The sequence below is a fragment of the Tychonema sp. LEGE 06208 genome (assembly GCF_015207505.1).
GTDB lineage: Bacteria > Cyanobacteriota > Cyanobacteriia > Cyanobacteriales > Microcoleaceae > Microcoleus.
The window spans coordinates 1-47,595 of sequence record NZ_JADEWT010000039.1; the positions used below are offsets into that span (position 1 = coordinate 1).

Consider the following 47,595-nt stretch of genomic DNA (forward strand, 5'->3'; position numbering starts at 1 on the left):
CCCCATGCCCAATTCCCAACAGTCAACAGTCAACAGTCAACAGTCAACAGTCAACAGTCAACAACCAATGCCAAATTCACAAGTCGCAACCCAACAACCAGCTCGCAAAGAAAGGCTCATTCCCAAAATCAAAAATATCTTAGAAGAAACTTCTGGTGAAGATTTAGGTAGCGTCAGCGACGATCTAACCTTTTTAGAAATGGGTTTGGATTCTCTGTCTTTGACTCAAGTAGCGCTGAACTTGCAAAAAGAATTTAACGTTAAAATTACCTTCCGCCAGCTACTAGAAACTTTCCCCAGTCTCGAAACTTTATCTGAATTTATCGACAGATCTTTGCCGCCGGAAGTTTTGCCCGCAATTGTGGCGGTAGCACCTCCGGCACCTCCGGCATCTCCGGGCACGGTAGCACCGCCCCTAGCAGCGCCTCCCGCACCAATTGCCGCCAGCGCCCCGGTAAATCTGCCTGCCCCGCCAGCTCATCTATTGCAACCCTTACAATCGAGCAACCTCGAATACTTGATCGGCCAGCAGTTGCAGATTATGTCGCGACACCTAGAATTGTTAGGTGGCGGTGTTCCCGCGCAGCCGGCACCGACAGCCCCACCTCAAATGGTGCAGCCCCCCGCACCGGTGCAACAGATCCCGCAATCCCACAATAATGGCAGCACGATCGCCCCAGCCGCCGCACCTGCACCATCCGCCGAACCCACCGCCGAACCCAAAAAAGTATTCGGCGCGGCCGCCCGCATTGACACATCCGATCGCGGTGCCTTAACTCCATCGCAAAAAGCATATTTAGAAACATTTGTCAAGCGGTACATGGTGCGAACCCAAAAATCGAAACAGTACGCTCAGACTCACCGCCACCACCTCGCCGATCCGCGCGTAGTTTCCGGCTTTAACCGGACGATGAAAGAGTTGGTTTATCCAATTGTCACAGTGCGATCGTCCGGTTCCAAACTTTGGGATAAAGACGATAACGAATATGTCGATTTAACCAACGGTTTCGGGTCGAACTTTTTCGGATATTCAGCGCCATTTATCACAGAAGCGATCGCCGCCCAAATGCAATTAGGCTTTGAAATCGGGCCGCAAACACCGCTAGCCGGGGAAGTCGCCGAACTCGTGTGCGAAATGACCAAGCACGATCGCGTCGCCTTCTGCAATACCGGTTCTGAGGCAGTTTTGGGTGCAATGCGACTCGCGCGCACCGTCACCGGCAACAATACGATCGTCACGTTTACCGGAGACTATCACGGAAATTTCGACGAAGTAATCGTGCGCGGAACTAAGAAATTGCGATCGCTCCCCGCAGCACCGGGAATTCCCCAATCCGCCGTTGATAACACCTTAATCCTCGACTACGGCGAACCCGAATCCCTGGAAATCCTCAAAGCGCGGGCGGGCGAGTTTGCAGCCATCATGGTAGAACCCGTACAAAGCCGCCGCCCCGACTGGCAACCGCGAGAATTCCTCCACGAAGTGCGCCGGATTACCGAGCAAGCCGGTTGCGCCTTCATTATGGACGAAGTGATTACCGGGTTCCGAGTAGCACCGGGCGGCGCCCAAGAATACTTCGGCGTACAAGCAGATATTGGTACCTACGGCAAAGTCGTCGGCGGGGGGATGCCGATCGGGGTAATTGCGGGCAAATCGGCTTGGATGGACGCATTAGATGGCGGATTTTGGCAATTCGGAGACGACTCTTTCCCCGAAGTAGGCGTTACTTATTTTGCCGGAACTTTTGTGCGCCACCCGCTGACATTAGCAGCCGCCAAAGCATCCCTCGAATATTTGAAACGGGGCGGGTCTTCCTTGCAGCGCGATCTCAATGCCAAAACTGACCAATTAGTTGCAGAATTGAACGCCATGTTCGATCGCGAACAAGCACCTTTCACGGTTAAAAACTTTGGTTCCCTGTTCAAAATCACCTACCCGCAAGATTTTACGCATGGAGAACTGCTTTTCTACTCGCTGCGAGAAAAAGGCATTCACATTTGGGATCACCGCCCGTGTTTCCTGACCTTAGCCCATTCCGACGCAGATATTGCTTTTATCAAGGAGGCATTTAAAAACAGTATTGCCGAATTGCAGTCAGCCGGATTTTTAGCCGGTGGATCGGGGGAAACTGTGAGGGCGATCGAATTCCACAATCACAGTAATATTAATGGAGGAAAGTCCTCAACCGCTTTCGCCAACAATGCTCCCGTACCCGGTGCGAAATTAGGGCGAGATCCTAACGGCAATCCCGCTTGGTACGTAGCAGATCCAGAGCGTCCAGGCAAACATTTACAAGTAGGAGAAAGCTTATAGAAATAACAGTGATAATTGGCAATTAAATCCTGTAGGGGCGGGTTTTACCAACCATCTATGCCTAAGACTAATAATCTCATAAACCCGCCCCCACCCAACGATAAATCCCAATCTACCTTTTTCAAACTACAACAAAGACAATTTAATTTATTTACGTGCATCAACGTTAATTGCAATGAAAACAACCGTAGATTTACAACCAAAACTAACTGCTGTAGACTTCGATCCATTTGCAGGCGGAGAACTTTTTGCTTGCGTACCCGCGACGGAATCGCAAAAGGAAATCTGGATTGCCGTGCAAATGGAAGACGAGGCAAATTGCGCTTACAACGAGTCGATGTGTCTGCGATTGCAAGGAAATCTCGACGTTGAATCTCTCCGATTTTCAATTCAAGAATTGGTGCAGCGGCACGAGTCGCTGCGGACAACATTTAGCCCGGACGGATCGACTCTTTGCATTGCCTCTGCGATCGAAATTGATATTCCTTTGATAGATTTGTCAATTTTCGACGATCGCGATCGCGAATCTAAATTAGCACATTTGCGCCGCCAAGAAGTCGAGCAGCCTTTCAATTTAGTGCGCGGGCCGCTGTTTCGCAGTCAAATTATCAAGCTGCAAGAACAGGAATACATCGTTATTCTCACCGGTCACCACATCATTTGCGATGGCTGGTCTTGGGGCATATTATTCCCTGATTTGGGTGAAATTTATTCTGCAAAAAATCAAGGCTTAGCGGTCAATCTTCCACAGCCCGAAAGTTTTATAGAGTACGCAATTTTACAAGAAGAACAAGCAACAAGCCCCGAAGTTATTGCCGCTGAAAAGTATTGGTTAAATCAGTTTTCAGGCACGATTCCAGTGCTGGATTTGCCGACAGACAGAGCGCGGCCTCCTTTGAGAACTTACAAGGGTTCGCGGGAAGATTGGGAACTAAAGCCGGATTTGGTTGCTAACCTCAAACGCCAGGGAAAGAAAGCAGGGTGCAGTTTTTTTACAATTCTCTTGGCTGGATTTGAAGCTTTTATCTACCGCTTGTGCGGACAAGAGGATTTGGTTGTCGGAATGCCGGCGGCGGGACAGCTTGTTGGGGGCAAAGACAAGCTTGCCGGACACTGCGTAAGTTTCTTGCCGTTGCGTACCCAAATTAACGGAGAACAATCTTTTATCGATTATTTGCGATCGCGCCGCACTGGAGTTTTAGATGCGATCGAACGCCAGCAGCTAACCTTCGGTACTCTGGTCAAAAAACTAGCAATGCCACGGGATTTCAGTCGCATTCCGCTAGTGCCTGTAAGTTTTAATTTGGATGTGCAGCTTACGGAAGATCAGCTGAATTTTGAAGGTTTTAAGGCTGAAGTCTTCTCGAATCCGAGAACTTATGAAAATTTTGAATGGGCGGTGAATGCCAGCGAAACAAAAAACAAACTCGTGCTGGAGTGTCAGTACAATACTAACTTATTTGATGCTGCGACAATCCGCCGCCGCATGGCTGAATTTGAGGTGCTGTTAGAGGGAATAGTTGCTAATCCAAACCAGAAGATTTCAGAATTGCCCCTGCTAACCGAAGCAGAGGGATACCAGTTGCTAGCGGAATGGAACAACACCACAAAAGAATATCCCTCTGATAAGTGTATCCACCAGTTGTTTGAGGAACAGGTTACGCGATCGCCCGATGCCATTGCGGTGGTTTTTGAAGATAAACAGTTGACCTACCTCCAACTCAACCAACGGGCTAACAAAATAGCACATCACTTGAGAACTCTGGGTGTGGGGCCAGAAGTTTCGGTGGGTATCTGCGTGGAGCGCTCCCTAGAGATGGTAGTGGGATTGCTTGGTATCCTCAAGGCTGGTGGTCCTTATGTGCCGCTTGACCCAGAGTATCCTACTGAACGCTTGAGCTTTATGCTCCAAAACGCTCAAGTTAAGGTGCTGTTGACGCAACAGCGACTGGTTGAGAAGCTACCTGAATATGAAGCGCAGTTTGTCTATTTAGATACTGATTGGCAGGTGATTTCCCGGTCGAGTGAGGAGAATCCAATCACTGGTGTGCAAGCAACTAACTTGGCTTATGTGATTTATACTTCCGGTTCTACAGGTCAGCCTAAGGGAGTAGCAATGAATCATTTTTCTCTTTGCAATCTGATCTTGTGGCAACTTCAAAATACGACAATTTCTAGCGGGGCAAAAACTCTACAATTTGCTCCTATCAGCTTTGATGTCTCCTTCCAAGAAATGTTTTCTACTTGGTGTTCTGGAGGGACATTACTCTTGATTGCAGAGGAATTACGACGAGATGCATTCGCTTTGTTAGGTTTACTCCAAGAAAAAGCTGTTGAGAGACTGTTTGTCCCCTTTGTTGCCTTACAGCAAATAGCTGAGGTAGCTACTGGTAGTGAATTAGTTACCAGCTATTTACGGGAAATCATTACTGCTGGTGAACAGTTGCAGATTACTCCCGCCATTTCTAGCTGGTTGAGCAAGCTAACTGATTGTACTTTGCACAATCATTATGGACCATCGGAGAGCCATGTTGTCACCACTTTTACCCTCACTAATTCAGCGGACAATTGGCCGATACTTCCTCCTATCGGTCGTCCCATCGCTAACACGCAAATTTATATTCTCGACCGCCTCCTAAAGCCAGTCCCCATCGGCGTATCGGGTGAACTACACATCGGCGGTGCTGGCGTCGCCCGAGGCTACCTAAACCGTCCCGATTTGACTGATGAAAAATTTATCCCTAACCCCTTCACCACTCAATCTGGGTCACGCCTCTACAAAACTGGCGATAAAGCCCGTTACCTAAGTGACGGTAACATCGAGTTTCTAGGTCGCATCGACAATCAAGTCAAGATTCGCGGCTTCCGCATCGAACTGGGGGAAATTGAGGCAGCGATCGCGCAGTACCCCGGTGTGCGAGAAACTGTAGTTATAGTGCGAGAAGATGTTCCAGGTCAAAAATATCTGGCAGTTTACATTGTCGCCAACAACTCGTCCACGATCGCCACTAGCAACTTGCGGGGTTTTCTCAAAGAGAAACTGCCTGATTACATGATACCGGGAGCATTGGTGATGTTGAATGCCCTGCCACTAACCCCCAGTGGCAAGGTAGACCGTCGCGCCTTACCCGCACCAGAATTTCGACCCGAACTGCAACGGTCATTAGTAGCCCCAAGAACTCCTATTGAAGAGATGCTAGCCAGCATTTGGGCGGATGTCCTGAGAATTGAAATTGTGGGCGTTCACCACAATTTCTTTGAACTGGGCGGACATTCCTTATTAGCCACTCAAGTAATTTCGAGAGTGCGCGATACCTTTGCCGTCGAATTAGCGCTACGCAGTTTGTTTGAAGCACCCACCATTGCCGAATTCGCCTCTCGGGTAGAGAATTCGCTCTCTAACGGACAATCACAAGAAGCAGAGCCGCTTCTACCAATTCCAAGGTCAGAGTCCATCCCACTATCCTTTGCTCAACAGCGACTGTGGTTTCTCGACCAGTTACAGCCCAACAGTCCCTTTTACAACATCCCGGTAGCGTTGCGTCTTTTCGGTCAGCTCAATATAACGGCGCTACAGAACAGCATCAACGAAATTATCGGGCGTCACGAAGCCTTACGCACCAACTTCGCGACAGTAGAGGGAGAACCCATTCAGGTTATCGCTTCAACTCACAGTTGGGAACTACAAGTAGTCAGCTTGTTGCACCTAGGAGAAAGCGAGCGAGAAATTGAAGCGCAACGATGGGTAAATGAAGAAGCAAATCGACCTTTTAACCTGGAACGAGAGCTTTTGCTCCGAGGTTTGGTGCTGCAGCTAGGTGAAACCGAGTACGTCTTGCTGCTTACCATGCACCACATTATTTCTGATGGGTGGTCTGTAGGCGTGTTCTTGCGAGAGTTAGCAGAACTTTACAAAGCCAACAGCACGGGCATGGCTCCGGTTTTACCAGAATTATCCGTACAGTACGCCGACTTTGCTCTTTGGCAGCGGCAGTGGCTGCAAGGAGAAATACTCGAAACCCAGCTTGACTACTGGAAGCAACAACTATTGGACGCTCCAGCTTTATTAGAATTACCCACAGACCGAGCGCGACCGCCTGTTCAAACCTTCCGGGGAGGATATTACTATGCAGCCCTTTCCCTGGAATTGAGCGCGGAACTTACCGCTCTGGGCAAGCGAGCGGGAGTCACTCTGTTTATGACCCTTTTGGCGGCATTTCAGACATTACTCTGCCGCTATACAAACAGTGAGGACATCGTAGTGGGTACGCCTGTAGCTGGTCGCAATCGGCGGGAAATTGAAGGACTAATTGGCTTTTTTGTCAATACCTTAGTGCTGCGTACCGACCTCGGCGACCACCCCAGTTTTGAGGAGTTACTCGCCAGAGTTCGGGAAGTCGCGCTGCAAGCTTACGCGCATCAAGACTTGCCCTTCGAGCAGTTGGTAGAGGCATTGCAACCAACGCGAGACTTAAGCTATACGCCTCTGTTCCAGGTGATGTTTGTCCTCGACGACGCTTTGGTTAATTCTGTAGAACTGCCTGAGTTATCGGTAAGTTCTTATTCCGTGGAATTCGGCACTTCCAAGTTCGACCTGACTCTATCAATAGAGAATACGGCTTCTGGATTGATAGGAGCATGGGAATACAATACTGATTTGTTTGATGGGTCAACGATCGCTCGGATGGCGGGACATTTCCAGACTTTACTAGAAGTGATCGCAGCCAATCCAAAGCAGAAGATTTCAGAATTGCCCCTGCTGACAGAAATAGAACAACAGCAGCTATTAATTGAGTGGAATAACACTCACACAAATTATCCCGAATCAGCCTGCATTCACCAACTATTTGAAGTTCAAGCAGAACAAACTCCCGACGCTGTAGCCTTAGTTTTTGGCGAACAACAGCTAACCTACCAACAGCTAAATTGTCGGGCCAATCAATTAGCACATTACTTGCAAACTTTGGGGGCTGGGCCGGAAGTTTTAATCGGTGTTTGTTTCGATCGCTCTATGGATGCGATCGTCTCGCTTTTGGCTGTTCTCAAAGCCGGATCTGCTTACCTGCCTTTAGATCCAGCTTATCCCAAAGAGCGTCTGGAATTCATGCTGTCAGATGCCGCCCTATCCGTGCTGTTAACTCAACAGCATTTAACAGAAAAGCTGCCCGATACTGAAGCAAAAATAGTTTGTTTGGAGCAGGTGCGGGAGGAAATAAACGCACAAAGTGAGGACAATCTTGCCCATCTCGCGCAGGCGGAAAATCTGGCTTATGTCATGTATACTTCCGGTTCCACAGGCAAACCAAAAGGCGTTTGCGTCGTCCACCGTGGGGTAGTGCGGTTAGTTAAAAACACCGATTATGCGAGCTTCAGCGCCGCCGAAGTCTTCCTGCAACTGGCTCCGATTTCCTTTGACGCTTCGACGCTGGAAATTTGGGGGGCGCTGCTTAACGGGGCGCAACTGGTTGTCTTTCCCCCAGGAACTCCATCTTTAGCAGAGCTGGGAGAGGCGATTCGCTTATACAATGTGACTATTTTGTGGTTGACCGCCGGACTGTTTCACTTGATGGTGGACGATCGCATTGAGGATTTAAAGGGTGTGCGCCAACTGTTGGCAGGCGGTGACGTTTTATCTGTTCCCCACGTCCAGAAGTTGCTGCGAGAGGCTCCAAACTGCCAATTAATTAACGGCTACGGGCCGACAGAAAATACGACTTTTACTTGCTGCGCGGCGATCGCCCCTGACAGTCAAATTAGCAATTCGGTGCCGATCGGCAGACCGATCGCCAATACTCAAGTTTACATACTCGATCGCCATTTGCAGCCAGTGCCGATCGGCGTTCCGGGCGAGTTGTATGCAGGCGGTGCAGGCTTAGCCAGAGGCTACCTCAACCGCCCGGATTTAACAGCCGAAAAATTCATTCCAAATCCTTTGATCGCCAACCAAGAAGATAGATGGAAAAATGCCGAAGGGCGATCGGTTTCAAGCCTTCTTCCTTCTGCAAATCACCTTTACAAAACAGGGGATTTAGCCCGCTATCTGCCCGATGGTAACATCGAGTATTTGGGACGCATTGACAATCAAGTAAAGATTCGCGGCTTCCGCATTGAAATAGGAGAAATTGAGGCCGTACTGGCCGGACATCTAGATGTGAGTCAAGTGTCTGTGGCAGTTCAGTTAGATGCTTCGGGGAACAAATGTCTCGCAGCTTATGTAGTCCCGGGCCCAGGCAAAATTCTCGCCGCCAATACCCTGCGGAGTTTCCTGCAAAAAAGACTGCCAGACTACATGATACCCGCTGGGTTTGTCTTCCTCGACGCTTTGCCCTTGAACCCCAACGGCAAAGTTGACCGCCGCGCTTTGGCAAGTCAAAAGTGGCAATCTGCCAGGGTTGCACCCGATCAAACAATTGCTGTTGCCCCCCGGGACAAATTAGAACTCCAAGTGAAGCAAATTTGGGAACAAGTTTTAGGGATCAATTCAATTGGCATCAGGGACAATTTCTTCGAGATAGGAGGGCATTCGCTGTTAGCGGCGCGTTTGTTAGCTGAAATCGAAAAAATATTCGGCAAAAAACTGCCGCTTTCTACTATTTTCCAATCGCCAACCGTTGAGCAATTGGCTGATATTCTCCGCGAACCGGAATGGTCTTCACCCTCTCCATCAATGGTAGTGATTCAACCGGGAACAGGGAGTTACAAACCTCCTCTATTCTGCATTCACGTACTCGGTAGGGGATTGGAATTTTACCGTCCTTTACTGAATCATTTGGAGCAATCGCAGGCTATTTTGGGACTGTCTACCCAGATTATGGATGAAAAGCTGGCTCCTCCCAATCGAGTTGAGGAATTGGCAGCTTATTACATCAAAGAAATGCAAGTTTTCCAGCCGCACGGGCCTTATTTTCTGTTAGGAGTATCTTTTGGCGGGACAGTAGCTTTTGAGATAGCTAGGCAACTTGATGCCAAAGGTGAAAAGGTAGCTTTGCTGGGATTGTTGGATACCTACGGCCCGGATGCTTTTAAAAAATCGTCTGAAAAAAAACGCGGTCAACGCGCGATGAAAGTTTTACACATGACTCCCGGTGTATTTCTGGGGAAAACTCAGAGCAATCTGGCGGGAAAAGTCGAAAGTATTACTAATCAAATATGGAGGATTTCTTCTAAGTTTTACCAAGCGATCGGGCGTCCCTTGCCGATCGAGCTGGAAAACTTCACTCATCGAGAACTCAATGAAGAGGCATTGAGACACTATGTAGCAGGAGTTTACTCGGGTGGAGCGACTATCTTCAAAGCGGTTGAGAGTGCCATCTTGTTTGATGCCGATCCCGCATTGGGTTGGGGCGAGGTAGTTACAGGAGGAATAGAGATTCACGAGATCCCTAGCGATCATTTGGGGATGTTACAAGAGCCGCACGTTCGGATACTGGCGGAAAAATTGCAAGCCGCAGTCGATCGCGCTCGGCAAATGAATTGTCAATAATGTTAAGTCTTTTGGTTATTGGTTATTGGTTATTGGTTATTGGTTGTTGGTTATTGGTTATTGGTTGTTGGTTATTTGTTGTTGGTTATTTGTTGTTGGTTATTGATTGACAGTTATTGGTTAACAAATAACAAATAACAGATAACAGATAACAAATAACAGATAACAGATAACAGATAACAGATAACAAATAACAGATAACAGATAACAGATAACAGTCAACAGTCAACAGTCAACTGTTCACCCTTCCAAAGCCACCAAAAGACACAGCAACAAAACCTCCGTCCACTCCACTACAGCACCGTAAGTATCGCCCGTATGGCCGCCCAAACGGTGGTTAAACCAGGCTCCGACAAAAATTCCGATCGCACTTCCGCCCAAAGCCATCCCCACCGCCAACAGCCACCGATCGCCATCCAAGACAACTTGCAGCACGCTCAAACTTAGCAACAACAGAACTCCTGGGATAAAATCAAAAGGTGAATAAATCGATTCTTTATGAAAAGCTCCCTTACCCTCCGGGCGGAGATAGGGATAGCGGGCGATCGCCACCAGTTGGCCCCACCTCCCCCAACCCGCCACACCCATCAAAGCCAGCCACCGATAGTGATTCAAATCCGAAAGAGCGACAGTTTTCAGCAGGACGATCGCGATCGCAGCCATCGCCCCAAAAGCCCCTGTAACGCTGTCCCGCATCACTTCCAGTCGGCGCACAGGGTCGGGTACGGCAAGCCCGTCCGCCGCGTCCATAGCCCCATCTAGGTGCAGCCCCCCAGTGATGGCGATGCCCAAAACTACCACCAAGGCCGATCGAGTCAGGGCAGGCATACCGAACAACTGCAACCCAATATCCGCCAGTCCCAGCATCCCGCCGATCAAAAGCCCGATCGCCGGAGCCAAACGAGCAATGCCCCGGAACTCCAAAGTCCAAGACACAGGCACCGGCAAACAAGTATAAAACGCGACTGCAGCTGCCATAGCAGCGCCTTGATTCCGGAAAAAGTCGATCGTAGAGCGAACCAATTGATCATCCACCATAAGATAGAAATTTTTTCATTTTGTATACAGTTGTCAATTCATTAGCTTGTGCCAGAATTGGAACTGTAACACGCTAGTCCTTTGGATCGGGCATTCCTCCTGTCCGAGCAATTTTCCCCGGAAAACCTCTGCCGGCAGCGCTCCCGAAGCTCCCTATCTAAAATGACTAAACTCAAGATTCTGGTTTCCCGTATCCAGAATTCTAGCTAACTCCCCGATTTTCAAAACGGGAAAATACTACAACAGAGGCTTTTGTTCCATGAGTCACGACCAATCGAATAACAGGGTAGTTGCTCCTTGCATCATTGATACAGGCATTGTCGTCAACAAGCGCGATATCAAAAGATTGCTGTTTGATTTAGGACGTGTGCGCTACCTTCACATCCAAGATGGCAAGATTTACAGCGAAGGTGAAGGGTACGTGCTCGAAGTCTTCGCCAACCCCCACCGTTCTACCCTGATTGCCAACCACGGGCTTTATTTGAACGTGTATAGTTTTGATTACCTGGAACTGAAACAGTCCCCGGTCGAGGGTGCTTATTTTGACCTGATTCAAGACGGCCGGCAGTTGCGGTTAATTCCCCTCTCCAATCCTTTGCAAGAGCAAGTCTCCCGGAATTTAAATGCTGCGGCTTTGGATGCGGTTGTCGATCAGGTACTCTCAGGCCACTGGGATCTGCAATTGGATGAGGATGATTCTCAGTTTTAATCACCAGTCAGTCGATTTTAGATTTTAGATTTTAGATTTTAGATTTACTCGAAAGATGAATCTGGGAGATTAAATTTTGGTCTAAAATTTTTGGTCATCTATGAAAGAAGTCCGGGCTTGTCTCCGTTTTTGGGCTCAGTCATGGGTTTTTTGTCTCAATCTCCATAAGAATAGGTTAGATAACAACGACTGCCCAGTAGCGGTTAACGATCGACGGAGACTAATGACTGAAGACAACGGGAGATTTTCTTTTAAATGTAAGGCTAACTGCAGCCATACTCAAGCACGTGCAGGGGTTTTTACCACTCCCCACGGTATTGTGGAAACGCCTAAATTTATGCCCGTGGGGACGCTGGCTAATGTCAAAACCTTGACCCCGGCACATCTTGAAGACGCAGGTTCTCAAATGGTTTTGGCGAATACTTATCATTTGCACTTGCAGCCGGGGGAACGAATTGTCGCAGGCGCTGGCGGATTGCACAAATTTATGGCTTGGCCGGGCCCGATTCTGACGGATTCGGGCGGCTTTCAGGTGTTTAGCTTGAGCCAAATGCGGACTATTTCGGAGAATGGGGTGACTTTTCGAGCTCCCCGCGACGGCCGCATCATTAATTTAACGCCGGAAAAATCGATCGAGATTCAGAACGAGTTGGGCGCTGACGTGATTATGGCCTTTGATGAGTGTCCGCCTTACCCCGCTACACGGGACGAGGTGGAGGCAGCGACAGATCGCACTTACCGCTGGCTGCAACGCTGTATGCAGGCTCACTCGCGCCCGGAACAAGCTTTGTTCGGCATCGTGCAGGGGGGTGTTTTCCCCGATTTGCGATCGCGCGCGGCGAACCAGTTGGTAGACTTAGATTTGCCCGGTTATGCGATCGGCGGGGTTAGCGTCGGGGAATCGGGGGATTTGATCGCAGAGATTGTGAGAGTTACTGCGCCTCTGTTGCCGGCAAATAAACCTCGTTATCTGATGGGGATTGGCACCTATCGGGAAATGGCGCTGGCTGTAGCGAGTGGCGTAGATATGTTTGACTGCGTGATTCCGACTCGGCTGGGCCGCCACGGGACGGCTTTTGTGCGAGGGGAACGCTGGAATTTGAAAAATGCTCGGTTTCGGGAGGATTTTGCTCCCCTGGATGAGTCTTGTCCTTGCTATACCTGCCAAAAATTCAGTCGGGCTTATTTGGCCCATTTGGCGCGGGCTAAGGAAGCACTCAGCTATACTTTGCTGGCGCTGCACAACGTGACGGAGTTGATTCGCTTTACTGGGAGGATGCGGGAGGCGATTTTGGCCGATCGATTTACCGAAGAGTTTGGCCACTGGCTGACACCGACTGTCGATCGATCGTGAGCTCCTTGGGTGAAGATATGCGACAATTATTAGAATTGTGTTGGATAGGTAGGTTGATTCATGGAAGCTGCATTACTTTTAGCAAAACTGCCCGAAGCTTATGCGATATTTGACCCGCTGGTTAATGTTTTGCCAGTGATTCCCGTGTTTTTCTTGCTGCTGGCTTTTGTCTGGCAAGCGGCTGTCGGGTTCAGATAAGTCGGATTTTAGTAAAAGCAGGGGCTATTCACAAATTAGCCCCTGCTTTTAGCTGTTGAGTTTTTGTTTCGATCGGGTTTGCGGTTGTTTCGGATAGATTTAACCGCAGAGTCCGCAGAGTCCGCAGAGTCGGAGGAGAGAGAGTTGAATCATTAATCGGTGTAGCGCCTTTCTTCAGTTACCGCCGATCGCCTTTTGGAATGCCGGTCTTTCCGAGATCCGCTTCATGTAATCTAAAACAGCCGGATAAGCGCTGAGGTCTAGTTTCAGCATCATCGGGATGTAGCATAAAATTGAGCCGACTGCTGCGTCGGCGACGCCGAATTCATCGCCCATTAAAAACGGCTGTTTCTCGAAAATGCGATTTAACGGTTCTAACATTTTCGGGGTTTCGCGATCGCGACTTGCTTCGACAAATATTCCCGGGCCGAGGGTAGCGTTAGCAAACATGACCCACTGCACGATTTCGGCTTGCTGCTCCAAACTATCGGGCATTTTACCGTATTTTTGAGCTAAATACAGCAAAATTGCGCCGGATTCCCAAAGTTTAAAATCTCCATCCACAATTGCCGGTACTTTGCCGATCGGGTTAATTTCCAGAAACTCTGGCTGCAAGTGTTCCCCTGCTTGCATATCTAGGGTGACGAATTCGTAGGGAACCGCTATTTCTTCAAGATACCACTGGACAATAGAGGCCCTGCTGCGGGCTCCGCCGTAAAGTTTCAGCACGGAATTTTTATCCTTTAACGTAATATTTCTGTTATAGCATCTTTGGGGAATTGGGAATTGAGAATTGGGAATTGAGAATTGGGAATTGGGCATTGGGAATTGGGCATTGGCCCGCGCAGGGCATTGGCCCGCGCAGGGAATAGGAACTAACAAATAACAAATAACAAATAACCAATAACCAATAACTAATTACCAATAACTAATGACTACTGACTACTGACTACTGACTACTGTCCTGTAATTATTGTCGCTTCTGTTAAATGCACAAACAAGATTCTACTGCCAATAAAAATCAAAATTGATCCACCCAATATTTCGATTTTATTAGCAAACAAGTTGCCGCATTTGTGCCCGATAAACACGCCGGCAAAAGCTAAAAAGAAAGTAATAAGTCCGATCGCAGTCACCGCCTGAGCAATAGAATCTTTCAAGACAGCAAATCCGACTCCCACTGCGAGGGCATCGAGACTCGTCGCCACCGACAGGGTTATCAAAGTCCCCGTATGTAAGGGATTGAACTTTTTTTCGCTTTCTTCGCCCTGCAGCGATTCGTAAATCATTTTACCGCCAATGAAACTCAAAAGCCCAAAAACGATCCAATGGTCGATCGGTGTTATCCAAGAACTAAAACTCAGACCTGCCAACCATCCGATTACGGGCATCAACGCTTGAAAGCAGCCGAAAAATAAGGCAATTTTTAAAGCTTTGTTGAGCTTCATGTGTTTGATTGCTAAACCGCTAGAAATCGCTACAGCAAAAGCATCTGCTGCTAGTCCCAAGGAAAGAAAGACGGTAGTGGCTGCATCCATTTTTGTTAACTATGAAATCTTACGATTAAAGGAGTTTTTTAGACAATTTTAGTCTACACTAAACCTCGATAAAATAACGCTTTTATCACAATACATTCATTTTTAAATCACATTTATTTCATAATTTGCAGGTTGAAAAATGCCCGGATTGGTTGTAAAGTATGGTGAAGAGTTTTTCAGTAGCAGAGTTGAGAATGTCGCAATCTAAACCTTACCAGCCATTGTTGCTCAGATTACTGCACGGGCTTAACGGTGCGATCGCCCTTTTAGCAATTTTGACCGCATTTTTGGTGTACAACGCCTATGACGGGCGGTTGGGCAAAATCCCCGCGCCTCCGATTGCCGATCTCATCGGGATTCACGGCACTTTCGGCAAGCTGTTGCTGTTAGGAGTCATGCCGGCTTTTGCATTGTACAGTTTCCACGCAGGTCAACAACGCTTGGTGCAGCCGGATTCTTTTGGCAAACTAACTCAGTTGGGAAAACCGATTTGGTGGTACAGTTTGCACCGGATTGTAAATACTTTGATGTTGTTAGCGCTGACTTGGGCGATCGCCTCTGGAAGTATGGTTAAGGAAGAATGGCTTCCGGCGGGGGATTTGACGCAGATTTGGTATTATTTGCACGCTTCTGGTTGGGCGGTATTAGTGTTTTGTCTGCTGATGCACTTGTTGATGAGTGCGAAAGTGGGGGGTTTACCGCTAATTTTGTCGATGTTTGATGTTGCGTACCGCCGGGAGGATTCGCCGGCTGCTTGGTGGCGCAAAATTCGCTCTTTTGTCGATCGCTCTTAATGTAAAAATGAACAAAAATATCCTATTAATTGTTGTGGAAATCGTGGTAATGGGAGGCTGGTTGTTTGCTGTTATCGCGCCTTTATTGTTCCCCTAATCCGATCGCGATCGGCTTCGCAGCAACGATTTTCTGTTTTACGGGCTTTATATCAAACGATTGGCAATTCTACGATAAACTCAGCACCGCCCCCAGTTTGAGATTCAATTTCAGACGGTACTGGAGATTGAACGGTAAAAATACCGCCGTGCAATTCTACAATAATTTTATAGCAAGCCGATAGTCCCAACACTGTAAAATTTTTCCAGGATTTAGTATTGCCAAATGGTTCAAATATTCTCTGTTGAATCTCTGGCGAAATCCGGCAGCCGTTGTGGGCGATCGATACTGCAATAAACCTGCCAGAAAAATGCTCTACTATATCTGTTTTAATTGTAATGATTGGCTCGGAGTTGTCAAGACTGTTAACAGCATCAATCGCATTGTTGAGGATATTCGTAAATACTTGGCTGAGTTGACCGGGATAACACAAAATTGGTGGCTGGTTGTTATATTCCTTGACTACTAATACTTTGGGAGACAATCGGTGATCGAGCAATAGCAGTATATTGTCGATACCTTCGTGAACGTTGGTGCGTTCTTTGTTAGCTTTGTCAGGAAGTGAAATTTTCCGAAAAGCCACTACGAGCTGCCGAATGCGATCGGTTCCTATTTTCAGAGCGTTGATAGTTTCCGGCAAGTCTTGGCTGATAAAATCTAGGTCGAAGGTTTCTATTTCTCTGGCAATTCGCGGCACTGGTTGGGGGTACTGTTCGCGATAAAGGTGAATTATTTCGAGCAAATATTTGATATAATCGTTGACGTGAATCAGGCGACCATAAATAAAGTTAATTGGGTTATTAATATCCTGGGAAATTCCGGCAGCGAGTTGACCCAAAATTGCCATTTTTTCGCTTTTTACTAAATGCTCTTCGGTTTTTCTCAGTTGGGCTAATACTTCTTCTAAAAGTTTGAGTTCTTCTTGAATTTGTCCCTGGAGTTGAGATTGAGAAATTGCGATCGCCAGTGAATCTGCTATGGCTTCCAAAACTTCTAATTCGTTGGGATTCGCAAACTGCCGATTAGCAATGGTGAACAGATATCCCAGCCGATTAGTCTGAGTAAGTACGGGTACTGTTGCGTAGCGGCTGTTTGTGAGTTCGAGATGGGCGGGTTTTGGAAATCCTGCGACATCAGAGGCGGAGGTTTTATTGAGAATTACTGTTTCGCACCGGTGCAGCCGTGCAGCTAAATCTCCCGATGGCCCTCCGGTAGCGCCGAAGATTCCCAAGCGCCCCGATAAACCTTGTCGGCAATATTCCCAGCAAAATTCTACTGTATCTTGTCGGGGGTCGTACCAGCCGAATATTGCTCGATCGAGCTTTAACAATGTACCGAGTTCTTCTACTGTTGTTTGCAGGATGCGATCGAGCGGCAAGCCAGCGCGAATGCGGCCGCTCAAGCGGTGAATCAGGGCCTCTGAGCGAGTGCGGATGTAATTTTCGGCAAACAGCTTATTTGCTGCAATTACTGCGACAATAGCTGCTGCTAAGAGTATGGTGGCGGCTGCTGCTAATATGTTTAAGGCGATTAGTTCTTTTTCGATGTGGTGGGAAGGAATTACTAGGGCGATCGACCATTCAGCTTGCTCTAAGGGAAGATAAGCAACATAAACTCTGGCATCGTTGATTTTGGTCAACAAAATGCCTGTTTTTTGATAAACCATCTCCCTGGCTACATTTGCCAAATTAGTATCTGCGGACTCCAACAGACTCGGAGTCGGCTTGTCGATATTTCCGATTAACCGAGCGTCGGGATGGACAATGGGGACTCCTTGAGAATTGAGAACAAAAGCATAAGTTCCTGTTTCATATTCCAGTTTTTTTACTACTTCGGCTATTCTGTCGGTGCTGATTATGCCGTTCATTACTCCGATCGGCTTGTCGGCTGTTTTGTCCAGAAAATTTGCCGAATTTGAGCGCACCGGAGCCGAAATGGGAACAATACTCTGTTGTTTTAGCGTGCGAGAAATTGTAGGATCTGAAACATAGACTTCGCCAGCCATTGCTTTTTTGAAGTGTTGGCGATCGCTGACATTAATCAAAGCTCTGCCGACTTTTGTAGTGAAATAAAAACCGTCGGGATCGATTAATGCCAAATGCTCGAAGTCTTGTAGTCGATTGACTTCCGATTTTAAATAAGGCCCAGCCACTGACCAATTCATCGATCGCACCGAAGGAGTGTTTGCGAGGAGTTCTATCTGGGCCTTTTTCGTGCCGATCCAGCGATCGATCTTGTTCCCGCCCTGCTTAACCTCTAACAAAGCATTTCGCTCTAAATTGTCCACAATCAAGCGGCGCACGCTGTAATAGCTGATGCAACTAATGATGCTAGCTGCTAGAATTGTTGCGCCCAAAATTAACAGCGCAATTTTGTAGGGAAAATTGTATTTGCCCTTAAATCCCGCTGGCAACAATCTTGTTAATTTCCACCACTTCACTTTCGCAAAGCTTCCCATGGTTTGACCAATTTGTGAGATTAAAATCCTCAGCTCACCTGCGATGCACTTGCTCGCCTGCGAGCAGTCTGAAAACTACTAGCATTGAATAAGTGCGGGGATTTTTTGATTTTTTCCCGTTGGCCGGCTCACTCTGTTAAACTGGAATCAGATTTTACCATATTTTTGATAAATTAAAACATTTCAGCGACTACTTAAGTCATCAGTCATCAGTCATTAGTCATCAGTCATCAGTCATTAGTCATTGGTCATTGGTCATCGGTCATCGGTCATCAGGAAGAAGTATTACACAGTAAGCTTTTTAGCGATCGGGCTTTTGCTTGTTACCAGTTCGAGCGAAAGCCTGGCCTATAGACGAAGATGAGCCTCTTTTGACCTCCCAACTTATACCAAAGAGGACTGTAGAAGCTGTTTGAGTTATGAAATTTTTCTTCTTTAATTGTTTTGTTAAGTCTTGTTAAGAGTCATATAAAATGCGTATTCCATGCTCTAGGTTGAAATTTAGTAAGGTACGGGCAAGGACGCACCCTAAGTTAATGTGTTTGGCGTTTTTTTTAATAAAACATTAAAAGTTTTGAGTTATTAATGAATGAACTAAAAATGTGTTATATCAATTCCGATTGCACCGGGATGATGTTAACGGTTAACAGTCAACAGTCAACAGTGAATTTACTATTCCGATGAAGAGAGGATTTGATATTAAATATTCAATTCACATTTCAAAACTCAAAACTATTTTCGGTGCTAAATTGCCGCAGTTTGGCGACTTAATTTAAAGAACCTTGTGAGTGTGATCGTGCTGTTTCACATTGTCTTCAGTGCGAACGATGCGCTCGGAATTGAGGACTCTTTTACGTTCTAAGGAATAAGTAAAGTCATTGCGAACTGTTCCTGACGGAATGTGAACTTGAGCTTGGGGGCGGATTTTGTAAGTGCGGGCTGCGGCGATCGCCCGAAAGCCGAATTCGTCGCTAAACTGAGCTTCCGAGGGAAATTCCGGCAGCCTTTTGGGTGAGTCGCCCTCCAGCACCGCTCCTAAAGTCGTGCCCCAAGCCATTTCATAAGATGTGGGAATGCCCTTGACAATTGCTTCCAAAGCTGCTGAGGGGATAGCTTCGATGATTTTTACTTGATGAACTTCGCCTTCTTCTTTGATGAAGCAGGTGGCCAAGCCCACTGCGATGTAATCGTCGGTGCAGAGATCGGGGGCGGTGGGATAAACTGTTGCAGTCGTCATAAAAAATCTTTTGAGTAGGAGTTGAAAACCGTTCGCGAAAAATCAAGCGATTTTAGATTTTAGATTTTTTGCACGGATTTTTCTGGGGGCTTTGACTTGAAAAATCTCAAACTGGCTGTATCTAATATCTAAAATTGTTGGGGTAAGCTCCAAAGAGCCGATCGCGCCAGCGAGTCGATCGTACCACATCAAGGCAAATGCCGGTTGACTACTCTCAGCGCTGAAGCGACTGAGATTCCAAGAATCACTTCTTAGAGTTTCTGCTTCATAGCACCAGCCTTAACAGATTTACTCTGTTCGGGTCTTACAGTCGCTCCACAGACATTCACCGCAAGCCCTGCGGCAAGAATATTTTTCGCAGCATTCACATCTCTGTCGTGATGTGTACCGCACTTAGTACAATCCCACTCTCTGACATTTAAAGGCAACTTATCTACGATATAACCACAGTGTCCACACCGCTTCGAGCTAGGGAACCATCGGTCAATTTTGACGAGTGTTCGTCCATACCAGTTGCACTTATACTCAAGTTGCCTGACGATTTCACCCCAACTAGCATCACTAATTGAGAGAGCAAGTTTTTGGTTTTTGACCAGATTCTTCACCGACAAATCCTCGACTGCAATCACTTGGTTTTCACGAACCAGTCGAGTTGTCAATTTGTGAAGAAAATCCTTACGAGCATCGCTAATTTCGGCATGAACTTTCGCGACTTTCAGCCTTGCTTTGTGGCGATTGTTAGATCCCTTTTTCTTCCTACTAAGCGCTTTTTGAGCTTGACGCAATTTACGCCGTTTTGCTTTAAAGGTTTTAGGATTAGCAATCTTCTCGCCATTACTCAAAGCCATCAGCGCCGTAATACCCAGATCCAAACCAATTTGAGCAGGAGATTCAGGCAATGCAGCTATTTCAACATCTACCAACAAAGAAACAGTCCAACGTCCAGAGGGCGAGAGCTTCACCGTAATTGTTGATGGTTCTGAATCTTCAGGGAGTTGACGACTCCAACGGATATTTAAGGGTTGAGTACATTTTGCTAAAAATACCTTGCCATCTTTCCACTTGAAAGCTGACTTGGTAAATTCAGCATTACCTCCGTGATGCTTTTTCTTGAAGTTAGGGTATTTCGCTCTTCCTGTAAAGAAATTAGTAAAAGCGGTTTGTAAATGCCTCAAGCCTTGTTGTAATGGGACACAGCTAACTTCATTGAGAAACTGCAAGTCTTCCTGCTTTTTCCAATTGGTTAGCATTGTTGAAGTTTCAGCGTATCCGACTCGCTCTTGTCGTTCATACCATGCTTCTGTCCTTGCAGCTAAAGCGCGGTTGTAAACTAATCGAGCGCAACCCATCGTTCTTCTCAGCAGTGTTTCTTGCTCAGAAGTTGGATAGAATCGGTACTTGAATGCTTTTTGTGTCATACTCACATTATAGCATTTATTCCGTGAATATAGTCAGCTAAAAAGATTAAGGGCAATAAATTGCCTCGCTCGTTTCCCTCTCAGGTCTGAAGACACGCTCGTTTCCCACTTACCGTATTATTTTTATGATGCGGCAAGGATTCCCGGCCGCCACGACATTTGCGGGAATATCTTTGACCACAACGCTACCTGCGCCGATCGTGCTATTATCGCCCACAGTCACTCCGGGACAAATAATACTGCCGCCACCAATCCAAACATTATTACCAATATTAATTTCTGCGGCGAGTTCGCGGCCAGAAAGTCTAATTTCTGGGTCTGTGGGGTGAAAAGCGGTGTAAATTTGCACATTGGGGCCGCATAGCAAATTTTCACCAATGTTAACTCGATTGCAGTCAAGAATTACGCAGCCAAAATTCATGTACAATCCGTTTCCAGCATAAATATTGCTGCCATAGTCGCAGTAAAAAGGCGGCTCGATTTCGACTTTGGGGCCGATGGCACCGAACCATTCGGCGAGAATTTCTAACCGTTTGTCGGGTTCGTCTTCGCGGGTAGAATTGTAAGTTCTGGCGAGGCGGCGAGCTCGCTGGCGCTCTAAAATCAATTGTTCGTCGGCAGCTAAATACAATTCGCCGGCGAGCATTTTTTGTTTTTCGGTTTTTTCCACAGTTTTTTCCACGGTAAGAATTGGCGGTTGAAACCACTACTTGACCAACGAACTTCCTTTTTACGAGACTGAAGGATAATGTAGGGTGCGCTAGACGCACCTTACCGCTATAATTAGCGCGTCAGATCATTTTTTGATGTTGCAGCATACATTTAGGGTTCAGGTTTTGACTGCAAACAAACAGCTAAATCCAGATTGGCTAATTGCTCAAAAGCTCGATCGATAGATCCTTTTTTCCGCAAAAAACCAGTATTCGCAGCGGGGCAAATATACTGTAAAGTCGAAGGGGAAAATCCATCGACAATTGACTTTACGCTGTTAATTTGTCTGGGCCAGTGAAAAGTTTTTGCCGTCCGAATGGGTACTGGAGCGCCTTCGCGGTTGGGGAGCAAGTGTCTGCCGGAAAACAGGACTCCACCGCTGCCACTATCATAAAGACAAGAGGAACCAGGAGAGTGACCGGGAGTCCAAAATGCTTTCATTCGATCGCTCAAAGTAAATTCTCGCTCAAAAACCGTCACCCGCAATCCCGGCAGTAAATAAGCTTCCTGCTCTTGAATCAGGATATCGCACCCCGTGGCTTCCTGAATCTCCCGCGCCTTGGCCATAGCGCCGCGGTGGGTGAGAAACAGCAGCCGCACACCGCCGCATTCCTCCAAAAAGGTTTGGTTAATCTCATCCCAAGGGGGACAATCCACTAAGATGTTCGATTCGTTTTCTACAATGAAATAGGCTGTCGCACCCAGGGTATCCCGGTTAGGCGCGAAAGCAAAGATATTTGGCAGTACCAGCCTGGGCTGTTTGGAGACGGAACTCTGTTGTTTCAAGGAAGTAATAAATATTATGTTTTTTTTACTATGGTTGTTGGTTTTGGGCCTGATATCTTACTACTTGTTGGAGAGCAGCATCAGTCGCATCACCAGAACTCCGGTATGGCTGCTGTGGCTGGTAATGATGACGCCGGCGCTAATTTGGAGCGGTTGGGTTTTAGCTAACAACGCAAAAAAAACAGCACCGCCGGAGTTGGTAATTATACCTTTTTTGGTTTGCCCTGTCTTGTACTGGTTTTTGGTGCAGTTGGGGCGCAAGGAAATTACCCGATCGACTCCTGAGATTTTAGCAGACTCGGGGAGCGAACCTGCCAAGCCAAAACCGCCCCTGCGCCCGATCGATTCAGCGGAAGAAGCGAGTTTGCGCGATTGTTTTCCTTGGTCAATTTACTTTTTGCGGGATTTAGAATTTCGCCCGCAGGCTGTGATTTGTCGCGGACAGTTACGCACCAACCCGGATGCGGCTTATCAAACAATTCGGGACAATGTGGAACAGCATTTTGGCGATCGCTTTTTAGTCATATTTCAAAACAGTTTGAGCGGTCAACCTTTTTTTGCCATAGTTCCTAACCCCAGCCGCCAATCAGTAGAAACTCCCGTCAAAACTGCACCTGTTACCAGACCCTTTTTCGCCTTAGCTTTGCTGCTGATCGCGGTGTTTACGACTACAATTGTCGGCTCACAAATTGCCGGAGTTACTGAAAAAGTTTTGCAGTCTAACCCGTCAATGTTGCTCCGGGGTTTGCCTTACTCGCTGGCACTAATTACAATTTTGGCATTTCACGAATCAGGACACTATTTAGCTGCCAGATTCTATAAAATTCGCACGACTTTGCCTTATTTTATTCCGATTCCGTTTTTCTTGGGAACTTTGGGAGCTTTCATTCAAATGCGGAGTCCAATTCCCCACCGCCGAGCTTTATTTGATATTAGTATTGCCGGCCCGTTTACGGGTTTAGTTGCGACAGTTCCCTTATTAATTTGGGGTTTGCAGCATTCAACCATTGTACCGCTTTCTGAAAAGTCGGGAATGTTAAACTTTGACTCTTTTAGTCCAAATTTTTCGTTGCTGATGACTTTGTTGAGCAAGTTAACTTTGGGCGGTGCTTTGAATGTGGAAACTTCGATTAATTTGCATCCGGTGGCGGTGGCGGGTTATTTGGGTTTGATCCTGACGGCGTTTAATTTGATGCCGGTGGGACAATTCGACGGTGGGCACATTGTACACGCGATGTTCGGCCAGCGAGCAAGTATGGCGATCGGACAAGTTGCTAGAGTTTGTATGCTGCTGCTGGGTTTTTTGGAACAGGGTTTGCTGCTGTGGGCAATTATTTTATTGCTGACACCTCTCAACGATGAACCGGCGTTGAATGATGTTAGCGAATTGGATAACCGGCGGGATTTTTTGGGGTTGCTGGCGATCGGGCTTTTGTTAATTATTTTGTTGCCGGCTCCCAAGATACTCGTTCAGTGGTTAAATGTTTAGAAGGAAGTTCGGCAGCGATCGCGGTACAAGATTTAACGGATTTAGGCAATCACGTTTGATGGCCTCCCTATAACCTCTCTGGGGCTCATACTCATTGATGAATTGACGACCACATTGGACACAAATGTGATTCTATTTTCCTTTCTTCTTGCCATTTTTACGGATATGGGTTGATTTACATTCGCTTGCGTTGCATAAATTATTCCTCCTATTCATACTCTAACTCAGCAACGCCAACGATTGAACAATAGACCTCTTGCAACGAATTTCGCGATTAGTCAGGAAGACGTTATCGTTTTCTAAAAAGTTGGAGAATCACTCATAGTGCTATTTGGAACTTCATTCATGACTACAATCACCAAATCCGATGAGAAATACTGAAAGTTCAACCGCCTCAATTTTCTCCATCCTTTACGTAAAAGCACTACCGGCATTTTAATTGTTAGTTTGGCATACCAAGTAAGGAAGATCCTAAATTTTGATCGCTTCCAAAGTCTTCAGCGCTTCCGAAACGTGAGCCTTAAAATCCAACATCGAGTCAAAAATATGCTTGACAACACCTTGTTTGTCAATCACATAAGTCACTCTACCGGGCATAATCCACATAGTAGCCGGAACCCCGTACAATTGCCGAACCTTATTGCCCGTATCGCTCAACAGTGTAAATGGTAACTGATATTTTGAGGCAAATTTCTCGTGGGATTGTTGCGAATCGTCACTAATTCCGATCACTTCCGCACCAGCCTCTTTGAAAACTTCATAACTATCTCGAAAAGCGCAAGCTTCCGCCGTGCATCCCGGTGTATCGTCTTTCGGGTAAAAGTAGACGATGACATTTTTTTGACCACGAAAATCCTTGAGGCTGACTGATGCGCCAGTTTGCGACGTTAAGGTAAAATCCGGTGCCGTATCTCCTACTTTGACTGCCATATTGGTTTGACTCAGTAACTCTGTTTGCGGAAAATTTTAACTTTTATTATTGTACAGTTTTTTACAGCCCAATAGGTTTGCGATCGGCATACTGCGGGGTTTTACCCCCCGTCTTGCTTCGACAAAATCAAATTGAGCGCGTTCAACTCGTTAGAGCTCAAAAGGTATTTATCGGTAAAAATCTTTTCGCGGCTTTGTTCTAAACTGTAGCTTCTAAACACGATAAACGGGAATTCGCGGTACTTATGCCCGATCGGGATTATACTGTCTATCGGATAGGTCGATCGCACAGCAGCCGACAAAATATCCCGAAACATCAGATCCTCCGGTTCCTCCAGCTTGGTGTCAGCAAAATATTCCTGCATCGCATCCCCGCTGACAAAAGCAAACAAAGGTATGGCATAATAGCGATCGAACTGCTGGCTTTGCTGCTGGAAATACTGAGTTTTCTCCACATCGCCGCTGAGAAATTGCAAAAGCTCGATCGCACCTCCTCTAATTGCCGATCGTAAATTCTCAGGAGAAGACTTGCTATCCCTAATACGGTACATTTTTTGCAGCAGTTTACCCTCAACACATTTCTTAATTTCCCGATCCAGCCGTATCTGGTAGTTTTCCTCCAAACTCTTAGCCGCCAAAGGAACCACCAAAAAACTACCGCAAACATGACCAATCTCCAGATTACCCCAACCAAGCAAACCCTCAAGAGGATTGCACGCCTGCAAAAACTTCCGATTAAAATCCTCCCGCATTTTCAAGTAAGAATCGCCCGTTTTAGGAGAACAATCAGAATTTTGCAAAACAAACTCCCCGCGACTCAAAAGCTCCTCCAGCCCCGCAGAAACCTCCCCTAGCAACATATTTCCAGGGTGGCTGCGGTGTTCGCTTTTCAAAACCTTAATTAGACTCGCCATCTTGCTGCTAAAAGTATCGCCCACAGCCGAAACCGACTTACCGCCAATCGGAATCATCAAAAACTTTTCCCTACCCAAATATCCGTATCCCAAAATCCGCGTCATCACCGCAGTCTTCAGAATCAGCAGCAAATTCAACAAATTCAACTTACTTTCTTGTAGCGAAAGTTTCGGATCGTCAGCATAGTAAAATGCCGTATCCGACAAATAAAAAACCAACTCCTTAGCTTCACCATCCAGCGTCTTACCATCATCATCTTCCCCGCGCCCCCGATAAATCACCTGAATCACCTCCATCAGATTTTTCTCAATCTGAAAGCGGGGAATATCAACTAAAATGTGCTTAGTTTTCGGGAAAGACAAGCCGCGACTTCCCGATGCAGTCATGAAAATTACTTTAACTGTGTTTTTGCACTTTTGTATCTGCTGTTTTTCCTCTTCCGAGATATTCGCGTGCACTTCCAGATAATCCGTATAGCGCTTAAATTCCCGCTGATTTTGAATTTTCTCGATCAGTTCTGCCAATCTTCGCTTATCCTGAATGTAGACAATAATTTGTTCCACACCAGGTATTGCTAATCGGCGATCGATATCTGCAACTATTTCCGCTTGCACAGATTTCACTAAATTATTCTTAAGATGCAAAGAAGTATCTTCATTGAATTTCACGGCCTCTACAAAAACCTTATAAATTATATCTAAACTGCTAGCGGGATAGGAATTCGTATTGATGACAGTAGCAGCCAACCGTTTAAATTCAAAAGGAACAACCTGTAAAGGCGGAATTTCCTGAGCAGTTTTTGGCAGTTGTTTGAAATATATTTTATCCGGTTCCGGTGAAGTATCGCTGAGGTGTTGTTTGATGACATCCGGGTCAACAATCGAAGCATCTGCTACAATAATTTTAGTATTAAAACCCTGTTTTGGGTCGTGCAACTGATATTTGTTAACCAGCTTGCCAATTCCATGCAGAAACTCAACCCCGCCGTCGTCTCCGGTAATTTCATCTATCATAATGAAAATGTGTTTAATCCGGCTGGATATTTCTTGCATCTTAGCAGGAATGACTTGTTTATTCTGTTTGTTGTAAGTATCTTGAAATATCTTTTCTAAATGTTGGAGAGTATTTTGATTAGTTTCTGTCACCTTCAAAGATTGGATAGAAACCGCAGCTACTATATTGTTCGATGTCTGGCAGCGAATCAGCGAATGTATTGCTTGAGAAACGCTATTTAGCACTCCATTAGTCTTAGAATTACTAGGTTTAATTACCGTTTCTCCCTTTTTTTCGAGTTGCGGTTTGTGATGTTGATCCCGCAGTTTTTCAGCGCCGTTTTTAATAAAGCTGACAGTTGTTTGCTGGAAATCTTGGTGATAGTTATTAGCTGCGTAATTGACGGTGCATTTTCCGGCATTGTTGGCGATAATGTCGGCACTCGTGTTTATACAAAACAAGCTGTCGTCGCACAATAAACCTGTTTGGCGATCGATAAATTTTTCGATAATATCTAAATTAACTTGCTTGCGGGGACTGACGTAAAGAAATAGAAACCCATCGTTTACATGAGTTTTCAGAAAATGTGCGATCGCCGTTGTTTTCCCAATTCCCGGATTCCCCGTTAAAAAAATATAAACTTCCTCAGATTGCAGCGATTTCACAATCAATTCAGCATGAGCGTTTCTCAGATGCAGCCCGCGAGAAATTCCCAAATCATCTGCCAATTTATCTGATATAATATCTAGGGAACTGACAAAGTTATCGATCCGCTCTGCATGACATACAGGTGTCGAACTTTTGCCGATTGTTAACAAAGCATCAACAAATTTTTTGCCTTGCTGAAAACTGCGAGCCGCGTTGCATTGAATTGTATCTAAAACATCAGCGCGAGCATCGCTAATTTCTTCTTTTCGAGTTTCATGCTTGTAAATTTTGGCACAAGTCGCCAAGAGGTCAATTTTATCATTGCGGAGGGAAATTGCGTTAATTGTGCGATCGCTATAACCGACAACATTCAACAAAACCTCAGCACCAGCCGGAATAATATTAGTTGTTTGCAGAAAACCGTAAAAGCTATCAGCGTAGCTACCCGCCTGAATCAACTTAGTGCTTTCCTTATCTTTATACTTAAAAGCCGTAAAATAGCGGCTTAAATCCTCCGAAAAATTTATCCCTAAAGTGCTCGTATCGATTCGCAAATTAGAAAAAACACTTTTCGATCGCAAATAGCTAATTTCTCTGAGCAAAGACTTCCGCATCACCTCTATTTCGTTCAGATTATCGACTTTTCCCGAAACAAACGGGGGAGCAAAAACAGATAAATCAACGCACAGAATTCTAAAATCTCTACCATTCTGCAACAAAATCAGCGTATCAGCTTGCAAAAACTCCCCTTTTTTCGAGTAGCGGCGGATGTACCGATTAATTTCCTCCTCCGATAAACTATGACTGGCAGTTTTTAACTGAGATAATACCTGTTTAAACCCTGCATTTTGATTTTCTTTATTATAAGTTCTAATACTGTTAGCCTCGCTAAAACTGCACTGACAGTACAAAATTTGCGCTCTCTTTAAATTCCAGCCCGTAGATTGGAGATACTCCCGAAAAAAATTCAACCCACCAATAAAGCCTTTTTGAACAAAAAACAGGCTCCATTTCTCAACAATTTTAGCATCTAAACTAGCCAGCAGATTCGCTTCCCTAGTAATTTCCGCCATCATTTTTGGCAACTTGAGTTGCTGCAAATCCAATCGATAAGAATCTCCCAAATTGTGAGCTATCTTTTCTCGCTGAATATATGCCAGAATACCAATGTTGAATCCAACCTCAAACAGCCGTCCAAAATCTTCACCAATCATTATTGTGTACCTCCCTCGCTGACATTCAATACTTCTCTTACCTTATTCAAAAAAGCCAAAGAATTAAAATCTGCACTACCGCCAGCATGACTAAATACAGACAAAGCACCAACCGATTCATCGCCAATAATCCGCTCGTAAGGATCGAGTTTTAAACTAATATTTTGACGGGCTTCATACCGAGAAAAGTGAAACATGGTTAAATAGTGCAGCAAAGTATTTTTGATGTCGCCATCATAAATCAAACCTTCGTGAATGTCTCGATCGTCCAAAACGCCTCCGTATATGTGCAACAGCGTCGAGTAGGAAATCACACCGTTATAAAAGTTTTTCTCCTCCTTAACTTTAATGCCGTTAAACAAGTTAAAAAACATCACAGCTTGTTGATTGGTATCAGCAAACAAATTTTCCAGCTCCATTGTATCTTGAATGTAAAAAGATTTTCCTTTATCGCCTAGGAAACTGCGAACATAGTATTTATCAAAAAATATCGGATAAATTTTAATATCCCGCCGATTTCCTTTCAAAGTTCGGAGCAATTTTTTGGACATGAAAGACAATTCCTCATCTTCATCAGTCTTGGTAATATGCAGCGTACTCATGTAAGGTGCTTGGGAAATATATGCAAAATTCCGATATCCTTGTCGGTAAAGCTGACTCATGACATCTTCCAGAATTACAGGTTCACTATAAAGACGGCTGACACTGTAATTCTCGGAAAGTGTTTTCAGTAATTCGACTTGAATTGTGCAGTCATCGAGGCGATTGATTCCCACAACTTCTCCAATTAAGCAGGCTTGTCTTTGAAATCGGTTTCGATCGCCTTTTTTCGCATCGCTATCGCGACTGGAAACGACAATAATTGCTAACTTGTCCAACTCAGAAGCTAGCCGCACATTCTCGAAATAAAACTTTTTGGGAAGGATGGAATACATGGAACTCAAACCGTTACGAATTGTGTAAGAGTTTGGTGTTTTCACAATCCGAAATCCCTGAGAAGTTGAGCGCTGTTTTTCACTCAAAATGTGAGACAATGTTTTAGAAAGCTTAGCAATAAATTCTTCTGAGGGCGAAGGGTTTTTATTGTCGCCTTCGTGAAGTCTCACCATCGGAATAAATAAGTTTTTGTCTGTATTTTTCAGCAAAATTATCAGACAGATATAAGATAGCAGCAACAGGGTAAATTTATAAACAAAAATCGCCGCAGGTTGCAAACCTTTTGCACCGCTGTGTAGTCGTCTATTGTCATAGGGAAACAAGATTAATTTTGTCTTAAAATGCTTGTCGTAAATTGCTCTGGAACGATCGGCTTTGGGTGCAAAAAGTACAGGCAAAATATCAACATCTTTTATGTTATACTCCATGCTGAAATTTTGGCGCTCTTCAGTTGGAAAATAGCGGACATCTTCTATAGTAATATTGACTGGTAGCTGACAAATAGATAGGCAATCGACACTGGGTTCTTTGACAGTAATATAATGGAGCGTTTGCTTGTAGTTTCGCTCCATAATATCATTAAAAAATCTACGCTGATTCAAAATATTGTCAATATCCTGTACCAGACCCATTTTGAGGTTGATGTGTCTTGTTTCTGTGCGATCGGGCAAAATTGTCTGCCGTTCCAGAAAGCTTTTCAACAGTTTTCTCAGATGGTTTATTTTATATTTAACATTGACTTCGTTAAACCTATTCACAAAATTTCGGAAAAGTCTCTTTTTGACTTCCTCCTTATCGCGACTCAATACTGTTTTGATTAGGTGTTCAAAACTAGGAATAGGATTAAACTCAAGTTCTAATTCAGGGTTATAATTGTCCGTTTCTGGAGTGTGGGGAGATGCAAAAATAAAGTGATATAAGAATGCAATTTTTAACACCTTCCGTACAAATGTTTCGGGGTTAGAATCTTCCTCAAATTCTGCTTTATGTTCTTCACTATCTGGATTGAGCAGGTTCAGATAATATTCAAATACGTCCTTTCCACCACGCGATTGAACTGAGTTATCAAATTTGACTTTGAGACCAAATATAAATTTACGTTCGCTTTGAGAACTGTCGGTGCTTTCTCCCAAGCAACCTGCTACAATCGGAATAATTGGCAGTGCATCTAAAACTTCCGCTCTGGCAAAAATCTCTCTGTAATTAACTGAAACACCAGCATAATTAACCTCATAATCACCATCTGCTTTATTGTTGTCGTTGATGAAATCTTCCATCAATCTGAGGCGGCGGATCAAATCTTCTAAATAGATGATGCCTGCGGTATCTGTACTGCTGGGGCGGATGTGTTCTAGGAGATACTCCAAATAAGTAATTTTAGCTTCTTTTTGGATTTTCCCCAGAGTTTCTTTGTCTACCAGTCGGATCAATTTGTGAAAATCAGAGTCGGGATTTTTAACCATCTCATCAAGAAGATCGTTAAGTGCTTGTTTGTCATCGTTAGTCTCGGCATTTTCATTGATGTAATTTTCCAAACCTTGCTTTAGTTCTTGCTCAAAAATATCAGTATTTCGGACAGTAACTGTCAACTTGTGAAATTTTAAAGTCGCACGGCTGCCAGAACCTGAATCTTGCAAAGTTAGCCTTTCTTTTTCTAAAGAAGTGTGGCGTTTGCCAAAATCGTATTTGAACCCTAACTCTTGGCCGCTTCCGCGAAAAGAGGGTGAATCTAAAGGACTAATCAAACTAGCGATGAATTTTTCAACAGAAGTATTTGGGGGCAATTTGGAGGCTAATTGCTGTTGCAAAGACTGTTGAATTTGCCTGACTTGAGTGCCAAAATGCTCTTCCACTTGCTGCGGAAAGTTGGCAGTGGCAGAGTGTGCTTGACGTTCAAAAGAACCCAAGGGTTGCCGTACTTGCTTGTTAGCAACATCCGCAGCAATGGCATCAATATCAATTATTAATTGGTGGCTTTTATTCCATACTATAAATGGGTTTTTTGTCTGCAAAATCTCTAAAAGTTTGTCCAGCAAATCGCCATAATCTGCTGGCACAAGTTCGTCGTCGCCTAGTCTTAAGATGTTCACCCTGTTAATTCCGTTAAAATGCTTGAATCCACTCTTTGACGTTGTACTCAGTCCAAATCCCATTTAGCCAATAAGGATCGGTTTCAACTAAGTCTCGCACTGCTGTTTCGTCTGCGGCTTCGTAAATCGCGAAAACTTTTGTTAAGTCTTTTGTGGGGCCGATGGTAATCAATACACCCGATTCTTTTTGCTTGGCAAGTCCGGCTAGGTGCGCGTCTCGAAATGGTGCGCGTTTTTCGAGAACGTCTTGGCAGTAACTTCCCCACATTACATATTTCGTCACGGTTTTGAGCCTTAGATGAATTTGTTTAAAATTTATTGTACAATAAGAGTAGCAGGATTTAACGAATTTTTTTAGGATAAGATTGATGAACCGCAGAGGGCGCTGAGGGCGCTGAGGAAGAGAGGGAAGAGTTAGGATTGTTAGATAGGAGGAGATAACTATGACTTTGTTAGACATTCGGCTGCTGACGGTTCAAGAATATGACCGGATGACGGAAATTGGTATTTTTGATGAGGATGAACGGGTAGAATTACTAGCAGGACAGATAGTAAAGATGGCAGCAAAAGGAACAGCACACGGTGCGGCGGTTAAACGGACAGAGAAGCTACTGGAAAACCGTTTGGGAGAGCAGGTTTTGGTGCGGCTGCAAGACCCGGTTCGGTTGAATAATTACTCGGAACCTGAACCGGATATTTCTGTAGTGATACCAGATCCACTTTACTATGAAGACCACCATCCAACTCCTTCAGAAATTTATCTGATTATTGAAGTTGCAGATACTACTCTGAGAACGGATTGCGGCATAAAAGCGAAAATTTATGCTGAGTCAGGAATTGCAGATTATTGGGTTTTGGATGTTAATAATCGGCAACTTCACGTATTCCGAGAACCGAGTCAGGATGGTTATGAGAGTATAGTAGTTCTTGGAGATGATGCGAGTATTTCTCCTTTGCAATTTCCTGATTGTTGTTTTTTTGTATCGGAGATGTTGCGTCCACTAAGTTATTAATGTTATGTCTGACTTTTGAGGACTGAAGTCCTCAGTACCAACCTGGGATTTAGGTTCGCACTGAGGACTTTAGTTTTTCTTGAATGCGGAGGCTCGTCCTTACTACGAACAGTTAGCTTCTGAGACTAACGCCGAATTTCTCAACTAAAACATCGCGCACTTTTTGTTGGGCCGGTTCGACATCGGTTTCGCTCAAAGTTCGATCGCCCGATCGATAAATCAACCGAAATGCTAAACTACGTTGTCCCGCCGGCACGTTGTCGCCGCGATACTCGTCGAACAATTCCACCGAAGAAAGCAAACTACCAGCCGCCTTCTTCATCGCACTTTGCATCTCCACAACCGGAACCTCCATCGGTGCAAAAAAGGCAATATCCCTGTCAGAAGCGGGGAAACTCGAATAACCCGCGAATTTGCTAGTCGAATTGCTTGATCGCCCTAACTCACCCAACAGTACCGCCAAATCTAATTGAAACACATAAACCTGCTCAGGCAAACTTTTTTCCTGCTGCAATTGCGGGTGTAACTGTCCGAAAACTCCTAACTGTTTCCCGTTTAACGATAGGGCTGCTGTGCGCCCCGGATGCAAGCGCCCATTAGACGAATCGCTTGCATATTCCACCGCCAAACCCAACCCTTGAAACACGCTTTCTAGGACACCTTTAGCCTCAAACCAAGTCAAAGGTCGATCGCGCCCGCCCTGTTGCCATTTCCACGCCGTCGGGTCGCCGCCAATAATCCCCGCAACGGCATCTGACTCTTTCATTACCTCCCCGTCTTTCCAGAAAATGCGGCCCACCTCAAAACCGTTAAGCGCGCCGTTTCCTTGCTCCAAATTGTACCCAAAAGCATCAATCAAACCCGACAGCATCTCAGTCCGCAAAGCCGAATACTCAACAAACAGCGGATTAGCCAGCACAACCTGATTTTCTCCCTCAGTTTTCACCAAAGAATAGTGCATCAACTCCGTCAAACCGGCCGCCCGAAAAGCCGATCGCACATTCCGCACTTGCGCGTATTCTAGAGATAAATAACCAGGTTCCGTTTTGCTGGGTAAAGTATCGCAGAAATTGTCGTAACCGTGAAGTCTGGCCACTTCTTCAATTAAATCAATTTCCCTTTCTAAATCGCGGTAACGGTAAGCAGGAACAGTTATCGCAAAAACCCGTGCTTTTTCTGTCGCAACAACTTCGCATCCCAAGGCTGTGAGGATATTTTTCACCTCTTCCGGTTCCAAATATTGAGAACCGCCAGTTTCTCCTCTTTTTAACTGCCCTAAAACCTGATTAATTCGATCCAGACGCAATTCAATCGTCCGCGAAAAACTCAAATCTTCCCCCGAACTAGCCGTTTTCTGCACCGTCGCAGCACCGCCAGCCCACTGCAAAATTAGGGCAACAGCGCGATCGCACGCCGTCGTCAAAGCCGCCTGATTCACCCCCCGTTCGTAGCGGATAGAAGCCTCGCTGCGGAGGCCTTGAGCGCGGGCAGAACGGCGAATCGTTGCTTGGTCAAAAATCGCTGCTTCCAAGACCAAATTTTGAGTTCCTTCGTGAACTTCCGTGTCTTCGCCGCCCATTACCCCAGCTAAGGCTACGGGTTTATCGCTAGCAGTAATTAACAAGTTTTGCGGTTGCAAATTGCGGTTTTGTCCGTCCAATGTTTTGAAGGATTCCCCGGTTTTGGCAAAGCGCACGCCGATGCTGACATCGGAATTACCTGTGAAAGATTGTAGCCGATCGCGATCGAAAGCGTGCAGCGGTTGTCCCCATTCCAATAAAATGTAATTAGTTACATCAACTACATTATTAATCGGCCGCACACCCGCCGCCTGTAACCGCTGCTGCAACCAAGCTGGAGACGGTGCGATTTTCACACCCTCAATTTCCGTACCGATGTAAATTGGGCAGGCTTGCGGTTCCGATATTTCTACTGCTAAACCGGCGCTTTTTTTGTCCTCAATTGCAACACCACCGGCGGCGGGAATTCTCAAACTCGCCCCAGTCAGGGCCGCCACTTCCCGCGCGACGCCCACCATACTCAAAGCGTCTGCACGGTTCGCAGTTGCTGTTAAGTCTAAAATCACATCATCCAAACCTAACAGCGGGCGAATATCGCTGCCCAATTCGGGATTTTCTAGTTCAAAAATGTGAATTCCCGCTGACTCCTTAGATAGTCCCAATTCCGCCAGAGAACAAATCATGCCTTCGGAAGGAACGCCGCGCAATTTAGCAGGTTTAATTTTTAAATCAATTGTTGACAAAAAAGTGCCGACAACGGCGACGGGTACGTAAATATCTGCCCTAGCGTTTGGTGCCCCACAAACAATATTCAAGGCTTCTGGTTTGCCGACATCGACTTGACAAACTCTCAATTTATCCGCGTTGGGATGCTGTTCGCAGGCGACTATTTTGCCCAATACTACGCCGTCGGCCCAAGTACGGCGGTCTTCGATTTCTTCGACTTCAAACCCTGCCATTGTCAGGGTTTCGGCTAATTCTTCTGGGGATATTGTCACATCGACCAATTCCCGCAGCCAGTTTAGAGAAATACGCATAATTTTGTCAGTAGTTAGTAGTCCGTAGTCCGTAGTCCGTAGTCCGTAGTCCGTAGTCCGTAGTCCGTAGTCCGTAGTCCGTAGTCCGTAGGGGCGCTGCCCCCGTGCGGGCCCTCTTAGTCGTCAGCAGTCGGTAGTCAGCAGTCAGTAGTCAGCAGCTAGTAGGGGCGGTGGATGGTGCGTGCGGGCCCTCTTAGTCGTCAGTAGTCAGTAGTCAGCAATCAGCAATCATGAATAAAAATCAAAAATTCTGACGGATGCCTCCTGCATTCTACCTTCTGGTGAATGCCGTTTGATGACTCTGCAGTCCCAGAATCAATTATGGGAACCCTATATCACACTTGTTAAATATTGTCAATCCGATTTGGGTATAGATAAGCACAAAAGAGCGATCGGTCTAAAGCTTGATGGCGGCTGGCGGATGAGTAGCATTCTCATTCAGAACATGAGGTATGCTAGGGATATCTAACAACGCCAAAAGCACCTAAGTTTAGAAAGACTTTACACATAAAAGGGCAACTTTAGCAAGTCTTTAAACTATCTTCCAGGATGATCTACCGAAAAAACTCACAGCAGCGACATAATCAAAATAGGGAAAAGATATCGGCCTAAAAGACTTAGGTGCAATTCCAATTCGCACGCCGCAGCACGGCCCGCCAGCAACTGTATAGATAAGTATTTCTAACAGAGGCGCTGTCAGGGAATTTGTGCAGTCGAGCGACGCTGACAAAATCAGAAAAACATAGGCAAACTCAATCAATATGAGCTACTGCGTAAATCCCGGCTGTCCCAATCCTCAAAATCCTGCTGACTCTATTCTCCAGTGTCAGACGTGCGGCGCGCGGCTATTGCTGCGCGCTCGCTACCGAGTTATTGAACCTTTGGGACAAGGAGGTTTTGGAGCTACATTTCTGGCAAAAGACATTTCTTTACCCGGTCAACCGAGTTGCGTGGTTAAGCAATTGCGACCCAGCAGTTCGTCACCGCGAGTTTTAGAAATGGCGCGGGAATTATTCAAGCGAGAAGCGAAAACCCTCGGCCAACTGGGCGACCACCCGCAAGTACCGAGGCTGCTAGATTATTTTGAAATCGAGCGGCAATTTTACTTAGTTCAAGAGTATGTTAAAGGCTCGACTTTGAAACAAGAAGTCAAGCAATCAGGGCGTTTTAACGAATCAGACGTTAAAAATTTTCTATTAGAAATTCTGTCAGTAGTGCAATACATCCACAGCCAAGGAGTAATTCATAGAGATATTAAGCCGGCAAATATTATTCGCCGCAGTCAAGATAATCACTTAGTTTTGATTGACTTCGGTGCGGTAAAAGACCAAGTTAACCAAACGCTATTATTAGACCCCGCTGACCAAGGCGCTAACACGAAATTTTCAGTCGGCACGTTTAGTTTTGCTCCCCCGGAACAAATGGCGCTGCGGCCGATATTTGCCAGCGATATCTACGCCGTGGGAATGACTTGCTTGTACTTGCTGACAGCAAAATCGCCCAAGGATTTAGATTTCGATGCCGTAACTGGCGAAATTATTTGGCAGCCCCACGTTCAGTTGAGTCCAAGTTTTTCGCGGATTCTTGAGAAAATGCTCAAGCCGCTAGTCGGCCACCGCTTTCAATCTGCAGCAGATGTCATCAAAGCTCTAAATGGGGAACATGAAGATGCTGACCTTTACAAGGGTTTAGCAACTGAATTCAACTCCTCTATCCGCACGGTGGAAGAACCGACGATATTTAATGAAGAAGGTTCTTCGTGGTCGTCGCCGAAAAGCAAAATCAATGAAGATTTGCGAACAAACCACAGTATTCGCGGTAGAACTGCATTCACCCAGTCTGGAAATACGGGGATGCAGCCGAGAGTTTCTCGCAGTCTGGCAGAGTCCGGCAGAACTTTCGGAACTGCGGCATTTTCCAACAGCAATTCAGCAGTGCCGAAGGTAACGAAAGCTGTTGTTAAGTGGGACAGCAGCAGCTTGCGAGCGGCATATTTTAAGGGGAAGCGCGATTTTGCTGACTGCGAACTGTCGGGTTTGCAACTGCAAAAAGCGCAGTTAGCGGGGGGGAATTTTTATCAGGCTAGATTGGTCAAGGCCAATTTGCAAGCAGCGGATTTGTCGGGTGCGAATTTGGGTCATGCGAGGTTAATTAATGCGAATTTGCGATCGGCAAATTTGACTGAAGCTTATTGCAGCACTGCTAATTTTGAATGCGCGGATTTTCGAGGTGCTGATTTGACGGGCGCTTATTTGAGTAAGGCGAATTTGCGGGGTGCAAATTTGTGCGGCGCGAATCTGACTGACGCTACAGTTAGCGATGAACAACTAGCAATGGCAAAGACAAACTGGTTGACTACTAAGCCGGATGGTAAGCGGGGTTTTGGATTTTAAGAAGTCATTAGTCATTAGTCATTAGTCATTAGTCATTGGTCATTAGTCATTAGTCATTAGTTAGGGGTCATTAGTCATTAGTTAGGGGTAATGGGTAATTGGTAATTGGTCATTAGTCATTAGTCATTGGTCATTACTAATTTTCCCAATCTCCCCCTCTCCCCCTCTCCCACTCTTGTTATCGAACTTGGGGAATAACAATGTATCCGTTTGTACGATCGCCCAATACGAGATTCCGCTCGATTCCCCAGTACCACCAGTGCGCGCCGATATAAGCGCACAGCAAGGCATCTAGCTGGTCTTCTAAGGCTTTGAGGGTGGCTGTGCTGGGGATTTCGGGAAGTTTTGAATCGCCAAGGCTCACAGGCAAGATGCCTGTGCCACAAGACAGATTTAGAGAGGGTTCAAGGCTCGGTAAAATATCTATAATATACTGGCAGAGTTTCATCAATTCTAGTTGACGCTCTGCCAGTTTTCCTTTTTTGTATTTAATAATTCGCTCTAATTGAAATAGATTGATTGTGGCTGGATGGGGATAAACTTCTATTTGATATCGCCCTAATTTCTTAGCTTCTATGATCGGTGCGTGGACAAATCCTCTGGCTTCTAAACTGAGGCCAAATTCTACTGTTTTTTGGGCGAAGGGGCGGGAAAGGTTAGCGGGATAGCAGCCTGCGTGGTAGCGCCCGAAGTGTTTGTGCGTGAGTTTGTCGGCGAGGCGCATTCCTGATGGATTGCTGATGATTGTGGGCGCGTCTACGGCGATGATGGCTGGTTCGGTTGGGGAGATTTGGGTGTCGATCCAGGTGAGGATGTCGTTGGTTGCTAAGAGGCGATCGCACTCGATTAATTGTAATTGATTGTTTTCCCAATTTAAGCAGCACAAACCGCTGGGCCCTGAACTCCAACCTAAATCGATGCCGATAAATTTCATGATATTTTAAACTGAGTTTGGGACGCGGGCTGAGACTAGAAACCCGGTTTTCTCGAATATCGATCGTTCCTCTGGACAAACTATCGTAGAAACCGGGTTTTCGGTCCATCTGTCAGCCGCGATTATACATAAAAATGTAGCTGTAGATTGGGATGCGGCCGTGTCATATCAAATCCCGTAACATTGGAATGATTCAGATATATATTCTCTCCCTCTGTGTACTCTGTGTACTAATAAGGTTAAATCATTCCGATGCAAGCGAAAACGATATTAGAACTCTTGCAAAAATCCAAAGCACCCCACCCCAACCCTCGCCTCCCGCGGGGAGGGAGCAAGATGATTCTTGTTTCTCCCCGCGGGAGGGGGGACTAAGGGGGGTAAATTTGACTTGTGCAAGAGGTCTATTACACTCTCGCCCACAAAGCCAATCCGCCGCCCCTTCCCCTCGCGGCAATTATCCCATCTTCTATTAAAAAATATGTAAAAAAAGCCTGATTCCCCACACTCAAACTAAAAAATTCCGCCTCCCGCGATTCACCAGCGCGAATAAATCCTTGATACAGAGTTTTACCCAACAATTTCACGGTAATTCTGGTAAAATCAAAAGCTAAAATATTCTTATTTACCAAAAACTTAGTCGGCCCGGAAAGAGTTAGTTCGATCGCCCCAACTCGCACCGAATTCTCTACTTTGCCCGTTTCTCCAAGCGTTTCCCCATCCGCAACAGGTTCTAGGGAGTAAGCAATTTGGATTTTTGCCACCCACTCAGGAATGTAACGTCCCGCACCTAACACAATTCCTGCTTTTTGTCGAGTCTTTTTTGTGCCGGTGATAAAGCACAGGCGCCAATTGCCGGTTAATTGCTCGAAAGAATAGCGAATTTTATTTTTTTTGGCGTTTTTCTCGGCTTCTAGGAGGGCGGCGACTACGGCGGCGGGAGATGGTTTGGAATTGGATTTAGCGGCTTGTTCTAGAATTGATATGTTTTCCATTTAATAATATACAAATCAGTATTTTGAAGGCAATATCAATTCCGGTTGCACTCAGACATGATGTTAACAGTTAACAGTTAACAGTTAACAGTTAACAGTGAATTTACTATTCCGATGCTAACCGATTTGATATAATATCTGAGTCTAGCCGATCCTCGCATCTTCCGAATCGTTGCAGGCATTTTGAATGGTTGTTGTGCTGGGCCGATCGCGCAAAAGGCGTTATACCCTAGACTGTTGACAGTTTGTCTGTTGGGTGTTGTACTAATTATCTCGCCGCGCTAAACTACTGCAAAGTGCGGGGAATATTTAAATTATGCCGTTAGTAGATTTAGCTAATACTAAAGTTCGGGTAGTTGGATGCAGTGCGGTGATGGCTGTGGGGCAGCTTATTTCTAATGCGATCGCCAATCCGGAAACTTAAGCAGCAGCGGGTATTATCGGCGGCCCGATCGCCCTTGGGGGAGTTTCTATCTTAGCTGCGATCGCTGGTGGTATTGCGGGGAATATCGCGGCGAATGACTTGGGAAATCGGATGGCGGAAAAATTGGGGGAAAATCCGAGGATTCTGGATAATCACGATTTGATTAAGGCGGCGGGTGAGGCGATCGGCTATATTCTCAAGGATGTGGCGAAGTCGGATGAGTTAATTGCGATCGCCGAAACCGAACAATTGACCTATCCAGAACAGGATTTAAATAAATTAGCCGACAAAACTCCTGAATACTGGCTGGACATTAACACGAATACAGCCGACTTGTCAAGGGGTTTGCAGATTTCGGAAGACCAGCTAACCAAGATTTTTTCTGCAGATGTTGAAGAGTTCGATCGAGTTACCGGATTGACACCGGAAGATTGGGCAAGTTTCCTGCAGGAATTCGCCCGCAGCGAGGGGAAATCCTTTGATGCGGCAATTGTGGATTTTGTGGCGCAAAGACTCTACGAAACATTCCCCAAGGCGTACCGCGAAGTGCTCCAACAAGATGCGGCGAAGGGAGGAGAAAAGTTTGCCGCGATGCTGTTGAATTTGCACCAAATTGCTTTGGCGGAGCTCAAGGATTTGGGGCTGCAAAATCGGGAAATTCTCGACAAGTTGGAGAGTGTGGCGACTCGCGAACATATTTGTCAGGTGATGGCGAGATTGGATGCGATGGAAATTGGTATCCGGGATGATTTGGCGCAGATTCGGAACTTGCTGGAAAGATATATCGATCCTACTGCACCCGGTTTGCCGATTCCCGTTAAGTCAGAGACGATTATTCGGGACAGAATTAAAGACTTTACCGGTCGGAGATTTGTGTTTGAAGCAATTAACGAGTTTCTTAATACACAACAGAAAGGCTATTTTGTTTTGGAGGCGGAACCTGGTGTCGGGAAAAGCGCGATTATGGCTGCTTGTGTGGTGTCCCTGAATCGACGCTGCATTACTCATTTCAACTCGCAACCGAACGGGATTGTCAGCGCTGAAACTTTTTGGGAAAATGCTTGCACTCAGTTAATTGAGGGTTTTCACCTCAAACATAAATATCCGCGAATACCGAAAAATGCCCTGAAAAATAACAGCTTTCTAGGCGAGTTGCTGAAGGAAATTAGCGCTAATCCGAGCACAGATAGAAAAATAATTTTTGTGGTGGATGCGCTGGATGAAGTTGATTTGACGTTGCAAATTAGCGGCAGCAATGTTTCGTATTTGCCTAATGATTTGCCCGATAACGTTTATTTTATTGTTTCCAAGCGACCGAAATTCCTGCCAATGCCGGCAGCTAACAAGACTGTTTTTGATTTGATGCAGTACGATGCAGAAAGTCTGGAAGATGTCAAGGCTTATCTGGCAAAACGCACGGAGAGAAGCGAGTTAATTCAGGATTGGATTACAGCTCGAAATTTGCAGCGGGAACAGTTTGTGGCGGCGGTAGCTGAGAAAAGTGAAAAGAAATTTATCTATCTCCGCTACATTCTGGATGAAATTGAAGGCGGTACTTATAATGATGTGAATTTAAAAGATTTACCAGCGGGTTTGCAGGAATATTATCAAAAACACTGGGGACAGATGATTGGTCAGGAAGACGATCCTCTGCTGGAATTGAAAGTTAAGATTATCTACGTGCTGTCGAAAGCTCACGAAGCTGTTTCTCGCCGCTGGATAGCAAAAGCCGTTGGCGAGACGGAGTTTAAAGTACAGCAGGTATTAAAGAAATGGGATTCTTTTTTGCGACAGGAACAGATCAACGGGGAAATTCGCTACAACATTTATCACAACTCCTTTCGCGAGTTTCTGGAAAAAGATGAAACCGTGCAATCTGCTGGGGTGAATGTGGAAGAACTTAACCGCCAAAGCATTAATAATAGGTTGGAAGGAGCGCCGATATGAGCAAATTAGGTGTGTGGTTGGCGCAGCAGAGTCAAGGTGATAGGGAATATTTTTTGAAATATCAACCCAGGGATTTCGTTCAGGTGTTGAAGGATTTTAATCGTTATTGCGTTTGGTTGACGGATTTCGGTTTTATTGAGACGAAACTGGAATTTTTGGGGGTACAAGCGCTAATTGATGATTACGATTTGGCGAGAAGTTCTGATGTGCTGCTTTCGGATGAGCAAAGTCAAAGTCTGAGATTGATTCAAGGGGCAGTTCGTAAGTCGGCACACGTTTTGGATCGGGATAAAACACAGCTTGCAGGGCAGTTGTTGGGGAGATTACTACCTTATGAAGTGACTAGAGTTATAGATGAATCTAAGTATTTTTGGGAGTATTTACCATTGATTGGTAGGTTTGCTCCCCGTAAACCGATCAAAAAAGTGACGGAAAAACTCTTGTTTTCTGATGATATTCAAGCCATTCTGGAACAAGCAAAGGAGTGGAAAGATCGTCCTTGGTTGCGACCTTTGAAGGCTAATTTAGAGCGACCGGGTGAAGGTGCGCTGCGGACGCTTGCTGGTCATAGTGAGGCGGTACGTGCAGTGGCGATCGCACCAGACGGAAAAACCGCGATTTCCGCTTCATGGGATAAAACCCTGAAAATCTGGGACACCGAGACAGGGCGGGAACTGAAAACTCTCACGGGTCATAGTAACTTGGTAAATGCAGTGGCGATCGCACCAGACGGCCTCACGGCGATTTCCGCTTCAAGGGATAAAACCCTGAAAATCTGGGACACCGAGACAGGTTCAGAACTGAAAACTCTCACGGGTCATAGTTCCGGGGTAACAGCAGTGGCGATCGCACCAGACGGTAAAACAGCGATTTCCGCTTCATGGGATAAAACCCTGAAAATCTGGGACACCGAGACAGGGCGGGAACTGAAAACTCTCACGGGTCATAGTAACTTGGTAAATGCAGTGGCGATCGCACCAGACGGTAAAACAGCGATTTCCGCTTCAAGGGATGAAACCCTGAAAATCTGGGACATCGAGACAGGGCGGGAACTGAAAACTCTCACGGGTCATAGTGACTCGGTAAATGCAGTGGCGATCGCACTCCTCGGCAAAACCGCGATTTCCGCTTCCGACGATAAAACCCTGAAAATCTGGGACATCGAGACAGGGCGGGAACTGAAAACTCTCACGGGTCATAGTGACTCGGTAAAAGCAGTGGCGATCGCACCACACGGATTCACAGCGATTTCCGCTTCCGACGATAAAACCCTGAAAATCTGGGACACCGAGACAGGGCGGGAACTGAAAACTCTCACGGGTCATAGTGAGGCGGTAAATGCAGTGGCGATCGCACCAGACGGCCTCACGGTGATTTCCGCTTCCTGGGATCCTACCCTGAAAATCTGGGACACCGAGACAGGGCGGGAACTGAAAACTCTCACGGGTCATAGTGAGGCGGTAAATGCAGTGGCGATCGCACCAGACGGCTTCACGGCGATTTCCGCTTCCAAGGATAAAACCCTGAAAATCTGGGACACCGAGACAGGGCGGGAACTGAAAACTCTCACGGGTCATAGTTTAGGTGTATATGCAGTGGCGATCGCACCAGACGGCCTCACGGCGATTTCCGCTTCCTGGGATACCCTGAAAATCTGGGACACCGAGACAGGGCGGGAACTGAAAACTCTCACGGGTCATAGTGACTCGGTAAAAGCAGTGGCGATCGCACCAGACGGCCTCACGGCGATTTCCGCTTCCTGGGATACCCTGAAAATCTGGGACACCGAGACAGGGCGGGAACTGAAAACTCTCACGGGTCATAGGGCGGTAACAGCAGTGGCGATCGCACCCGACGGCCTCACGGCGATTTCCGCTTCAGAGGATCATACCCTGAAAATCTGGGACACCGAGACAGGTTCAGAACTGAAAACTCTCACGGGTCATAGTTCCGTGGTAACAGCAGTGGCGATCGCACCAGACGGCCTCACGGCGATTTCCGCTTCCTGGGATTGTACCCTGAAAATCTGGGACACCGAGACAGGGCGGGAACTGAAAACTCTCACGGGTCATAGTAACTGGGTATATGCAGTGGCGATCGCACCAGACGGAAAAACAGCGATTTCCCCTTCCGACGATAAAACCCTGAAAATCTGGGATTTGCTCACAGGTAAAGAGGTTGCTAGTTTCAGCGGAGATAGTGCATTTAGAGGCTGTGCTTTTGCGCCTGATGGGGTTACAGTTGTAGCGGGGGATGATTTGGGCCGGGTGCATTTCCTGCGTTTGGAGAGAGTTAGCGACGGGCGATAATCGGATTTTTGGGTCGATTCTGGCGATCTAATACCCGGCGGTTAGAAATCCCGGCGGTTGGAAACCGCGTCTTGTCAAACGATGTCCGCCTGCGCGGACGAAGAGGGTATTCACCAGATGTGAAAAATCATCGGGTGAAATCTTCAACCCGCGCAGGCGCGTGAGTGTCTTTGTAGACGCGGTTTTAACCCAATACGGTTTACTTAAGACGATCCCCCCTAACCCCCCTTAAAAAGGGGGGGACAAGAATGCTCTCAAAGTCCCCCTTCTTAAGGGGGATTTAGGGGGATCTCCGGGGGATAAATATGTTAAGTGAACCGTATTGGGTTTTAACCGCCGGGGTTTTTGGGTTTCGACTCGACAGGATAGCTTTCTCAGTTTCAATCCCTAAAGACCGGCCGCACAAACTGCAGCTCCCACTAACCCTACATGGTCATCCAAAACCAATCGCACCGGAATCATTTCTAACAGTGAATTCATCCGACCTTTTTGGGTAAAAGCTCGCATAAAACCGCCTTCTAAAATCAGCGGCAAAATCTTAGCAGCAATGCCGCCGGCTACGTACAAACCGCCGTAAGGTAAAAGTGAAACAGCCATATTTCCCGCCACCGCCCCGTAAGCTTCTACAAACATTTGCATTGTTTGTTCCGAAAGCCGATCGCACTTTTTGAGTGCCGCCTGAGCAATTGTCGCCCCCGGATCGACAGTCTTCTCCCTTTTACCAATTTCTGACTCCCATTGAGCGATCGCAGCCCCTACATCTGCAGATTCAGCAGCAAACTGGCGATCGCGCAAAAACTGGTAAATTGAAGCAATCCCCTGTCCCGAAACTACACGCTCGATCGATATTCGGGGAATATCATGTTTTGCTAACAAATATTTTAGCAACTCAAACTCCAACTCGGAGCGAGGTGCAAAATCAGCGTGTCCCCCTTCCGAAGAAAAAACCCTGATACCATTTGCTTCGGGAATTGCAAAACAATTTCCCAAACCAGTACCCGCACCAATCACAGCAATTGGATCGTTTTGGCAGGGTTTTCCAACTTGCAAAACGTGCAAATCTCGATCGTCCAAACCCAACACACCATAACCAACCGCAACAAAATCATTAATTAAACTAACGCGGGATATTCCTAAATCCTGTTCCAAGCGCTTCGCATCCAGTCGCCAAGGTAAATTAGTCAATTTTGCAGTGTTGTTGACTACCGGCCCGGCGATCGCAAAACAAGCTTTTTCAGGCTCAGGTACAAAATCCAGTTTTGCAGCAGCCTCCGTCAAAAACTGCCGCACAATCGGCACTAAATCGGGAAACTCCCCGCTCGGATAGCGAAACTCATAAAGAGCATTCATTTCACCCTTAACAGTCCTTTCCACCAAGCGCAAAATCGTCTTAGTCCCACCAATATCGCCCGCTAACAATAATGCCATAAACCTCCTATTTCAACCAAAGATCGTATTCCCCATTTAAACACCCATAGTATTAATTGCCAACCAAGCCCGCAGCACCTCAGCCACAGTCCAAGCTTGAGCAGTGCAGCCCCTAGGCGAGTGAGGAGCATCGCCCTCAAAAATCTCGCTGAGACTTCCAACGCCTGCGCTGTTTATATGATGTGCCATCGGTGCTAGAAATTCGCGAGCTCGTGCTGGATCTTTGTATACGTGCAAGTGAGCCAAGACAAAGGGGCCCATCAGCCAGCCCCAAACCGTGCCTTGGTGGTAGGCGCGATCGCGCTGCAATTGGTCGCCTTCATAGACTCCACAATACTGCGGGTGCTGCGGTGAGAGGCTTCGCAGGCCGTGGGAAGTCAGAAGCCCTTGAGCGCAAGCGTCCACTACGCAGCGCCGCTGGATTGGTGTGAGTAACGGTGTATAGCGGGGAGTTTCCTTGCCCCGCACCCCCGGTAACAAGGAGGTGGCGGAGCGAGGCCCAATCGAGTCTAGGGGCAGGGAAACGGCGAATATTTGGTTTGGCCGCAGCGAGCTGTCGTTGCCGTTGGGGCCGTCTAAAACGTCGTAGCAGTAACTGGTTGAGTCGTTCCAGAAACGGGTGAATCCGGCGCTGGTGCGATCGCCCAACCGATCGTATTCGTGGTGAGACTTGCCCAATCTGCGAGCAAAACTTGCCATAGCTTGCAGGGCGTTGTACCAAAGGGCGCTGAGTTCGATCGGCTTACCAATCCGAGGAGTCACCACCCAATCGCCGATTTTCGCATCCATCCAAGTTAGTTGCACGCCGGTTTCGCCCGCGTAGACTAAACCGTCATCGGGATCGACGCGGATGTTATACCGAGTTCCCCGAATGTGCCAGTCCACCATCTCACATAGGGTCGGCCAGAGTTCGGTCAAAAGTTCGTCGTCTCCGGTGCAGTCGCAGTAAGCGCGAATTGCCTCAAAGTACCACAGCGTCGCGTCTGCGGTGTTGTATTCCGGTGCGCCGCCGGCATCCGGGAAGCGGTTCGGGAGCATTCCCCGATCGACATACCGCGCAAAAGTCCGCAAAATCGATCGGGCAATGTCCCACCGCCCGGTACAGATTGTGAGGCCGGGCAGGGCGATCGTGGTATCGCGCCCCCAGTCGCTAAACCAGGGATATCCGGCGATAATCGTTTTACCTTCGGGTTCCTCCGGTAGCGGGCGGTTGACGATAAATTGGTCTGCTGCTAGCACTAGGCGATCGATCCAGTCGGGAGATTCTCTGGCGGGGGAGAAGTTTTGCAGCAATTGTCGATGGTAAGTGCGACGCATTTCTAAAGCTTTAGCGCCGTTGAGTTCGGGATTTTTCTCGGTACTGGCTATCAATGTGACAGAGTTTCCCGGTGCGATGGTCAAGTGAAAAGTCGCCGCGTGCAAGTGATCCTCGCAATACTCCAATCCGCGCCGTTTTTCAGCCGCGAGGTCAAATCCGTAGTACCAATTGTATAAAGGAGCCGAGACTCGGAATTGAGCCTCTGGTTCGGCATCTGTCAGCAGATAAAGCGGTGCGGCTCCTTCAAAAGCGGTGACGCAAACCCCATCTGTCAAGGTTTCTAGCCTCACGGGCCAGTCGCTAGCCCTTGTTGTGTGGTGGTAGTCGCGGTAGTTGACTAGGGCTTTGACAGCGAGGGATACTGGCTTTGAGGCGCGGTGCAAATAATATTGAATATATGTTGTGTTAGCACCTTGCTGCATCCAAATCCGCTTGGACAAAATAGCGTCGCCGAGGGCAAACCTCCAAACAGGGGTAGTTTCTTCGAGGTAGAAGCTTTCGATTAAGTTGTAGCCGTGGGGTTCGATCGCACTGTCGGCCCAGCGGTTTGTATAAAGCGGATAAGGGCGATCGGCATATACGGCTGTCTCGTCGAGCTTGGCGAGCATCAAAGTCCGTGCCAGCGGGGGTTTAAGGGCGGCTACCAGCAGCCCGTGATAGCGCCTAGTGAGCAGATTGGCGATCGTCCCGCTAGCGTAACCGCCGATCCCGTTTGTGACCAACCACTCGCGAGACTCCGCCGAGTCAAGATTGCCGCAAATTTCCCGTCCAAAATCAATAACCATAAAACAAACACTCGCGCTAATTTGTAATCTATCTTTAGGTATATTTAAAACCAATTTTTAACAACAAATATAAACCTGTTGTGCATTTAAATTGTATATTTCCACGCTATCTCAAAAATCCTCTCCCCCTCCCCCTCTCCCAATC

Annotated in this window: 28 protein-coding genes and 1 pseudogene; 12 read left to right on the forward strand and 17 right to left on the reverse strand. The window is 46.5% G+C overall.

The window, feature by feature from the left end:
* Together IQ263_RS12510 and IQ263_RS12515 are read left to right on the forward strand one after the other, a co-directional pair.
* Positions 1 to 2,314: aminotransferase class III-fold pyridoxal phosphate-dependent enzyme (locus IQ263_RS12510; RefSeq protein ID WP_194067719.1), on the forward strand; the 2,314-nt coding region annotated here is incomplete at its 5' end.
* A gap of 175 nt (positions 2,315 to 2,489) precedes the next feature.
* Positions 2,490 to 9,797, forward strand: coding sequence for an amino acid adenylation domain-containing protein (locus tag IQ263_RS12515; RefSeq protein WP_228050002.1), 7,308 nt, complete (start codon positions 2,490 to 2,492; stop codon positions 9,795 to 9,797).
* A 240-nt stretch (positions 9,798 to 10,037) separates the two neighbouring features.
* On the opposite strand, the gene cobS is transcribed toward IQ263_RS12515, so the two are convergent.
* On the reverse strand, positions 10,038 to 10,835 hold the full coding sequence (gene cobS, locus IQ263_RS12520; protein ID WP_194067720.1) for an adenosylcobinamide-GDP ribazoletransferase: 798 nt from the start codon (positions 10,833 to 10,835) through the stop codon (positions 10,038 to 10,040).
* Positions 10,836 to 11,094: 259 nt separating this feature from the next.
* Between cobS and IQ263_RS12525 the strand changes: the two genes are divergently transcribed.
* The 3 genes from IQ263_RS12525 (at position 11,095) to IQ263_RS12535 (ending at position 13,096) form a co-directional block, all read left to right on the forward strand.
* On the forward strand, positions 11,095 to 11,544 hold the full coding sequence (locus tag IQ263_RS12525; RefSeq protein WP_194067721.1) for a hypothetical protein: 450 nt from the start codon (positions 11,095 to 11,097) through the stop codon (positions 11,542 to 11,544).
* A 223-nt stretch (positions 11,545 to 11,767) separates the two neighbouring features.
* Positions 11,768 to 12,898, forward strand: a complete 1,131-nt coding sequence (gene tgt, locus IQ263_RS12530) for a tRNA guanosine(34) transglycosylase Tgt (RefSeq protein ID WP_194067722.1) — start codon at positions 11,768 to 11,770, stop codon at positions 12,896 to 12,898.
* A gap of 60 nt (positions 12,899 to 12,958) precedes the next feature.
* A complete protein-coding gene (locus tag IQ263_RS12535) occupies positions 12,959 to 13,096 on the forward strand; it encodes a photosystem II reaction center protein K (RefSeq protein ID WP_068815178.1) in 138 nt (45 codons plus the stop codon).
* Positions 13,097 to 13,270: 174 nt separating this feature from the next.
* Here IQ263_RS12535 and IQ263_RS12540 read toward each other — a convergent pair whose 3' ends face one another.
* Entirely contained in the window at positions 13,271 to 13,825 is a 555-nt protein-coding gene (locus IQ263_RS12540; RefSeq protein WP_194067743.1) for a glutathione S-transferase family protein, read from the reverse strand.
* A gap of 227 nt (positions 13,826 to 14,052) precedes the next feature.
* Complete coding sequence (locus IQ263_RS12545) at positions 14,053 to 14,634, reverse strand: manganese efflux pump MntP (protein WP_194067723.1); 582 nt, start codon at positions 14,632 to 14,634, stop codon at positions 14,053 to 14,055.
* A gap of 194 nt (positions 14,635 to 14,828) precedes the next feature.
* Between IQ263_RS12545 and IQ263_RS12550 the strand changes: the two genes are divergently transcribed.
* Positions 14,829 to 15,428, forward strand: a complete 600-nt coding sequence (locus tag IQ263_RS12550; protein WP_194067724.1) for a cytochrome b/b6 domain-containing protein — start codon at positions 14,829 to 14,831, stop codon at positions 15,426 to 15,428.
* 149 nt (positions 15,429 to 15,577) lie between these two features.
* On the opposite strand, the gene IQ263_RS12555 is transcribed toward IQ263_RS12550, so the two are convergent.
* The 5 genes from IQ263_RS12555 to IQ263_RS12575 form a co-directional block, all read right to left on the reverse strand.
* Positions 15,578 to 17,983: a cache domain-containing protein gene (locus IQ263_RS12555; RefSeq protein ID WP_194067725.1), complete on the reverse strand. Its 2,406-nt coding sequence runs from the start codon at positions 17,981 to 17,983 to the stop codon at positions 15,578 to 15,580.
* A 772-nt stretch (positions 17,984 to 18,755) separates the two neighbouring features.
* Positions 18,756 to 19,220: a hypothetical protein gene (locus IQ263_RS12560; RefSeq protein WP_194067726.1), complete on the reverse strand. Its 465-nt coding sequence runs from the start codon at positions 19,218 to 19,220 to the stop codon at positions 18,756 to 18,758.
* A 251-nt stretch (positions 19,221 to 19,471) separates the two neighbouring features.
* Complete coding sequence (locus IQ263_RS12565) at positions 19,472 to 20,638, reverse strand: RNA-guided endonuclease InsQ/TnpB family protein (protein ID WP_194067727.1); 1,167 nt, start codon at positions 20,636 to 20,638, stop codon at positions 19,472 to 19,474.
* Positions 20,639 to 20,747: 109 nt separating this feature from the next.
* Positions 20,748 to 21,308, reverse strand: coding sequence for a sugar O-acetyltransferase (locus IQ263_RS12570; protein WP_194067728.1), 561 nt, complete (start codon positions 21,306 to 21,308; stop codon positions 20,748 to 20,750).
* Positions 21,309 to 21,460: 152 nt separating this feature from the next.
* Complete coding sequence (locus IQ263_RS12575; RefSeq protein WP_194067729.1) at positions 21,461 to 22,135, reverse strand: MBL fold metallo-hydrolase; 675 nt, start codon at positions 22,133 to 22,135, stop codon at positions 21,461 to 21,463.
* Between the two features lie 16 nt (positions 22,136 to 22,151).
* On the opposite strand from IQ263_RS12575, the gene IQ263_RS12580 reads away from it, so the two are divergent.
* Both IQ263_RS12580 and IQ263_RS12590 read left to right on the forward strand, forming a co-directional pair.
* Positions 22,152 to 23,624, forward strand: coding sequence for a site-2 protease family protein (locus tag IQ263_RS12580; RefSeq protein ID WP_194067730.1), 1,473 nt, complete (start codon positions 22,152 to 22,154; stop codon positions 23,622 to 23,624).
* A 253-nt stretch (positions 23,625 to 23,877) separates the two neighbouring features.
* Positions 23,878 to 23,995: pseudogene (locus IQ263_RS12590) on the forward strand (IS1 family transposase); the annotation flags it as partial.
* A 100-nt stretch (positions 23,996 to 24,095) separates the two neighbouring features.
* Here the strand turns inward: IQ263_RS12590 and IQ263_RS12595 are convergent.
* The 4 genes from IQ263_RS12595 to IQ263_RS12610 all read right to left on the reverse strand — a co-directional run bounded on the left by IQ263_RS12595 (position 24,096) and on the right by IQ263_RS12610 (position 31,633).
* Positions 24,096 to 24,554: a peroxiredoxin gene (locus IQ263_RS12595; RefSeq protein WP_194067731.1), complete on the reverse strand. Its 459-nt coding sequence runs from the start codon at positions 24,552 to 24,554 to the stop codon at positions 24,096 to 24,098.
* A gap of 101 nt (positions 24,555 to 24,655) precedes the next feature.
* Positions 24,656 to 28,324, reverse strand: a complete 3,669-nt coding sequence (locus IQ263_RS12600; RefSeq protein ID WP_194067732.1) for a helicase-related protein — start codon at positions 28,322 to 28,324, stop codon at positions 24,656 to 24,658.
* The gene (locus IQ263_RS12605) at positions 28,324 to 31,350 is read right to left on the reverse strand and encodes a hypothetical protein (RefSeq protein ID WP_339384849.1); all 3,027 of its coding nucleotides are present in this window, start codon (positions 31,348 to 31,350) and stop codon (positions 28,324 to 28,326) included. The genes IQ263_RS12600 and IQ263_RS12605 overlap by 1 nt, the downstream gene beginning before the upstream one ends.
* Before the next feature lie 13 nt (positions 31,351 to 31,363).
* Positions 31,364 to 31,633 carry a YciI family protein gene (locus IQ263_RS12610; protein WP_194067733.1) on the reverse strand — a complete coding sequence of 90 codons (270 nt, stop codon included), beginning with the start codon at positions 31,631 to 31,633 and terminating at the stop codon, positions 31,364 to 31,366.
* 160 nt (positions 31,634 to 31,793) lie between these two features.
* On the opposite strand from IQ263_RS12610, the gene IQ263_RS12615 reads away from it, so the two are divergent.
* Positions 31,794 to 32,363, forward strand: coding sequence for a Uma2 family endonuclease (locus IQ263_RS12615; RefSeq protein ID WP_194067734.1), 570 nt, complete (start codon positions 31,794 to 31,796; stop codon positions 32,361 to 32,363).
* 112 nt (positions 32,364 to 32,475) lie between these two features.
* On the opposite strand, the gene pheT is transcribed toward IQ263_RS12615, so the two are convergent.
* Complete coding sequence (gene pheT / locus IQ263_RS12620; RefSeq protein WP_194067735.1) at positions 32,476 to 34,920, reverse strand: phenylalanine--tRNA ligase subunit beta; 2,445 nt, start codon at positions 34,918 to 34,920, stop codon at positions 32,476 to 32,478.
* A 761-nt stretch (positions 34,921 to 35,681) separates the two neighbouring features.
* On the opposite strand from pheT, the gene IQ263_RS12625 reads away from it, so the two are divergent.
* Positions 35,682 to 37,313, forward strand: a complete 1,632-nt coding sequence (locus IQ263_RS12625) for a serine/threonine-protein kinase (protein ID WP_194067736.1) — start codon at positions 35,682 to 35,684, stop codon at positions 37,311 to 37,313.
* A gap of 178 nt (positions 37,314 to 37,491) precedes the next feature.
* Here the strand turns inward: IQ263_RS12625 and IQ263_RS12630 are convergent, their stop codons facing one another.
* Together IQ263_RS12630 and IQ263_RS12635 are read right to left on the reverse strand one after the other, a co-directional pair.
* Positions 37,492 to 38,247, reverse strand: coding sequence for a DUF429 domain-containing protein (locus tag IQ263_RS12630; protein ID WP_194067737.1), 756 nt, complete (start codon positions 38,245 to 38,247; stop codon positions 37,492 to 37,494).
* 404 nt (positions 38,248 to 38,651) lie between these two features.
* A complete protein-coding gene (locus IQ263_RS12635; RefSeq protein ID WP_194067738.1) occupies positions 38,652 to 39,239 on the reverse strand; it encodes a hypothetical protein in 588 nt (195 codons plus the stop codon).
* A 535-nt stretch (positions 39,240 to 39,774) separates the two neighbouring features.
* Between IQ263_RS12635 and IQ263_RS12640 the strand changes: the two genes are divergently transcribed.
* Both IQ263_RS12640 and IQ263_RS12645 read left to right on the forward strand, forming a co-directional pair.
* A complete protein-coding gene (locus tag IQ263_RS12640; protein ID WP_228050004.1) occupies positions 39,775 to 41,610 on the forward strand; it encodes a P-loop domain-containing protein in 1,836 nt (611 codons plus the stop codon).
* Entirely contained in the window at positions 41,607 to 43,919 is a 2,313-nt protein-coding gene (locus IQ263_RS12645; protein ID WP_194067739.1) for a WD40 repeat domain-containing protein, read from the forward strand. Before IQ263_RS12640 ends, IQ263_RS12645 begins: the two co-directional genes overlap by 4 nt.
* Positions 43,920 to 44,306: 387 nt before the next feature.
* Here IQ263_RS12645 and IQ263_RS12650 read toward each other — a convergent pair whose 3' ends face one another.
* Positions 44,307 to 45,347, reverse strand: a complete 1,041-nt coding sequence (locus IQ263_RS12650) for a glucokinase (RefSeq protein ID WP_194067740.1) — start codon at positions 45,345 to 45,347, stop codon at positions 44,307 to 44,309.
* A 36-nt stretch (positions 45,348 to 45,383) separates the two neighbouring features.
* Positions 45,384 to 47,450, reverse strand: coding sequence for an amylo-alpha-1,6-glucosidase (locus tag IQ263_RS12655; protein WP_194067741.1), 2,067 nt, complete (start codon positions 47,448 to 47,450; stop codon positions 45,384 to 45,386).
* Positions 47,451 to 47,595: the final 145 nt, after the last annotated feature.

Coding starts and splice junctions, on each gene's coding strand:
- IQ263_RS12515 (WP_228050002.1), top strand. CDS start 2,490: ATGAAAACAACCGTAGATTTACAACCAAAACTAACTGCTGTAGACTTC.
- cobS (WP_194067720.1), bottom strand. CDS start 10,835: ATGGTGGATGATCAATTGGTTCGCTCTACGATCGACTTTTTCCGGAAT.
- IQ263_RS12525 (WP_194067721.1), top strand. CDS start 11,095: ATGAGTCACGACCAATCGAATAACAGGGTAGTTGCTCCTTGCATCATT.
- tgt (WP_194067722.1), top strand. CDS start 11,768: ATGACTGAAGACAACGGGAGATTTTCTTTTAAATGTAAGGCTAACTGC.
- IQ263_RS12535 (WP_068815178.1), top strand. CDS start 12,959: ATGGAAGCTGCATTACTTTTAGCAAAACTGCCCGAAGCTTATGCGATA.
- IQ263_RS12545 (WP_194067723.1), bottom strand. CDS start 14,634: ATGGATGCAGCCACTACCGTCTTTCTTTCCTTGGGACTAGCAGCAGAT.
- IQ263_RS12550 (WP_194067724.1), top strand. CDS start 14,829: ATGTCGCAATCTAAACCTTACCAGCCATTGTTGCTCAGATTACTGCAC.
- IQ263_RS12555 (WP_194067725.1), bottom strand. CDS start 17,983: ATGGGAAGCTTTGCGAAAGTGAAGTGGTGGAAATTAACAAGATTGTTG.
- IQ263_RS12560 (WP_194067726.1), bottom strand. CDS start 19,220: ATGACGACTGCAACAGTTTATCCCACCGCCCCCGATCTCTGCACCGAC.
- IQ263_RS12565 (WP_194067727.1), bottom strand. CDS start 20,638: ATGACACAAAAAGCATTCAAGTACCGATTCTATCCAACTTCTGAGCAA.
- IQ263_RS12580 (WP_194067730.1), top strand. CDS start 22,152: ATGTTTTTTTTACTATGGTTGTTGGTTTTGGGCCTGATATCTTACTAC.
- IQ263_RS12595 (WP_194067731.1), bottom strand. CDS start 24,554: ATGGCAGTCAAAGTAGGAGATACGGCACCGGATTTTACCTTAACGTCG.
- IQ263_RS12600 (WP_194067732.1), bottom strand. CDS start 28,324: ATGATTGGTGAAGATTTTGGACGGCTGTTTGAGGTTGGATTCAACATT.
- IQ263_RS12615 (WP_194067734.1), top strand. CDS start 31,794: ATGACTTTGTTAGACATTCGGCTGCTGACGGTTCAAGAATATGACCGG.
- pheT (WP_194067735.1), bottom strand. CDS start 34,920: ATGCGTATTTCTCTAAACTGGCTGCGGGAATTGGTCGATGTGACAATA.
- IQ263_RS12625 (WP_194067736.1), top strand. CDS start 35,682: ATGAGCTACTGCGTAAATCCCGGCTGTCCCAATCCTCAAAATCCTGCT.
- IQ263_RS12630 (WP_194067737.1), bottom strand. CDS start 38,247: ATGAAATTTATCGGCATCGATTTAGGTTGGAGTTCAGGGCCCAGCGGT.
- IQ263_RS12635 (WP_194067738.1), bottom strand. CDS start 39,239: ATGGAAAACATATCAATTCTAGAACAAGCCGCTAAATCCAATTCCAAA.
- IQ263_RS12640 (WP_228050004.1), top strand. CDS start 39,775: ATGGCGGAAAAATTGGGGGAAAATCCGAGGATTCTGGATAATCACGAT.
- IQ263_RS12645 (WP_194067739.1), top strand. CDS start 41,607: ATGAGCAAATTAGGTGTGTGGTTGGCGCAGCAGAGTCAAGGTGATAGG.
- IQ263_RS12650 (WP_194067740.1), bottom strand. CDS start 45,347: ATGGCATTATTGTTAGCGGGCGATATTGGTGGGACTAAGACGATTTTG.
- IQ263_RS12655 (WP_194067741.1), bottom strand. CDS start 47,450: ATGGTTATTGATTTTGGACGGGAAATTTGCGGCAATCTTGACTCGGCG.